This window comes from uncultured Mucilaginibacter sp., assembly GCF_913773635.1.
Classification (GTDB): domain Bacteria; phylum Bacteroidota; class Bacteroidia; order Sphingobacteriales; family Sphingobacteriaceae; genus Mucilaginibacter.
On sequence record NZ_CAJYGQ010000005.1, the window covers coordinates 115,343 to 173,013 of the forward strand.

The window sequence follows — 57,671 nt, forward strand, 5'->3', positions numbered from 1 at the left end:
TCTTCAAAAACCACCAGGAAGAGGTATTGATTGTATCGGGTGGGTTTAAAGAGTTTATTACGCCGGTGGTAAGTGAGTATCATATTAAAAAGGAAAATATTTACGCCAACGATTTTGAATTTGATGCTGAAGGCAACATCATAGGTTATGACCGCAAAAACCCGCTTTCACAAGAAGGCGGTAAGGTTAAACTATTGAAGGAATTAAACCTGCAGGGTGATATTTTTGGTATAGGTGATGGTTACTCCGATTTTCAGTTGAAGGAATCGGGCCTTATTAAGAAGTTTTTCGCTTTCACTGAAAATATTGAGCGTAAATCGGTAGTTGAGAAGGCAGATCACGTTACGCCAAGCCTGGATGAATTCTTATACATTAACAGGCTGCCGCGCGCTATATCATATCCCAAAAACCGTATAAAGTGTTTGGTTGTGGGTAATGTTGAAGATGAAGCGCTGTCACAAATGCGTAAGGAAGGATATAACATCCGTCATCATGATGAAATTAAAGCAGAATACTTGCAGGAAGCCGGTATTTTGTTTTGCGATGAAGCACATCAACCTACGCCCGAGCAACTGCAAAATGCAGGCAGGTTAAAAGTTATTGGCTGCTTTGGAAAGGTAAATAACCGCAAGATTATAGATGCTGCCTGCGAAAACGGTATCATTATATTTGACGACCCGAAGCATAACCCCCGCAATGCCGACTTTTTACCAAAGCGTGTAATTGCTTTTATGAACGAGGGTAAAACCCACACCAGCTGTAATTTCCCTGATTTGCAGCCGCCGCGTATAAATAACGCACACCGGTTAATACACATCCATAAAAACGTGCCGGGTATACTTGCCAAAATCAACGAGGTATTTGCACGCCACAATATTAACATTGCGGGTGAGTTTTTGGTAACCAATTCAAAAATTGGTTACGTAATTACCGATGTTGATGCAGGTTATGATGAGCAGGTATTAAGCGAGCTTAAAAATATTGAACACACTATAAAATTCAGGTTACTCTATTAAGAGAATAAAAAAGTACAGTGTGAGGATTCAAGAGAGTAGGAATTAGCAGCTAAAAAGCAGCTGTATGTGATCTCAATTCTGTATTCTTTACTCCGTTCTAAAAAACATATCGTGTTTTGCCTGTTTATATAAGAAAACCATTAAGCCTTAATATATATGGAAATTAACAGGATTTTGATTGGGGTAGACGAAAGTAAATATTCTGATCATGCAGCAGCTTACGGATTTGGCCTGGCGCGTAAACTTGGCGCAGCGGTGGCTATTGTAAATATAATTGAACCGGTTATTGCCCCGGTATCACCCATGACTGATACTACCTTTGGTTTGCCGTTTGAAGGTACCGCCGATGTTACGGCCCTTGATATGGTATCAGCTCAAAACCAATCGGCCGATAGTTTACTTAACCGCATTACACAGAAATATGGTGAAGGTATAGAGGTTACTCAATACACAGACCATGGTGCGGCGGCAGATGCTATCATCAGTTGTGCAGCGCAGTTTAATGCAGGCTTGATTATCCTTGGAACACATCACCGTAGCGGGTTTGACCGTTTGTTTATGGGCAGTGTGGCCGAAGATGTTGTACGCAATGCTGATGTACCGGTATTGGTAGTGCCGCTTAAAGATGAGAAAGAAGATTAAATAAAAGAGGCTTTACAAATTGTAAAGCCTCTTTTATTTATACGGTGATTGTTAACTGATAACATCAACATTGTTTGCCAGGTTACGATAGTTGATTTTTTCTTTAGGATTAGTGCCGTTCAAAAACTCCTCAACATTAGTATACCCATCACCGTCGCTGTCTAAAGCGCCGTCTTTTGCATCTTTAGGGTTCAGGCCATTTTTTACTTCCCAGTCATCGGGCATGCCGTCTCCGTCGGTATCTTTAAGAACCTGCGATGGTTTAAAGCTTAGTACAGGATAGCCACCAACCTCAGCAATATCTTTAATAATACCGGTTTTAGTGGTGGTTTTACCGGTACGTACCATTTCGGTAACGCGTTTGTCAACCGCGTCACGTTTTGGCAGGGTTGCGCCAGCTTTAGCCAGAACAGATTCAAACGCAGCTTCGGCGGTTTGATGCGGAGCAACCGGCCATCCTTCAAACGGTGTGTTTACGCGAGCCAGTTTCTTTATGTCGTCTTCGTTCTGGTTAGCTCCTTTGGCGCGCATACCTTCCCAGTTGTTATTAGTAGCCTCCTTGTTGCCATCCATAATGTTGCCGGCAACATACCATTTGCCCGGCCTAACCGGGGCCTTAGGGAACCACCCGCCCTCTGCCCAGGCGCTTCCCGGTGAGTATTGGCTTCTTTGTTCAATACGGGCAAATACACTGCGCATATCATCATTAGTTGCGGGCCCTGGTTTAAAATAATTATTTATGATGTTGATTAATGAAGTTTCGTCGCCGCCGTCGATTGACCGATGACGCCAGTTGAAAATAACATTATTACGAAGATCAAAAGCGCCCGACATACCTATTGATGGATTACGCGCTGTATTGCTTGCCAGCAAGTTATGGTGAAATGTTGATGGATTGCCACCCCAGGTACCTCCAAACGCATGCCCTTTAGCATCTAACGCCTCGCTCGAAATTGTCCATTGAATGGTGATGTTTTCGGCCGGGTCTTTAATTTGCGTTTTGCCGTCAAATGATGGCCTCATATGCCTGTAAAGCGATATATTTTCATCCATACCCCAACTGGTTGAACAGTGATCAATAATGATATGATGATAAGGGATACCGCCAATATTATCGTCGCCCTGACCGCCAACCGGCACGCCACGGCGAACGCGAAGGTGACGTATGATTACATTGTATGTATTAATATTTAATGTGCCCGCTATGCAAATACCATCTCCGGGGGCCGATTGACCTGCAATGGTAATATCGGGACTATTAATGTCAAGGTCCTTATCTATTTTGATAGTACCTGCCACACGAAAGACTATAATGCGTGGACCTTCGGCTGCTAAAGCAGCGCGTAGACTGCCGGCACCACTATCATTCAGGTTAGTTACGGTAATAACTTTACCACCTCGGCCGCCGGTGGTAAACATGCCGCCGCCCCATGCGCCTGGAAATGCCGGTATAGCGGTTTCGGGTAAACGGGGAGGATGTGGGGGAATTTGTCCTTGCTCCTGCGCATTTACGCGCTGTGCGTTTGATGAAAATGCAAGTGCAAACAAACCTGCTACTGCAAACTTATACGATGTTCTCATTTTAGTATAAAATCTTGACAAGTTTTTATTGGTTTATAAATCAAGAAGTTAAATATAAAATAAGGGCTATAAAATGATTGTAACATTTACGTTTTAAAACGTTGACCTCAGTTTAAAGCCGTAGTTGCGAACAAATAGAACATAAAAACAAAGCGCATCTTTCAAAGAAAGATGCGCTTTGTAAATTCTATTCTGCAGGTGTTAAATTATATCATATAGTTCCAGCTATGCGTATCTGCCGCACGTCCGTAACGTATATCATTTAACGAATTCAGTAATTTTTTTGAAAATTCACGGCTTGCCGGATCGCTCAGCGTTAACTCTTCGCCCTCGTAATTAATTGCACCAATAGGAGCAATAGTAGCAGCAGTGCCTGCTCCAAATGCATCAGTAAGTTTACCGCTGCGTGCGGCTTCAACAATTTCGGTTATAGGTACACGGCGCTCTTCTACGGTAATACCCCAGTCTTTAGCTAAAGCAATAACCGTATCACGGGTTACACCATCTAAAATGGTATCACGGGTTGATGGGGTTACTAACTTGCCATCAATTAAAAACATAACGTTTGCAGCACCAAGCTCTTCGGCATACTGATGCTCTTTTGAGTCGGTCCAGATCATTTGGTCAAAACCTTCCTCAACTGCTTTACGGCTTGGCAGCATTGAGCCTGCATAGTTTCCGGCTGCCTTGGCAAAACCAAAGCCACCTTCGGCAGCACGAGTATATTTGGTTTCAAACTTTACACGTAAAGGCTTGGTAAAGTAAGGCCCAACCGGGCAGGTTAGTACAATGAATTTATAAGTGTTTGATGGCACCACACCCAAATAAGGGTCGGTGGCAAACATAAACGGACGAATGTATAATGAATATCCATCGGCTGCCGGCACCCAGTCGCGCTCTACGTCAACCAGTGCGGCAATGCTTTGTATAAACATATCAACCGGTAACTCAGGTGCGCATAAACGCTCGGCCGATTTATTGAAACGTGCAGCATTCTTGTCAGGGCGGAATACCGATACGTTGCCATCGGCATGGCGGTATGCTTTTAATCCTTCAAAAAATGCCTGACCATAGTGTAATGATGAAATAGCCGGGCTTAACGCAATAGGACCGTAAGGTAAAATTTCAAAATTCTTCCATTCACCGTCGGCATAATCAGCCACCAGCATGTGGTCGGTAAAAGTGTGGCCAAAGGTCAGCTGGCTAAAATCTGTTTGAGCCAGGCGCGATTGGGTGTTTTTCGTTATCTTGATGTCAAGCGTTTCTGTAGTCATGGCCTGATGATTAAAAAAGTAAGGCTGGCAATTTAAGATTTTTTGTGCTTAAAGGCTAATGAGTTGCTAATTAAAACTAATTTGTGTCAGGATTAAGGTGCTTTTAGCGGCAAAAACACGAGTGTGTTGTAATAATTAAGCATATGATAAATATTGTTAATTGCTTGTATTTGAACCTGAGAAGTTTAGATTTGTAATTAACTAAATCCTTATTCGGACTACAAAATATTACCCCCATGAAAAAAATACTATTAACTGCCCTTGCCGCGCTTCCGGTGGCAACTATGGCACAAACCGGTGCCTTTACCGTAAAAGGTAAAATTGGTAAAGTGGATGCTCCTGCAAAAGCTTACGTTCAATACCGTAAAGACGGAAAACTTGTAGTTGACTCGGCAATGGTTAAAAACGGCGAGTTTGAGTTTAAAGGAACTGTGGCTGCTCCGAGCCAGGGCTACGTATTATTGAGCAAAAAGGGCGACGGCATGAACAAGGTACGCGATTACCAGCAAATTTATTTTGAAAGCGGCGTAATTAACATCACCAACACGGCCGATTCATTGGGTACAGCAACCGTTACAGGTACACCAACAAATGCCGAAAATGAAGCATATAAAGTAATGAATAAACCCGTTACTGCTTTATATGCCGAAATGAACGCAAAGGCTAAAGCAACTCCTGCTGCCGACAGACAAAAACCTGAGTTTAAAAAGGAAATGGAGGCAATGGAGAAAAAGGCCGACGAGCAGTCTGACATAATTAGCAGAAAGTTTGTTAAGCAATACCCTAAGTCATTAATCAGCTTAAATTTAATTGGTAACATGGCTTACGGAATGGACTATGCCGAAATTGCCCCTTTGTATGCTGCTCTTGCACCATCGGTTAAAGACAGTGAAAGCGGCAAGAAGCTGGGCGATCAATTAGCTAAAATGAAAGTTGTGGCAATTGGTGCTGTGGCTCCTGAATTTGCCATGGCCGATACCACCGGTGCTATGGTTAAGTTATCATCTTTCCGTGGTAAATATGTGCTTGTTGATTTATGGGCATCATGGTGTGGTCCTTGCCGCCAGGAAAACCCTAACGTAGTGCGTAATTTTAATAAATACAAAGATCGTAACTTTACGGTATTAGGCGTTTCATTAGATCGTCCGGATGCAAAAGATAAATGGTTAGCTGCCATTAAAAAAGACGGCTTAACCTGGACTCATGTATCTGATTTAAAGTTTTGGGATAACGAGGTTGCCAAAGCCTGGGGTGTACGTGCCATACCACAAAACTTTTTATTAGATCCAAATGGTAAAGTAATAGCTAAAAACTTACGTGGCGACGCGCTGGATGCCAAGCTTGGTGAAATTTTGACCAAAGCTGAAAAGGTTAAAGCCGAGTAATAAGGTTTCAATCCAAACAAAAGAAGCACCGTTGCATTGCAGTGGTGCTTCTTTTGTTTTATAGGCAACACGATGTATTGCTTGCCTTTTTCTTTACTGTTACCAATTACTAAGTAATGCAGGAGTGTTATTAGTGATTTTGATACCTGCCGGAATCAAATAAACCTTAAATGCTTTTTTACTATTGGCATTAACTCTGGTTTCAAAACCTACCAGCGCGGTACCCGGGTTAGCGGCATCGTAGCTATGAGGAGGAGCTGTACTCCATGTTTGAAGTTCAATACCCTCAATTCCTTCAACCTTTAGGTGCATTTGCTTGCCGTTTTGCTGCAGGGTAAGCTCATTGCCTTTAATTGATGCCACACTTGCCGGAGTAAGCATTGCCCATCTTATCATGCATTCTTTGCTTCCGGTTTCAACTTCATCACTAATAAGCATATATTCATTATTAACAATGGCAACGCCACGCTCTGCCTTTTGTAAATCTTCTTTGTAGGCAGGTGTAATATCCATTACAGCGTACATAAACTTAGGCTTGTCAGACGACTTTATAATTTTTGCCTCGCCCTTAACATCTTGCTTGTGGCCGTTAACTGTAAGTGTACTGTGCGAAAAATTTGCGTATCTGAATACATCCCATCGTTGCGAGTTTTGCCCCATCTCCCATATGCTTAACCCTGCCGATTCAAGTGAGTTGTACTGCTCCATGCCTAAATCAGCAGACCAGCGGTTGCCCTCAAAATCGGCCACAAAAGAGCCGATATCCATGTGCCCATGGCTCTCTGACGGACTGCCGCCTTTAAAGCCGGCGTATATGCCCTTTTGCCTGCGCCAGTCGGTACGCATAATGGCAACCTGGTTTGCACCTTTGCCTTGCCATATTTTGTTTACAGGCGGCTTTGCAGCACTTATGTTTGTTGTGCCTGCCCAAATAATAGCAGCAGGCAAAATGCGATTACTTTTTGCGTTAAACTTTTTTGTTTGCAGGTAGGTTTTTTCAACAAACAGAAGGGATGGATCTTTAAGTTGATTGGCAAACCAAAACATGGCCGGTTGCAAGCCTTCAATTCCACCCGCATCTGAGTAGTTAAATGGTATACCTGATGGACCTGTAAGAAACTCATAAAAAGTACCGGTATTCATAAAGCCTGGTTGGCTTTTCAAACCAAAGTTGGTACCAAAAAGCTTTTCCATTGCGCTTATAAAAAACACATTGAATGATGTGCCGTAGCCCCAATAACTGTAGCCTTCTTTATAGCCACCGTCAGGAGCATACTCTTTCATTGGCTTTTGTATAGTGCTAACAGCGCGGTTTAATATGTTTTTTGCCAACGATGAATTACGCTCATAGATAGCGATAGCGCCGTAGCTTAAACCGGTGTTACAAACCTGGTTCCAGTTGTTGGTTGCCTGCAGCCAGCTGTTATACTTGCTGTTAAGTGAGGGTTCGAGCCCTTTTGTTATAATGGCTTCGCTAATTATGGTTCGTGATTTTGGTGACAGGCCGTTGTACAACCAATCATAACCAATGGCAACTGCCAGGCTCATCTCAGCCACATCTAAAAAATGACTCGGGTTCCAATCTGTAAAATTACTTACAGCCAGCATTTCTTCTTCAGCACGCTTCAAGTATTTATCTTCATTGGTAATGCGCCACGCGTATGATAAAAAGAATATTCTGCGCAGGGCTTCACGAGATACGCTTAGCAGCCTTCTTCCGGTAACAATGCGTTCCTGTACTTTAGCTGTAAGCATGTCTTCGCACTCGGTAATAATACTTTTGTGTACGTTAAGCCAAAGCGTATCTTGCTTTAACAGCGCCTTAATCTGTGCCTCATCCTTTTTAAGTATTAGCAACCGCGGATGCTGCCCAAATTTTGTAGTGTCAATAGTAGTTTGAGCTCGTACGTTTAAGGCAAACAATATAATGGCAATTAAAGCCAGTGATATTTTACGATAAGTGATGTATTTCATGTGGTAATTATAGGTTTAAGTTTTTCGTTGTAAAATAGGGTAGGAGACTTTACAAGCTTTTTATTTGTGTAATTGAAGTTTTAGGTTAAAGCCTCATAAACTTTACAACATCGTCAACAAAAATTTTTTGTTGATCTACGAAAGGGTAATGTGAACAGTTATCAATTGTGTCAAAGTATTTAAGACCAATGATGTTTTGTATGTCTTGGAGTTGCTTGTTAGAAAAAATTCTATCCTGCTTACCATAGATTCCAAATAGTTTTACCCCTTTAGTTTTTATGTTTCTAAGAATCTGCTTGGTGTCAATATTTACCTGCTTCTCGTTTTTTTAGAAAAGTAGCGGAGCTTGATCATTACGAATGTTAGCGCGGCCGAATTCACTGTTTTTATAGTCAGCTTCTAATTGTATTGATTGTGGTGTGGAATAAGGCATACGGAAATAGCCGTATGCTGATGCAATCTCGTAACACTTTTTACGAAACTCTGCACTATTATGATTGAGGGTTTTGATATAAGATATCTGCTTCAACATGGCAGAATCCTTTTTCGCTATAGCAGTTTGAGAAGTGCTTTTTAGTATATGATCATACGTCTCTTGTTGAGTAAATAATGCACCTGCCAGTATAAGTCGTTTTACCCTTTTCGGCCTGGCGTTGGTAAAAAGTGTGGCAACAATACCCCCAAAGCTGTGCCCAAGTATGGTAGCTGTTTTTAATTGATACTCCTGCATCAAATTATCCAGGTCGGTAATTGTCTCGTTAAAAGTCATGGTGGCTGCTGTGTCTTTTGAACGGCCTTCACCACGGCGGTCATAAGCAATAACGTAAAACCCTTTTTGTGCAAGTAATGGTGCAGTTGTGCCTTCAAATAAAGTTGCATTACCTCTTGGCCCACCATGAATATAGATTATGGCGGGGTTTTCAGGGTTGCCGTAGGCTTTGGAATAAATTTGTTGTGAACAAGCCTGGCTTGCTATAAGAAGAAGTGCTGTAAATAACTGAAAAAAAGTATACTTCATTAAGCGTGGTTAATTTGGCTTGAAAAGCCAGATTAACCACGCTAGTTTAAGCGCAACCGTTTAGGCATTCATGCGCTTCAAAGCTATAAAAATCGCTTTACTATATTTTGCTTACTTAAAGCGATGAATAAATAAATACTAAGGTAACGTAACAACTCCCTTTTGGTAATAGTCTTTAATTCCTTTGCGCAGGTAGCCTCCGTCATCATCGGATGGTTCATTTTGTGCCGTTACACCATCGCCTCTTAAATCAAGGTAGGTGGTACAATCGTTCGAGCCCCATCCAAACAAAAATCCGATAACTCCCGCTTCGCCGTAGTGTGCAATTTTCGATTTATCACCGTTTTGCATAACCGGCTGTAAAAAGTATTGCACTCTGTTATCTTTATAATGACCCGGAGTACTGTTACAGCTTGCGGTTATGGTGTTGCCCATAGGTATTTGCCACAAAATAATTTTCTTGCCTAAATCCTGATTCAACTTTTTTAAGTAGCGTTGAAAGCGGTCATAATCGCTCAGGTAATCGTTATCAGCACGAGGTTCCATTGACCACCACGAGTTTAATCGTCCGTAAACCAGTTGGTATAAACCGGCATCACGATCTGAGAACTCAGAAAAAAGTAGATCAAAGTTAGCGTTTAATGACTTGTAATAGTTGGCGGTTATGCCTGCATGCTCTTCAGGGTTATACTTATTGCCAATTACATCAACACCGGTAGACCATTGTGAGGCGTGCCATCCCAGCAATACGTTAGGAGCATACTTGTTTCGCATACTTACTATTGCCTGCGCTAAACCCTTGGCATTATTGCTGAAGCCCTGCACATCGGGATGGTTGCTTTGACTCACTTTTATTGTTCTCTTGGTTGCATCATCTTTAAACATCTGCATGTAGCCAAACAAATCGGGCTCATAATGAATTACAACCGTTTTGCCATAGCTTTTGCATATTTGAAGCAGGAGTTTAAAATCATCAAAATACTTTCTCATCAATTCGGCGTCGTTTAAATTGATGGTTGCGGGCTCTTGAAACCGATTGCGTGCAGGTACAATATTATAGTAAGTAAATACAGGAACTTTGCCCATGCCACCAATTCCGTTCAGAAAATTACGCGCGTACTGACCCGACGGCCAGTTCCAGGTTGTCCAGCCGTTTGAAAATATGTCGCCGGCTAAATAAACATAAACATAATCAGCCTCATTTATAAAGCTGGCTCGCTGAGATACGTCTCCTTCAATACCAAAAGCTACCCGTTTGGGTAAGCCGGCAGGGATGGAGCCGTTAGCGGTAATACTTGTAAGGGAGGTAGTAGCTAATCTTTTTTCAGCTATAGCCATAGGTGCAACATCATCTTGCGGAGCTAAGCCAGCTTCTTTTCTGCAGCCAGCAGCAATCAGAAGTAATACAAAGAGCAGAGTTTTTTGCATACAACAGTTAAATTAATTAGGTACAGTTTTATACGAAATGTAATTTAGATTGTTGTATGGCGCTGGTTAAAAAGTTTTCGTTGAATGCAGTTGTAATCCGGTTTAAAGCAGTATTTAATGACTATTTATACTGAATTGATGTGTATTGATATGTCATTACCAGCCTAACTGAGAGAAATCGGCATTGACGTTAAAAAGTGATCACTTGAAAGACAGATTTCAACACACTGGTGTTATATAACCGGGGAATTGGGAATAATATATCGTATAAAGCTGGTTTCTTACCGCAAAAATCTAAAAAACCACGTTGCAGAGGCGATGAGCACAATAACTCCTATAATTAGCAATATTTTATTGTTTTGCTTATCTAACGCTGTTTTCGACATCAACAGCGCTGTAGTCATCCATATATTCCAACAAACAACGAAGAGGGTGTAAACGCAGCTATAAACTAATTCAGACAAATCATATCCCCCGCCGCCTATGCCATTGCCTTTACTTCCGGTGTATAGCGTGCAAAGTAATACCACTCCGGATACAATTAATATGGCTAACTTCCAAAGCATTTTTTCGTTTTGCTACATTTACTGTTTGTTTTTACGCCATTCGTCGAGGCTCATTTCTTTTTCGTTATTAAAGTCGTAGAGCTTAATTTCATATTTAGGATAAACATAAACGCGGAACATAAATAGCCTGGAGAAATTATCTTCATTATGTGTCCCTGTTTCCACCAGGTAATATTCCTTATCATCTGTAGGGCGTTCGGCAATAGCAACTTTATCGGCATTGCTTTTAACTTCGGGCAGAGCTTCAATATCCTTAATCACTTTTTGTTCTGTTACAGAATCGGTAAATGTTTTACCGGTAATAGGACGGATACTCTTTAGCCGCTTTCCGGCGTATTTGCTTTCGTTGTCGCCAGCTTGGGTAAGGGTATCAGTAAACCATGTTACCTGTACCAGCTTATTTCTGAATTTTGGATTTGGTGGATCATCTACTACCAGTTGCAGTGTGTCTTTTTGCTTATCAATAAATACAGCAAACCAATAATCGTAATTGCCATCAAAATGAATGTATTGCAACGTATCGGTATGTACCTGGGGCTTAGTAACCGTAGTGGTTATAGCTGCACTTGTTGTTGTGCTATCCTTATCAATAACGGCAGTGGGTTTTTTGTTATTGCAGGCCGTAAGCACACCTATAACCCCAAGCAAATAAATTGATCTCATAAGCAGACCTTTTAAATGAACAATAATAACACCAAATAATAATTATTGTTGGGAGGGAAATAATGGCTACGGAAGTTGATTGAAAATGCTTATGCGTCTTAAAACAAAAAGCCTTTCAGTTTTCACTGAAAGGCTTTTCTCCTTGCTCGCCATGCAGGATAAACTCGATACAAGTCATCGAAAATCTAAAGATACGCGGGAGTCAAATCCAAATTAATTGCCAACCAAACTTTTGATTTTTTCTATCATGTTTTTTGCGTTTTCACTATTTGCATCAAGGCTCAGTGCTTTCTTATAACTGTTTAAAGCTAACGCGTATTGTTTGTCTGTAAAGTAAGCTTCTCCTAAACTATCAAATATGTTGGCATTTTTAGGGAACTCTTCAGTAGCCAATTTAAATACTGTTACAGATGCATTGATCTTTCCTAGTCTTAATAGTTCATATCCTAGTCTATTTAGCTCGCTTGGATTTTCAAACATGTAATCTTCTTTTGAGTTCTTTTTAAGTGAGTAATAGCTGTTTATAGCAGTATTAACGTCACTGATGGACTCCTTTCTGAGAGCTTGATAAATTGATTTTTTAGGAATCTCGTAGTTGTTTCCCAGTATCAAATTGTGGATAGTATATCCCAAATCCCAAACCCGGTTAAAATTATTAGACAGCAATATGATGATTACATTATTTTTAAAATCGTTTAAAAAAATAGATTCGAATTTATAAGATACTCCATTGTGCCGTTGAAGGTCTTCCTTTTCAATGTACCTGCCAAGTGATCCACCTTCGTTAATTGCATAAGGGTTTTCAAGTAGTGTTTGAAAGGATTGTTTAGAAATTAGCTTATTCGTATTCATGGCTTCAATCCATTTATACAAATCGTTGATATCAACCCAAAGCCATCCGCTGATGAATTGCATCTCCGGGCATTGGGCGTTATCCATATCATAACAAGATGTTCGGTTTTTAAAACCTGATTTCGGATCAAACACCGAATTAGTCATTTTTAAAGGTTTGATAATGTTTTTAGTAACAAATTCTTTGTAAGATATTCCAGTCACCTTTTCTATGATTCTTCTTTGTAAAAACACATTGCTATTGTCGTACTTATAATTTTTTCCTGGTTGAAAAAGTAATGTATCATTATCTCTTAAAATTTTCCAAGCCTCGTCATCGTTCTTTGGTACTAACAGGTCGATTCTTGGAATTCCACTCGCATAATTGATAAGATGTCTTATAGTAACTTTTTCTGCCCATTTTGGTAATCCAAAATTGAATTTAGAAATCGTATCATCAAGACTAATACGATGACGTTCAACTAGCATCATTATGGCAACGGCATTAAATTCCTTTGCAATAGAACCAATGTTAAATATTGACTTATTATTTAAAGCGTTTTTTTTCGTCCCATCTGTAAATCCAAACGATTTTTGATATATAATTTTTTTGTTTTTAACAACAAGGACGTTCCCATTAAATAAGCCCCTTCCGTAGGATTTTGCCATTAATGAATCGATCAGGATGGTTGCATTCCCATGTTGATGTGCGGGATAAGTATTCTTTACATTCTTTTGAGAAAAGGCATTTACTGAAAAAAGGATAAGAAAAATTGTAGCTATATAATTCATCTATTGTATAAATTTCAACGTAAAGTTTTAATTATAGAAAGGAGGGTAGCATATACATATGTTCAATACGCTAACTATCTGATTGCATCGTGCTTAGATGCCAACGGCTAACCGTATTTCTTTGGAAACAAATTAATTGGTTGTTATGATTGTAGCGAAACAATTTTGCGCAAACATGCAAGTGAAGCCACAATACATGCGGACAGTGTGAAATTACGTAACGTTGTTATCATCGTGATAAGTGACACATAGAACCATAAAACGTTGCATTAAATATTTGATTAATCACAATTATCATATACAATGCTTATTGTTAGACAAGTAACCAACTTTTAACTGAACCATAAAATGTTGAATTATGGTCTTCGGCTGCTTTAGCGATCTGGTTAGTTTGCAAACTATTTACAAACTAACCAGTGCATAACTGGAGTAATTGCAGCTTAAAAGAACTGGAGTTAAAACAAAAAAGCCTCTCAGTATAAACTGAAAGGCTTTTTGCTTGCTCCTGAGGCTGGGCTCGAACCAGCGACCCTCTGATTAACAGTCAGATGCTCTAACCGGCTGAGCTACTCAGGAATCTTTTCCGGTCTGGAGTGGTGCAAAAGTATAAACTCTCCGGATATTTCACAATATTTGCACAAAAAAAATTTAAATATTTTTCACATGAGTTTATTAGTCATTGGTACTGTGGCATTTGACGCTATAGAAACACCCTTCGGAAAAACAGATAAAATTGTTGGAGGGGCTGCAACCTATGCCAGTTTGGCCGCATCGTACTTTTATAACAACGTAAAAATTGTTGCTGTAGTAGGCGATGATTTCCCTGAAAGCGAAATTGCAGATTTTGAAAATCACAATATCAACACAGAAGGGCTGCAGATAAAAGAGGGTGAAAAATCATTTTTTTGGAGCGGGCGTTACCATAACGACATGAATAGCCGCGATACATTGGCTACCGAGCTTAACGTACTTGCTGACTTTGATCCTATAATACCTGAAGCGTACCAGGATTGCGAATATTTGATGCTGGGTAATCTTACCCCTCAGGTACAGCAAACGGTTATTAAACGGCTTAAAAACCGCCCTAAATTGATTGTAATGGATACGATGAATTTTTGGATGGATATTGCGCTGGATGATTTGCTTGAAACCATCAAAATGGTTGACGTTTTAACCATAAACGATGCAGAGGCTAGGCAATTGAGCGGTGAGTATTCTTTAGTGAAAGCAGCCCGTAAAATTTTAACCATGGGCCCCCAATACCTTATCATAAAAAAAGGTGAACACGGTGCTTTGCTGTTTCATGAAGATAAGGTGTTTTCGGCGCCTGCTTTGCCATTAGCCGAGGTGTTTGACCCAACTGGCGCTGGCGATACCTTTGCAGGCGGATTTATTGGCTACCTGGCTAAGGTTGGCTCAATTAACTTCAATAACATGAAAAACGCGATTATATTCGGGTCGGCACTGGCTTCCTTCTGCGTTGAGAAGTTTGGTACCGAGAAGATCAAGAACCTTACACAAGAAGAAGTATCTGCCCGGGTGAAAGAATTTGTGAGCCTTGCCCAGTTTGAAATAGAGCTGTAAGCATACAAATGATAGAAAGATGTCATTTTGCAGGTAATGGGCCTGCGGAATGACATCTTTTTTTAGCCTAAAATTCCCACTATATCAAAACGCTTAAACACATCGTCAGCGTGCGGGGCGTCTGCTAATTCTTCGGTCAGGTCTTGCCCGGCCCAATGTTCGTAGTGTTTACCGTCGCGCCACAAGCGGCTTTTCCCTACATCATAGATGTTTCCTCGGTAAGCAACCCAAATTTGTGGCTTGTCTTGTCCGTTGCGCAGTGCCAGCTGTGAACGTGTATATACCGGCAAAGTCATGATAAACTCTTGCTTTTGTTCTTAAAATATTCAAAGAAGGCCACGTTCATAAGCAGCAATGCCAGCGAGTAAAAATGATCTTCAAATGGTATTGTACCTACGCGCTTACCAATATTTTCGGCATTGTTATAAAGCACAATAGGTACGGATGTGAGTATACCATTAACAATATAAAACGGTAATAGCGACACTATATAAGCCATGTAAAAGCGGGGTAACCACACCGGTTTATAACCAAACTGTATAGCTGCTACCAAGGCAAGCAGTAAGCCAAAAGTAATGGTGGTATATAACCTGTCATGATAAATCACAAGCATCACAATGCTCAAAATAATAATCAGCACAGATATAGCTTTACCTGCAGTTTGTGGTAACGACCATTTAACGTAGTGATTTAAGCAGGCATAAATGAATATGCATGAAAAAGGCACAGTTAAAAAAAATAAGATTTCCTCTAAGGGGAGGCCCCAAAAGCGTATGCCAATGATATAGTTGCTGTTAAATGACCATACACCTTTCAATGTAAATAGCACGTCCCAAAACAAAAAAACCAGTCCTGTTATGCCCATAGCCGGCCATATGTACTTCCAGCTTTTGTGAAAGGCAACCCGCTTATCAAATGATAGCAGTATTGGAAAAATGATAGTGAGGAAATTAATAAGCAGGTATGCGTATGTCACTTTAATGCAGCTAACTGTTTATGCAATGTTTCGGTTTCGTGGGGTGTGCAGCGTTTTGAATCAATCAAAAACTTTATGATCGTGCGTACAACACTTTCATCAGCCGTGGTGTAATGCTTGCGGTTAAGTTGCTTAATCATCTCCTCCCTGTCGGCCACCAAATGCTTGTTGTATCCTAAAAATCCCGGAACATTGTGCTCGATAGAAAAGCGCATAAAGCGTATTTCTATGTTATCAGGCTGAGCGGTTACCGCCTTTTGTAATGTCTTTTCGGCATCGTTTAAATACTTTACCTTGAAATACGGGTTCCAGGCATGCTTTGCTTTAAGGGCCTGTACAACGCCTAAATAACAAATGTTTAAAGCCGATTTGTTTTTCTCGGCGCTTAAAATGTTATAAAGAGAATCTGTTAAACTTTTTTTCTCAAGCGCCAGTATTAATTGTTTCCTGATTACTTGAGGTTCAGGCACATCGGCCTTGCAAGTAAATGGAACGGCAAATAATATAAATAGAAAGGAGAAAAAGGAAAACTTCATTAAATAACGTTTAATTTTTGATGCAAAACTGCCTTGAAATATAAAGCAGTTTTATGAGTATCAGAAATACGTATACGTTTTTGCAGAATTGTATTGGCCGGCGTGCGGCTTATTTTTTTGAATAGCTGGCGATAATAAATGTAGGCAACATAAACACCCAAACGCGTACCACGTGGAAGTTGCTTTATGCCCTTAAATGCATCATCAAAGTCTTTTTCTATATCGGCTTCAATGGCTCTTTTGTCCTCTTCATTAAAGCGGTTAAAATCAACAAAGGGAAAGTACGTGCGGCCGCGCTCTTCAAAGTCTGACTTTACATCACGTAAAAAGTTCACCTTTTGAAAAGCTGCACCCAAACTGCGCGCCATGGGTACTAATTGCTTATACATGGCTTTGTCGTTTTCGCAAAATATGTGCAGGCACATTAAGCCAACCACTTCTGCCGAGCCGTAAATGTAAGTTTGATAAGTGCTGCTGTCGTAAGCTTTCTTATCTAAATCCATTTCCATCGATCGCAAAAATGCATCAATGAGTTCGTGCTCGATATTGTAGCGGTTAACCACCTGCTGAAAAGCCTGCAAAACCGGGTTAAGGCTTATTTGCTGTGCTATGGCCTCAAATGTTTGTACTCTGAAGCTGGCAATGAGTTTTGCTTTATCGTAATCATGAAATGTGTCAACAATTTCATCAGCATACCTTACAAAGCCGTAAATGGCATAAATAGGGTAACGAAATTTGCGGTCGAAAGCCATGATACCTTTGCTAAACGATGTACTGTATTTAGTGGTAATAATTTTGCTGCATTCAAAGCATGTCTCGTCAAATAAATTCATCGGTTAGCAGGTAGTATCACCAAATGTACATATTTGAACCTAAATTGTTTGGCTTTGGGCCCAAACAATTTACTTACTTTGCCCTTGTAAACACGGCATGAGTAAAAAGAAGGTTATTGTTATTGGCGCAGGTTTTTCGGGCCTGGCCGCTGCGGCTCTGTTAGCAAAAGAAGGTTGCGAGGTGGTTATTCTGGAAAAGAATGATCAACCGGGTGGCCGTGCACGCATATGGCAGCAGGATGGTTTTACTTTTGATATGGGCCCAAGCTGGTATTGGATGCCCGATGTATTTGAAAATTACTTTGCCCTGTTTAATAAAAAGCCATCTGATTTTTATAAGCTCGAACGCCTTGATCCGGGTTACAGGGTGTACTATGCCAAAAACGATTATCTTGATGTTGCTGCCGATATGCAAAAGCTTAAAAACTTATTTGAGCGTGTAGAGCCGGGTAGCAGCAAGGCGTTAAGCGAGTTTTTAAACCAGGCCGAGTATAAATACCGTGTTGGTATGGGCGAGTATGTGTTTAAACCATCACACTCCATTACGGAGTACATGGATTTTAGCCTGCTTAAAAAAAGCCTGGGCATACAACTGCTTACCAGCATGAGCAAGCATGTGCGCAAATACTTTAAAAACCCTAAGCTTATTAAGTTACTGGAGTTTCCGGTGTTGTTTTTAGGTGCTACACCACAAAATACCCCTGCAATGTACAGCATGATGAATTATGCCGACCTGGTGCTTGGAACCTGGTATCCGCAGGGTGGAATGCATCAAATTGTGAAGGCTATGGTTAGCATTGCCGAAAGCCACGGTGTTAGCATAAAGCTTAATACAGAGGTAACTGCTATTGATGTAAAGCAAGGCAAGGCTAATTTAGTGCGTACAACACAAGGTGACTTTACGGCCGATATTGTTATATCAGGTGCTGATTATGAGCATACCGATCAGGTGCTTATTCCAAAACAAAACAGAAACTACACATCAAAATATTGGGACACCCGCACCATGTCGCCCTCAAGCTTATTGTATTACATTGGCCTAAATAAGAGGGTAGAAGGTATTGAACACCATAATTTATTTTTTGATGAGGACTTTGAACTCCATGCACACGAAATTTACACAGAACCTAAATGGCCTACCAAGCCGCTTTTTTATGTGTCATGTGCATCAAAAACTGATAGTTCTGTAGCTCCGGAAGGTGGCGAAAATTTGTTCTTCCTAATGCCGCTGGCGCCAGGCCTGAATGATGATGATACCTTGCGCCAAAAATACTTTGACTTAATGGTTAACCGGTTTGAGGCAGTGACCGGGCAAAGTATTAAGGACAATATAGTTTTAAAGCGCAGCTATGCCATGAACGATTTTAAGGCCGACTATCATTCATTCAAAGGTAATGCTTACGGTTTGGCTAACACTTTGGCGCAAACGGCCTTTTTAAAGCCGGCTATGCGGGCAAAAAAAATAAGTAATATGCTGTATACCGGGCAGCTTACCGTACCCGGACCCGGAGTTCCTCCGGCAATTATTTCGGGACAAGTAGTTGCAGCCGAAGCATTGAAACTTTTGAAAGAGGAACAAGCTGTTTAACCTATATTCTTACAACACAACTAAGCGCACTAAGCAATACAAAACAGTATTTGTTGCAACGGCGTTTATGTTGCATGGCCAAAACTTTACGCTTAATACTGGGCGATCAATTAAACAGCAAGCATAGTTGGTATAGCAATGTTGACGACAATGTAACTTACATAATGCTTGAGGTGATGCAGGAGCAGGAATACGTAATGCATCACGTGCAAAAAATACTGGCCTTCTTTGCCTCCATGCGAAACTTCGCACACCAGCTAACGCAGAACGGTCATAATGTAATTTACTTTAAACTTGACGATAGAGGCAACAAACAAGATTTTTCTGAAAACATCAAACAGGTTATCAAAAAAGAAAAATTTGAGCGCTTTGAGTACCAGTTGCCTGACGAGTACCGGCTTGATGAACAACTAAAGATGCTTTGCAAGGAGCTCAAAGTTGAAACAGCAACGGCCGATACGGAACATTTTTTAACAGAACGATTCGACGTAAAGGATTTTTTTGGAGGAAAAGGGTACCGTATGGAGAGCTTTTACCGCCGCATGCGTCAAAAGCATCACATTTTAATGGATGGCGACGACCCGCTACACAACCGTTGGAATTTTGATGCCGATAACCGTAAAAAGTACGATGGGAAGGTGCCGCTGCAGGAGCCGTTAACTTTTGATCATGATGTTTCGGCGTTGAAGGAAATGATAGACGCGGCAAAGGTTAAATATTTTGGAAACGTTGATGCAAAGCATTTTGCATGGCCTCTAAGCAGAAAAGAAGCCTTAAAGGTGTTGCATTATTTTTGTGAAAACTTACTTCCAAACTTTGGCACCTATGAGGATGCGATGCTTCAAAATCACATAAGCTTGTTTCACTCGCGAATATCTTTTGCTCAAAACGTAAAAATGATATCGCCGGCTGAGGTGGTGGGTGCCGTACTTGATTACTACAAAAAACAAAGCCATAACATTTCAATAGCTCAGGTAGAAGGCTTTGTAAGGCAAATCATAGGCTGGCGTGAATTTATGAGGGGTGTATACTGGGCCCAAATGCCGGGTTACGATGAAAAGAACTTTTTTAAGCATCATACAGAAATACCTCACTGGTTTTGGGATGGTAACACTAAAATGAACTGCCTCAATAAATGCATCGGTCAGTCGCTTAACCAAGCTTGGGCGCACCACATACAACGCCTTATGGTTATTGGTAACTTTGGTTTACTTGCAGGTATAAGCCCCGACGATATGGATGCATGGTATTTGGGTATTTATATTGATGCTATACAATGGGTTGAAATAACCAATACGCGTGGCATGAGTCAGTTTGCTGATGGCGGTATCATAGCCTCAAAGCCTTACGTAGCATCGGCAGCATACATCAATAAAATGAGCGATTACTGCAAAAACTGCCACTATGATTACAAGAAAAAGCATGGCGAAAAGGCTTGCCCATACAACAGCCTTTACTGGAACTTTTTTGACCGTAATGCCGATAAACTGGAAAAGAACCCGCGCATAGGCATGGCTTATAATAATTTAAAAAAGATGAAGCCGGAGGAACGGCAGAAGATAATGGAGCAGGCCGAGGCTTACCTTGAAAATTTGAATACGTTGTAGCAAAGTACTACAGTAAAAGGCAAACTGATTATTACAAACCAATAGCACAGCCCGGTATCATATACAAACATTTTTTACGTTATTAGCTTATATTTGTAAACTAATTGTTTTAAAATGTATTTGTTAATCCGTTTTCTTATTATAAGTATTTGCGTTATTTACATCATACGCAGTTTGGCGCGTATATTTTTGCCAATGCTGTTTCAAAGTATGGTAAATAAGGCTCAGCAGCAATACGGCCAGCAACAAAATCCTTTTCAGCAGCAAAATAAATCTGAACGTCGTGCCGAAGGCAAAGTAAAAATAGATCATGTACCTCCCGTGAAAAAATCACAGATACCGGATAATGAGGGTGATTTTGTTGATTATGAAGAAGTAAAATAAAATAAGTTATGATAGGTCAGCCCGACAGTGTTTTTAAAGACCGCCATTATAGCCTGCAGTCATTAATATCGTTAACTACCGTTAATTATATAGTATTTGCTTTACTGGTACAAGTGTGTGTAAACTGTGAACGTGTTCATTGGTTTTTGTGGGTGGGGTTGGCTGGTTTGGCATGGTACAACTATTACACCATTCGCCGTAATACCGAGGAGTTTGAAGAAAAAAAGACGCAAATAATATATGCCATAAGCTTGCTTGGTATGGCATTGCTGTATTATTTACTTGGCGTTGTGGCACTGCATTGTAAGCCAGTTGCAGCCGTATAAACTATCTGTTTCTATTATCAGCCATTTTTATATTTTTGGGGAATAAATTTTCCCTAAAGATAAATGAGCAACTGGTTCAAGCGCAATGGCATTCATTTTGCCATCTTCGGAGTTTTTTTAGCTATATGTTTCGTGTACTTTACACCTGCGTTTCAGGGTAAGGCCCTTAATCAGGGTGATGTTATGCGGGCACAAGCTACGCAGAAAGAGATAATGGATGTGAAGGAAAAAACCGGTAAAGCGCCGCTTTGGACCAATAGCATGTTTAGCGGTATGCCGGCCTTCCAGGTTTGGGTGCCGTTTCCAAGCAATGTTACCACGTACGTTATTGATGTTTTAAAAACCGTATTTCCAAACCCTGTTGATACTGTTTTGATATTGCTGATGGGAACTTATTTCCTGTTATCGGTATTGCGCTTAAATCCGTGGCTTGCCGCTGCCGGGGCCATTGCATTTACATTTTCAACTTACAACTTCATATTAATTGATGCAGGGCACGCTAACCAGGTGTATGCCATAGCTCTTTTTGCACCGCTTATTGCCAGTATTATTATGGCATTCAGGGGGCAATATCTGTTAGGTTCGGCACTTACTGCATTTTTTCTGGCTGTCGAAATTCGCTCTAATCACATACAAATGACTTATTACCTGCTGCTGGCATTAATAATTTACGTATGTATTGAATTTTATCACGCATTCAAGACCAAGCAAACCAAGTCGTTCTTTAAAAGCTTTGGTTACCTGGCTGCTGCTGCTGCATTGGCAATAGCAGTAAATGCAGGTTCGCTATGGACAACTTATGAATATGGCAACGAGTCGATACGTGGTAAATCAAATTTAACTAAGAATACTTCCGAACCATGGAATGGATTAAGCCGTGACTACGCATTTCAGTGGAGCCAGGGTATAGGCGAGTGTTTTACATTTTTGGTGCCTAACGCCTACGGAGGCGGAAGCCGTGGCGAAGCCGGTGGTACCGACTCTAAAGTAGTTAAGGTATTGCAGGATAAAGGTGTTGATGCACAGCAAGCACAAGGCTTTGCACAGCAAATGCCTTCATATTGGGGTGGTAAGCCCTTTACAGAAGGCCCTACATACTTTGGCGCCATTGTGTGCTTTTTATTTGTGTTTGGTTTGCTGGTAGTAAAAAGCCGTTTAAAATGGTGGTTGTTAGGTGCATCAGTTTTAACTATACTGCTTTCATTCGGTCACAACTTTCCGCTTTTATCTAACCTGTTTTTTGATTACTTCCCGCTATACAATAAGTTCAGGGCGCTTGACTCAATACTGGCCATTGCTGAAATGTGCTTCCCGGTATTAGGTTTTATGGCAGTACACGAAGCTATTACCACTACTAACAAGGAAGATGCTTTGAAGAAGTTGATGATAGCAGCCGGTATAACAGGCGGTATATGTTTAGCATTATGGATAATGCCAACATTGTTCTTAAGCTTTAAATCACCGGAGCATGAGGGCTTTGTTAACCAACTTGCGCAGGCCATAGGTGGCGATGTGCCTTTTGCAAATACCATTGCCAACGCCCTTGTTCAGGATCGCAGTACCTTAGCCAGTCATGATGCTATCAGGTCTCTCATATTTATAGCGCTTGCATTCGGTGTGCTGTTTGCTTTATTAAAAGGAAAGCTGAATGCAACTGTTGCCTCAATAGCTTTCCTTATTCTAGTAACTGTGGATTTATGGACAGTAGATAAGCGTTACCTTAAAGACGAAAATTTTGTTGCTAAAGAGGATGTAATAAAGCCACAGCAGCGTGAAGTAGACGGTTTTATATTGCGTGACACCGATCCTAATTTCCGTGTATTTGATTTAGCCGGCGGCGATCCGTTCAGTAATGCAAACACATCATATTTTCACAAATCAATAGGTGGTTACCATGCAGCAAAACTGAAACGCTATCAGGAATTGATTGAAAATCAGTTTACAAAAAGCATAAATCAGGATGTATTGGATATGCTAAATACCAAGTACATTATTAATAATGATCCTAAAACAAATGCTGCCAATATGCAGGCCAATCAAACTGCTTGCGGAAATGCCTGGTTTGTTAAAAGCATAAAGTATGCTAAAAATGCTGATGAAGAAATGCAGGCCATAAGCAGCTTTGACCCCAAAAATGAAGCTATTGTTGATCAGCAATACAAAAACATGATTAATGATAAGGCAACTGGGGTTGACGGTGCTGCAACTATCAAATTAACCAGTTATAGTCCTGATCATTTGGTTTACCAGTCTGGCTCAACCACAGATCAGATTGCTATATTCTCGGAAGTATTTTACGATAAGGGCTGGAAAATGCTGATAGATAACGAAGAGAAGCCATTTTTCCGTGCCGATTATTTACTGCGTGCGGCAGCTATACCTGTAGGTAACCACAAAATTGAATTTATCTTCCATCCGGCATCATATTATACCGGCGAAACAATATCATTAATTGCGTCTGTAATACTCGTGCTGTTTTTATTTGGCGCATTGTATTTAGAAACAAAAAAGAAAGCGCCTTTGATTAATAAAGAGGCGTAACCTTAGGTTATGATATAATTTACAAAAAGGGCTGATTATTACAATCGGCCCTTTTTGTTTAAGAAAGATAATGCTATTCGCTACCGTTTATAGAGTGTAAGTATGGTTTTAACTTAGGTAACAATATATATTTCGTTTGCGTATAATTGTAATAGCAGGTTTATTACAGCTAGCTAACTTAATCTATACTCAAACTCACTATGAAAGCATACGCCATCATATCAGATGTACATGGCAACTGTTTGGCCCTGCAGGCCGTTTTAGCCGATATTAAAGCAAAAAAAATAAATACAATTATAAATCTCGGCGACCATGTGTTCGGCGCATTAGAGCCGGAAGATTCCGCACAAATTATTCGTAATACACCCATGTTCAGTATAAGCGGTAATACCGACCGCGAGATACTTGAGAGCTTGGACAAAGTATCTGAAAAAGAGAATATGGAGCGTGTAAAGGGCGAGCTTTCTAAGGATAGTATTATATGGTTAAAAAGCCTTCCCCCAACCGCCGTGTTTGATGATGTGTTTTTTGTTTGCCATGGTACACCAACCAGCGATAATGAATACTTGCTGGAAAAGGTAACACCCAATGGTGTATTTGTTTATAACGATGATGAGTTGATAGCAAAGACATCACACATTACACAAAAAATAATTTTATGCGGTCACTCGCATGTGAACCGTTTAGTATATTTAAGTAATGGCAAAATAATTTTAAATCCGGGTAGCGTTGGTTTACCGGCATATTTAGGCGTAGGGGAGCATCGCTTTGCTATGGAATCAATGACTCCGCATGCAAAATATGCAATTGTATGTACCGATGGTGTAACCGTTAACATTGAGCAGGTGTATGTAGCATACAACTGGAACCGTGCATCAAATGTAGCTAAGGCAAATGGCAGCGATAATTGGTCGCACTTTCTATTGAACGGACGTATGCCAAAAGATTTGAGAATTGAAAACTGAGATGCTGCCTAAAATTGATATAGGCCTGATACATTAAGCTTATGGCTAATGCCAAGCTAAATGTATCAGGCCTATAGAATTTTATACTTTAATATTAAAAAGGACTTACAAAATCGGCAAAGGCAGGTAGAAGCTCATCTTTTGGCGACAATAATGCCTCACTTTCATTAATACCCCAACCAATGCCAAGTGTAGGATCGTTCCATATCACTCCAATTTCTGAAGCCTTGTCGTAAAAGTTGGTTACTTTATAGGTGAATATTGTGTTATCTTCAAGCGTTACAAAACCGTGCAAAAAGCCTGGTGGTACCCAAAATTGCTTATGATTATCACCACTTAATTCTACCGATACATGGCGGCCATACGTAGGTGAATTTTTACGTATATCAACCGCTACATCAAGCACCCGTCCTTGTAAAACCCTTACCAGTTTGCCCTGTGCAAAAGGATTTGCCTGCCCGTGTAAGCCTCTTAAAGTGCCCTTATGCGAAAATGATTGATTGTCTTGCACAAAATCAGCTGTTATTCCTGCATCTGCAAACTTATTTTTATTGTAGCTTTCATAAAAATAGCCCCGGTCATCAGGAAATATCCTGGGCTCAATAATCAGCAGCCCCTCAATGTTGGTAGTGGTAACGTTCATAAAACTTATTAGTCAACGGTCTTCATAATGCTGTTAAATAGCACGTATCTGTTCTCAAATTGTTGATGGTGGCGAATGTGTAAAGCCTGCAAATGCTGGTTTTTAAACTCTTCAAATTTGCTTAACTCAGTCGTTTTGTATTGAATGCAAAACGTGGCCCCTTCATTAGGTGAGTCAACAACCTCAAGTATCTGGTATTCCGTAAAGCAAGCAGTTTGCATAGCAGCAGGTATATGCTCCTGCTTCATCCATTGCAGCCACTCGGTACTTGCACCTGCATCAACTACAAAGGTTTCGTTATAAATAATCATCGTTAGCAAAAATATAAATTAAGAGGAGCTATCAGGTGTATCTCCGCGTAATATTCTGAAATGTTTACGGGCATCGCTTATCCAAATACTGCCGGGGTAATCAGTAATGATTTTTTGATAGTAAGATTTGGCGGTTTCCTTGTCATGTAACTGCTCATCGTAAATAGTGGCCAGCATATATACAGCATCATCAGCCCAAAGGTCATATTGATGGTCGGCTACAATTTTTTTTAACGGCACAATAGCTTCCTGATAATTTTTTTGTTGAATAAAGATGCGGGCCTTTGCCATTAATATATCATCGGCAAGTGCGTTACCCGGAAATTTTTTGTCAATGCTATCAAGTGTTAAAACAGCCTTTTCCGGTTCTTCTTTAAATATGAGTAAATCGGCTCGTGCATACATCTTAAGTGCGTTTCCGGCGGTATCGGTCACTAAATTATCACCTATTAATAACGACAAATTAAGGGCATCATTTGCTATAAGTTGTGATGTTGCAGCTTTTAATACCTTAAGCTGATTTTTTGCCCATTTAAAATCGCCGGTGTAATAAGATAGTTTAGCATTGCGGTAGTTTGCTTCCTGTGCCATAGTATTTCCGGCAAAAGCCTTTTCAACCTGGCTGTAAATAAGTGTAGCTTCCCATGGCTGGTTATTCATCAGGTATACATCGGCTAAATCAAGCTTGCATGAAGCCAAAGTTTGCGGGCGTAATGCTGGTAGGGCAACTGCTTCTTCAAGAATTTTTTGAGCATCATTAAGCTTATGCAATTTAAAAGCTTGCAGGTTTGCCAGCTTTTGCATGGCAAATGCCGTCCCGGCGTTTTTGCCAAATTCAGCCAGCAGGCTTGTGTAGTCCTTTTCCAACTCTAGTAAATCGGCGGGTGTGTATTTGCCCGATGTTATTCTTAAGCTTTTGGCATTAACCAGTTCAATTTTTACGGAAATGTATAAATCGTCTCCACGGCTGTTTTTTGTAAGTAGATATTCATATCCCCTTATTGCGGTTTCATAAGCTCCGTTGGCTACCAGTGTTTGACAAAGATCAAATATGTCGTTCCCTTTATCATTAGGCTGGCGGCGGTTCAAAGCCAGCGCCTGGTTAAGCGCCTGATCATATTGTTTTTGTTGTAAATACTGCCAGGTAAGTAAACTGGTGAACACAATTTGTTGCGGATCTTTTTGAATGTGCTTTAACAAAGCAGTACGCAGCATGTCATAATCAGCCTCGCCCTCATACAATGTTGCAAGTGTATTTTGAGCCTGATTAATGTAAATAGGATTTACCGATAGTAAGTTCAGGTATTCGTCTGTCAAGGCGGCTTTGTCGCGCTTTATACGGTAAAGGCTTATTAGCTCCATGCTAAACATCTGCGGGTTGCTGAGCATGGTACGTCCCTTCAACAAAATTTTTAAAGCTATATCAGTATTACCGGCTTGGTAAAACTGGGTGGCTAAACTGCTGATGGCGGCCTGGTTGGCGGGAAGGTTTTTAAGGAGTGTTTCATACACGGTAGAAGCCTCTTCGGTTTGGCCCCGCTCATTGTATATTTTGCCTAATGCTATGGCATATTGCGGTTCATCAGGGTGTTTTCGAATTATCTTTTTAGCCAGGTTTTCGGCTTCGTCATATTTTTTTAAGTTGCTGAGCGTTTCAACATACAGAAAAAAATAGGTTTCATTATCCTGTCGGTATAATCGCTGGTAAACATCTGCGGCTTTTTGGTATTCACCGTTTTGGGCATACTGCCTTGCCAGCTGCATATCATTACTTTCCTGCGCCTGCAAGCAAATTGTTACAGCAAACAATGTAAAAATCAGGATAAGTAAACGCTTCATGTATGTCAAAAATAATAAATTGCAACCCAAGCCAATTATATATTTTACTGATAGTTTAAGTTTAATACTAACGGGTAAAATTGTGGTGACATTGTTACTCAGCTTAGTAAATTTATATAATTTAACCTGATTGGAAAAAGAACGCACGGAATTAAGATGCTGAACCGTTTAAAATATTTGATACTTATTGTTATTCTGCTGCCCGCTTTTTTTTCGTGCCAGGAAGAGGAGCGCAGGCAGATACCTATAAGCGATTTTTTCAAAACACCTGATAAAAGCTTCCTTAAAATATCGCCCGATGGTAAGTACTTGTCTTACTTAAAACCGTATAAGGACAGGCAAAACTTGTTTATTCAGTCGCTCGAAGATGGTAAGGAGCGTATGGCAACATCATTTACTGATAACCCTGTACGCGACTACTTCTGGACGTTCAATAACCAGTTGGTTTTCAGTCAGGATGTTACTGAAATGGACGAGGTGAAAATGTACGCGCTTGATGTAAACACCCTGCAGGTGCGTACTTTGTTAAGCCAAACCAAAACACGTATAAGATTGCTTAACCGCAGCAGGCAAAACCCCGATGTGGTTACTATTATAATGAATAAGCGCAACCCGGCAACGTTTGATGTTTACCGGCTCAACGTTAAAACCAACGAGTTAACGCTGTACATAACAAACCCGGGCAATATTACTGAGTGGTATACTGATAATAACGGCAAAATACTGTTAGCCAAAGCATCTGACGGGGTAGATGAAACCATACTCTTCCGGAGTAATGAGCAGGCAAAATTCAAGCCCATTATTAAGAATAATTTTAAAAATAAGGTTGACCCGGTTGCATTCACAAACGCCGGGAACACGTTTTATGCCCTATCAAATGTAAATCGAGATAAGTCTGCCCTGGTTGAAATAAATGCCCTTACAGGCCGGGAGCAAAAAGTGATTTATGCTACTGACAAGGCCGATATAATGGATGTTGGTTACTCGCGTAATAAAAGGCGCCTGGAGTATGCCGGCTGGGAAGATGCAAAGCCACATAAGCATTTCTTGAATACGGAAGCAGGCAATATGTTTAATGATCTTAAAAAGAAGTTGCATAATGGTGCCGTTAAGTTTGTTGATCGTGATACCGCCGAAACTAAGTTTGTAATTACTACTTATACTGATCGTAACCCAGGAACCTCTTACTTGTACGAAAAAAGTACTGGGAAGCTTACCCAACTAAGTAACCTTAATACCAGTTTTAAGCCCGAAGAATTGTGTGCTATGAAACCGGTAAGTTTTAAAGCGGGCGATGGTTTGCTTATAAACGGTTACTTGACATTGCCTTTGGGTGATAAGGACAAAGACTTACCGGTTGTGGTTATGCCGCATGATGGCCCCTGGAACCGTAACAACTGGGGGTACAGCGCCGAGGTTCAGTTTTTGGCTAACCGTGGTTATGCCGTGTTTCAAATTAATTACCGAGGATCTACCGGCTACGGAAAAAAATTCATGAGTGCCGGTTTTAAGCAGGTAGGCGGCAAAATTCAAAGCGATATTAATGATGGTGTTCAATGGCTTATAAAAGAAGGCATCGCCGATCCTAAAAAGATAGCTATAATGGGTGCACGCTTTGGCGGCTTTTCAGCATTGTACGGCATGTCGTTTCACCCTAAAACTTATAATTGCGCCATAGTTCAGTACGGGCTTATAAACTTCTTTAACTATTTAAAAGATGTTCCTCCGTTTTTAAAGCCCCGTTTACAAATGACCTATGAAATGGTTGGTAATCCCGAAACGGATGCTGATGTGTTCAGGGCTATTTCGCCGGTGTTTCATGCCGATAAAATTAAGAGCCCACTGCTTATTTTTCAAGGTGCTAAAGACCCGCGTGCAAACATCAGTGAGTTAAACCAGTTTGTACGGGCCTTGCAAAAAAACAATGTTTCTGTTAAGTATGTGCTTAAAGATAACGAACGTAATTTTTTCAAGAGTGAGCACAACCGTATGGCCATGTATACTGATATTGAGAAGTTCCTGAGTACTCATATGAAGGTTAAGCCTTAATACCATGGCAGCCAAAGCACACCAGCACATCTACCAAAAGAATTTCTCGCTTATTGGGGCCTTTTTGGTGCTTATATCTATTATGGTGGTTGTAGCGCTTGTTATTGGCTATAACTTTACATCGCGCCTGGTTGAAAATGAATTTGCTTCAAAAAAGCTTGATGTGCTTGAGCAAACCATAAAACCTTACAATAGCTTCTTCCAAAACCGCATCCCCGAAATAACATCCTACCAGGGGTTTCTTGATTCATCGTCAGCTGCAAATTATGCCCGGTCGGTATTTGATGATTTTCCGTTTGTAAAAACTATAAGGTATGATGAAATTGCTATAGGCAGTAATCCGCAAAGCACTACCGGTAACTCAATGGGCATTACGGTAAAGGCCGTGTATGAGTACAGGCAAGTAAATCAGCGTATACAAGGGCGCAGACAATCGGCAGGTGCTGCGGGTATAGATTTTGCCACCATGTCGGCCAAGTTTAATTATTTTCTGGTAAACGCTGATACCTCCCGTGTCCCTAATCAGGATGAAATTTACCGTACCTTTTATGATGTTAAGCCGAGCAAAATCAGTTACCTTAATATACCCCGTCGCGAGGAGATAAAGCAATACCGGGAGTTGCAAAACGGTGGGCGCACATCAGCAGTTTACAAGCAAAATATGATGACGTTTTTGCTTGACGTGTATACTATAAAGCTTAAAAATACACACCCGGAGCTGTATCAGCATATATCAATTCAGCCCGTTGTTTATGATCCGCTTACTACTGATAATAGTGAGATAAGAACAGAAGTGGCACTACCCGGCGCGTTTTCTGATTATAAGCTTTATTTCAGGTCTGATCGTTCACACCTTGACAATGAAATTAACAAGCATTTTATGCCTACTGCAGCCATTGTGCTGTTAATTTATATCTTCTTAGTGCTTATTGGCTGGCTTATATATCGCAACCTAAATGTGAATCTTAAACTGTTTAAGCTACAGTATGATTTCATAAATAACTTTACCCACGAGTTTAAAACTCCCGTTAGCGTTATTAAAATAGCCGGATCAAACCTGAAAGGGGAGGGTGAACTTACCGAGAGGCAGCGAAAGCACTACGGTAAGATATTAGATGAGGAGGCCGATAAGCTTAACGAGTTAATGAACAAACTACTTTCGTTTACGCAAATTGAAAACCGGTCTATAAAGCTTAATAAAACCGAAGTTAACCTTGACGAGTTTGTGCAGAAATATATTAACACCTTTAGCATAAAGTACCCTGATTTTGATTTGAAGTACCGTGTAGAAGGTGTTTATAATTTTTATACTGATCCGGTTTTGTTGGGCAGTATATTTCAAAATTTAATTGAGAACGCCTACAAGTACTCAAACCCTGGGCAAAAGGAGCTGTTTATAAGCATTGGCTACGAAAAGCGTAACATAATTTTTTCATTTGCTGATAAAGGTATTGGTATACCTAAAAACGAGATTAGTAATATATTTAAAAAGTTTTACCGCATAGAAAACCAGTATAACCAAACCGGAAGCGTAGGCCTGGGTTTGGCTTTTTGTAAAGAACTGGCTAATTTTATGAACGGAGACCTGCAGGTAAAAAGTAAAGTAAACGAAGGTTCGGAGTTTATTGTAACCCTGCCTTATGAAAATTAAATCATGAACACAGAAATTAAGATAGCACTGGTTGAGGATGACGAGAATTTACGCTTTTTAGTGGCCGAGCGTTTAGAGACGGAGGGTTACAAAGTACTGGAAGCTGCCAATGGTAACGATGCAGAACAAATGATAATGGAGGGTAATCCGGATATTGTGTTGTTAGACTGGATGCTGCCCGGTAAGCAAGGCTCAGAAGTTTGCACGGCCATACGCGAAAAAGGCTTTGATAAATTGGTGATTATGATGACTGCCAAGGCGCAAGACGTTGACAAAATTGAGGCTTATAACTTTGGCGTAAGCGATTACATTACCAAACCCTTCAACATGGATGTGCTGGTAGCCATGATTGATAATAAGATTAAGTTCTCCTTAAACAGTGAAAAGTCAGAAGTTCACCGTTTTGCCGATATGGAACATCACCCCAATACCCACCTGTTAGTGAAGGGTGGCCGCAAGGTTGAGTTAACCATTCTGGAGAACCGTATTTTGCTTTACTTTTTAAAAAATAAAAATAAGGTAATTAACCGCGAAGAGCTGATGATGGAGGTGTGGGGCTACAATGCAGATGTTAATACGCGCACGCTTGATATGCACATTGTCCGCCTCCGTAAAAAGATAGAAAACAACCCCGATTCGCCCCAGTATTTGCAAACCGTACGAGGTGTGGGCTACAAGTTTGCCTACGAGGCATAATTGAAAGAGGAGCCACTTGTTTTATAGTGGCTCCTCTTTTAGCTTTTGATAATTTCTTAATACTTATACCTGTCGCCCCACAATTTACGCAGCTTTTCACGGGCTTCATTCTCACGGGCGTTTTGTCCGGGATCGTATAGCTTAGACCCCTTAATGGCATCTGGCAAAAAGTCCTGATCGGTAAAGTTGCCTTCATAGCTGTGGGCGTATTTGTATTCTTTACCATAACCAATATTTTTCATGAGCTTGGTTGGCGCATTGCGCAGGTGTAAGGGTACGGGCAGGTCGCCGGTTTGCCTCACCAGATCCATAGCCACGCCAATAGCCATATAGCTGGCATTGCTTTTTGCCGATGTTGCCAGGTAAACAGCGGTTTGCGAAAGGATGATACGCGCTTCGGGCATGCCAATTACATTTACAGCCTCAAAACAACTTTGCGCCAATAAGAGGGCGTTAGGGTTGGCATTGCCAATATCTTCAGAAGCTAATATAAGCATGCGGCGTGCGATGAAAGATGGGTCTTCGCCACCAACCAACATACGGGCCAGCCAGTACACCGCTCCATTAGGATCACTGCCCCGCATAGATTTGATGAAAGCCGAAATTATATCGTAATGCTGCTCGCCGGCCTTATCATAAAGCGCCATGTTTTGCTGCACATTCTCGAGTACATTATCATTAGTAACGGTTATTTGAGGTGCATCAATGGCGTTTATCAATAGTTCAAAAACATTAAGCAACTTACGTGCATCACCGCCAGAAAGCCGCAGCAAAGCCTCGTGCTCTTCAATGGTGATGTTTTTATGCTTTAATACCTCGTCCTCCTTCATTGCCTTATTGAGCAAGGCCAACAAGTCATCTTCATGCAAATGCTGTAGTATGTACACCTGGCATCTCGATAGCAAAGCCGAAATTACTTCAAACGAAGGGTTTTCGGTAGTTGCGCCAATGAGGGTAACAATGCCACGTTCAACAGCACCCAGCAGCGAATCTTGCTGCGATTTTGAGAAACGGTGAATCTCATCTATAAACAAAACCGGTAACGTTTGTCCGCCTTGCTTAAGCAGTGCGGCTTTCTCAATTACCTCGCGCACATCTTTCACACCTGAGTTGATTGCGCTCAGGGAAAAGAACGGGCGGTTTAGGTTTTGTGAAATGATATAAGCCAACGTGGTTTTGCCCACACCCGGAGGTCCCCAAAAAAGCATTGACGGTAAATTACCTGATTCAATTGCCTTGCGCAGTACGGCACCCTGACCAACCAAATGTTTTTGACCTACATAATCGTCAAGGTTTTTAGGGCGCATACGTTCGGCCAATGGCGGGAGATTGTTCATAGATGCAAATTTCGGTGTTATTGAAATGGCGTCCTAATATTTATTTAGTATATGTGGTGCGGTAGCAAAGCTCACTCATAGCTCCTCAACCTGTTTCTTAGTACCTGCATTTCCTGCTGCATCATATCAATACGCTCTAATAAATGCGTTATAGCTTCAACACCTTCTGTGTTAATTCCTAATTCAGTATGTAGTCTTATCATTCGCTCTAGCCGCGGTAGTTCATACACCGGAATATAGCTAACCTGATCAATTGTATTTAATTCTAGCAAACCTGCATCATGAAACGTAGAGATAACGGTATACTCAATACGGTGGTAGCTGCAAAATTCGTTTACGGGGGTTAACTGCTCTGTTGTCATATTATTTACGGTTAGCCAGTTGCTTAAATAATTCAATTTGCTCGTTAGTGAGGTTGGTAGGTATTTGTATGTTGTAAGTCAGGTACATATCGCCAAAGTCACCGTCTTTTTTATATACAGGCATGCCTTTACCTTTTAGTTTAACCTGGGTGCCGTTTTGCGTTTCGGGCTTTACCTTTACTTTAACCTGCCCGGTAAGCGTGTCGGCCGTAATTTCGCCACCTAATATTGCGGTATACAAATCAAGTGATACTGTAGCCAGCAAGTCGTTACCGCGCCGTTTAAAACGCACATCATCGGCAACCATAAAGGTGATGTACAAATCGCCTGCCGGGCCACCATTTACACCAGGGCTGCCGTGTCTTGCAATTTTTATGGTTTGCCCGTTTTCTACACCCGCAGGTATGGTTATGCGTATGTTTTTGCCATTTACGGTAAGCGTTTGCTTATGTGTTTGTGCAGCCTCTTGCAAGGTTAGTTGCAGTTGCGCATTAAAATCCTGGCCGCGATAGCGTGCTTGTTGCCGCCTGCCGCCTCCAGCTGCGCCGCCAAACATCGATTGAAAGAATTCTGAAAAGTCGCCGCCATCCTCACCAAATTGCTCAAAATTATATCCGCCCTGCTGACCTCCGCCCTGGTAGCCACTATACGAACGGCCCTGCTGCTGGCGCGCCTGCTCATAGGCATCGGCATGTTGCCAGTTTTCTCCGTACTGGTCGTACTTTTTACGCTTTTCAGCATCGGTAAGCACTTCGTTAGCCTCATTTATCTCCTGAAACTTTTTATTAGCTTCAGTATCGTTCGGGTTAAGGTCGGGGTGATATTTGCGGGCCAGCTTGCGATAAGCATTTTTAATATCCTTTTCGCTGGCAGTTTTTTCAACGCCTAAAATTTTATAGTAATCAACAAAGGCCATGGCTTAAATGATTTAAATAACCTGTTGGCTATAACATATATTTACCTGCGGTGGTTTTGCTGTACCAAACATCAGTGAAAAGGATAGGATAATTTCTAATATGTCTCAAATTGAAGGAGACAAGCTTAGGTTAAACCTTACAAAACAGGGTAACATTTACTGTTAATTCTCCGTATAAAACGGAGTTAAGTAAAAAAGAAAACAGATTGTCCTTATAACCATTACAATAGCTTGATTTAATTTTTAATTTAAATAAAGTTTTTACTTAAATTACACTCCAAAAGTGCTTGGTTTGCTTATAAAACTTAATTTTGCTTATAGCTTAATTTATAAAACCCCAACAAAGAATAGATGAGAGGAATTTTACTGGTTTTAGTTTTATGTACAACAGGTTTTACTGCTTCGGCGCAGTGGTGGGCAGTAGGTCCGTTAAAAAAGCATGCGCGCTATGCGCAAATGGCTCAGGTAAAACAATACCAACCAAAACTTGATGGCAAATTGAGCAATGCCGCTGTTAAAAGGGTGGCAATTTCACAAACCATTTACAACATTACGCAAAATGAACGTACGGTAATGAAAACCGCTCAGCATCAAATGCGTTTCAGAGAATATGCTGAGGCCAGCTATAGTTTCAACGAGCTTGCTAAAATTTACCTGCAGCAAAATAAGCTTTCAGAAGCTAAATGGTTCTTTTTGCAGAGTAATAACTTATCGAGGCAGCAAAATAACGACCGCTTAACCATTGCTAACCTTATTGAACTGGCATCTATTAAATCAACCATCGGCGATTTTGCCCTTGCCCAGCAAGATTTAGATGAAGCGCAAGACCTTGCCAGCAATCATCATTGGAATGACGATGTTGTATCGGTAAAAAGGCATCAGGATAATTTACAGCGTACCAAGCTTGCCGCAGTAAAAACCGAGGCAGGTTTAGCCAGTGCCGGACAAAATACCCTATAATTTTTAAGCCTGTAGTGTTTAACAGAAAAACAATTTTTTTACCCGTTAATAAAATAATAACCAGGTAAAAAAACATTGTGTCATAATATTGCATTTGTATATAAGAGACAGCTAAATTGCTGTCTCTTTTTTGTTTACTTTGGCAACTTGTATACTATAGGCACTAATATTGATGTTTTATAATTCAGGCACAGATTTAAAAAATATAAAGGAAATGTTTACAAAATTATATACGTTCCTGGTGTTGGGCGCAACGCTGGCTTGCCAGGCGTCAACCTCAGGGCCGGTCAAGGTTGACGGTTCAACCAATTTGGTACCCGATCAGCAACAAAGCATCGTGGCTAAGGAGGTTGCCGGGCTTATAAGCAGTTACAATTACAAGAAAGTTGCCCTTAATGATTCGCTTTCCAGCCTTATATATACCCGCTATCTTAAATCGTTAGATCAAAACCATAATTACCTGCTGGCATCAGATATTAAAGACTTTGACCGTTTTAAAACGGTGTTTGACGACGACCTCAAAGCCGGTAATTTGAATAATGCCTTCTATATATTTAACGTTTACCAGAAACGTTACCTGGAGCGTATTAACTACTCTTTAGCACAGGTTGATAAATCATTTGATTATGGTAAAAATGAAAGCTTTACGTATGACCGCGAAAAGGAGCCATGGGTTGCTAACCAGGCCGAAATGAATAAGCTTTGGAGCCAACGTGTAAAGTATGATTTGCTTAACCTTAAGCTGGCCACTGCCGATATGGGTAAAAACAAGGAAACCTTACGTAAGCGTTACCAAAGCCTTATATCGCAATCTAAAAAACTATCAAATCAAGACGTTTTTCAGATATTTATGGATGCCTTTACCGAGTCGGTAGATCCGCATACCAATTACTATAACCCTGCCAACGCGGCTAATTTTAACATTGAAATGTCGCGCTCGTTAGAAGGTATAGGCGCAACCCTTGCCAGCGAAAACGAGTATGTTACCATTAAAAGTGTTGTAGCCGGTGGCCCTGCTGATAAAAGCCGTCAGATAAATATTGATGACCGTATTGTTGCAGTTGCACAAGGTAATCAGGGCGGTGAATACCAGGATGTGGTGGGCTGGCGCCTTGAAAATGCTATAGCACTTATACGCGGTAAAAAAGGCACAACAGTGCGCTTGAAAATACTGCCTAAAGGAGTTTCAACGTCGGCACAGCCACGCATTGTTGAAATGGTTCGTGAAAAAATCGTTCTGAAAGATCAGTTAGCAAAAAAGGAAATACGCACTTACAATTCAAACGGTAAAACTTTAAAAATTGGAATCATCAACGTTCCTGCATTTTACATAGATTTTAATGCTTACCGCGCAAAAGATCCAAACTATCAAAGTACCACGCGTGATGTTAAGCTGATTCTTGATACCTTAAAGCGTGAAAACGTTGACGGCGTAATACTCGATCTTCGTCAAAACGGTGGCGGGTCATTGATCGAGGCTATCGAGCTTACCGGCTTATTTATTAAAAACGGACCGGTAGTACAAGTGCGTGATACCCGTAACCGTATTGAGGTTGACGAAGATGAAGACCCTACTGTAACTTATGCAGGTCCGCTTGCAGTAATGACGGATCGTTTCAGCGCTTCGGCATCTGAAATTTTCGCAGGCGCTATTCAGGATTACGGCAGAGGCATAATTATAGGTACACAAACCTATGGTAAAGGTACAGTGCAAAGCGCTATTGAGTTAGATAAGGTAATTAACCCATCAATTAAAGAGATGCTTACCGCAATGACCAAAAAAGCAAGCGGTACAGGAGCAGAATCTAAATTCGGGCAGTTGAACTTAACCGTAGCCAAATTCTATCGTATAAGCGGAAGTTCTACCCAGCATAAAGGAGTTATGCCTGATATCAAGTTCCCTTCGGTTATTCCGTTAGATAAGTATGGAGAAGATACCGAGCCATCAGCTTTACCATTTGATGTTATCAATAAAAGTAATTATACCAAGGTAGGTGATTTGGGTACAGTAATACCTCAGTTGAGCAAAATGCACGAAGACCGTATGGCCAAAAACGCCAACTACAAGTATTTGCTTGAGGATATTGCCGATTATAAAAAACGTCAAAATGAAACAAGCATAACGCTGAATGAGCAACAGTTAAAGCAACAGCGCGACAGTGAAGAGCAAAAGAACTTTGAGCGTAATAACTTGCGCCGAGCAGCATTAAATTTGCCACCTTTGAAAAAGGGACAGGTTAGACCTAAAAATGAAGACCTCGACTTTTTAAAGATGGAGGCAGGGCAAATTTTGACTGATTACATTAGCATTAGTAAGGATAGCCGATTTACGAATAATCAGGCGCCTACGCAGCCTTAATAAAAGAAATACCTATAGTTTATCAACGCCCGCATGTCGGGCGTTTTTTATTTGCCGAAATTTTATTTTGTGGTGTTTATGTGCTTTGATCTTGTCATTTAAGTTTTTATTTGCCTTTTAAAGGGCTTATTTCAATTATTTTGAAATAAGTCAAAACAATCATGTCAAAATCATGTTCCCAATCACCGTTCGATAAATATTTACAACAAAATAAAATTCTTTGTAACGTTTGTGGTAGTTGTAGTGTCTTATGGGTATAAAAGCAAAAACAACAATTTAAATAACATCAATTTTAAACGATATGAAAACTTTAAAAACTTTAGTATTAGGTATAGCTTTATTGGCAACTGCTCAGTTTGTAAAAGCTGATGAAATTGTTAAAACAGTAAAATCAACTAAAAATAACGCCGTTGACGCTTACGTAAGCGCCATGACAACTGGTCAGAGTACCGAACTTAATAATGTAATTGAAGAGAATGCTAAATTCAGCATCCTGCGTGGCAACAAAGTAATGAGCTTTAGCAAGTCAGCCATGTTGCAGTTTGCTGTAGAAAACAAAGACGTGCGCCAGGACTGTAAAACCAATGTTGAAGAAGTTGAAGGCAACGATGACATGAGCATTGTGAAAGTAGAAATGAACTATGGTAAGTTTGTACGCACTAATTATGTAACCGTTGCTAATACAGGTGATGGCTGGAAAATTACCAATGTATATTCGGTAATCAAATAAAAAGTTTTGTTCTCAATTATATAAAGCACTAAAGCCGCTCATTTGAGCGGCTTTAGTGCTTTATAGTGTTTTGTACTGCCGAGGCGTGGGAAAGCTTTGAATTTTTAAGCACATCAAAAATCATCAATTTAAAAACGTCACAGTTAATTGCGGTTTTGCTGATAATGTTAACTGTATTATATGGACAAATTAACGAACTTATTGATTTTGATGGCTAAATGTTAAAAGGTTGTTAAATGTGAAAATTGTTGGCAAATAAGTGTAACGTTTGCTGTTAAGCGGTTGTCTTATAGATACAAAAGCAAACAAAAACTTTTACTTAACATTTAAAATCTCAACGATATGAAAACCTTAAAATCACTTGTATTAGGCTTAGCCTTAGTAATAGTTGCTAACATAGCAAAAGCCGACGAACCTATACCAGCAGTAAAATTAACTAAAAATTATGCTGTAGAAGCTTACGTAAACAGCGCCACTTTAGGCCAAAACACTGAGCTGGCATCGGTAATTGAAGATAACGCAAAGTTTAACATTTTACGCGGCAAGGCGGTTATGAGCTTTACAAAAGCCGATTTAATTAAACATGCCAACGAAAATAAAGATGTACGTCAGGATTGTGCTACCACAGTTAGTGAGGTTGAAAGCAATGATGATATGAGCATTGTAAAGGTTGATATGAAATACAGCAACTTTACCCGCACAAACTATGTGACTATTGCCAACACCGGCGATGGTTGGAAAATCACCAATGTATATTCTGTGTTCAAATAAAAAAGCCCTTCAACTTAATATATCATAAATACCAAAGGCTGCTCAGTTTTGAGCAGCCTTTGGTATTTTATAGCCTTTATTACGATTGGTACCGGGCCATTGTCCTTATGTCTTTTACGTCAAGCGTTTCCTTATTATAGCCGTAAGCAGCGGTGTTAATCATTCCTTCCCCAAGCTCGGTAAGGGTTCCGATAGTTCCGGGCATAATGGGTCTTAACAACGGAAACATCCAGGTTATATACTTATAAAATCCGAGAGTGTTTTTTAGTCCCGGGGTTGGTTTCATAAATGCCGGCCTAAAGTTGTATACCTGTTTAAACTGAAGCAGCTTGAGGTCATTTTCGGTTTTGCCCTTCACACGGCTCCAATTACTGCTGCCGTTAATATTTGTGCCTGCTCCTGATATATAACAAAAAGTCATATCAGCATTAAGGCGGCTAAGTGTTTGGGCAAAATGCATGGTAAGCTCATAAGTTATCTTATAATAATCATCCTTACTTACACCAATTGATGAAATTCCAAGACAAAAAAAGCAGGCATTGTATCCAATCAGCTTGTCTTCTATTTTGCCTAGATCATGCATATCATCATGCAAAACTTCGGTTACTTTATGGTGTGTAATGCCGCTTGGTTTCCTGTTAACCAATAATATGCTTTCTACCAAGGTCGATTTCATGCATTCATGAGCAACACCCTCGCCAACCATACCGGTGGCACCAGTAATTATTACCCTTAATAATGGTATTGATTTGGAAGTCATCATTTAAATACTATTGCACGCTCACTTTGTTTCATCAGGTAGCAATCAATAAATTTTTTGTACTTGTGCAACGCTTTGTAATTAATGTCATTTATTAACATGATGCACATCACCGGTATTTAAATGATTAAAGCTTAGAATTGCATCAATAAGTAAATGATACCATTAAGGTTATGTTTAATACCAGTAAAAATGGTATAGTACTACTTAAATTTGTATCATCATGAAGCAGGATATACCGGTTTACGATATTTGTACATTATCTGAATTTAAACAGGATGATATATTAATAAGCAGGTTTGCGCCTTATTTGCAAAGGCATCAAAACCTGCAAATGGCTCATAAGCACACGTTTTACCACCTCGTACTTTTTACACAAGGAGACGGTAACCACACCATAGACTTTGAGCAATTTGAAGTAAAACCCTATCAAGTTTACTTTATGGTACCGGGCCAGGTGCATAGCTGGGCGTTTAAAGGTGATGTTGATGGCTACGTTATAAACTTTTCCGTTCCTTTTTTCAACTCCTTTTTACTGAAGCCTGATTACCTGGAACAGTTTTCTTTTTTTAACGGAAGTACTGCTAATGCTGTAATTGATTTACCACAGCAGGTGCACAAAGAGATATTGGCTTTATTTGAACAATTGGTTGCCGAGAGTGAAGCCCCGCAAAGACTTGGGCTTGATATGGTTAGGGCCTTGATACTGCAGGTTTTTATAAAGGTTGGCCGCCTGGGCTTTGAGCAGCAGGAGATAAATATAAATCCTTATAACTACACGTTGTTACGCAACTTCCAAACGCTCATTGAAAAGTATTATAAAACATTGCGCTTACCTAAGGATTATGCCGCAATGCTATACATCACTCCAAACCACCTCAATGCGCTTTGTAAAGATGCTTTAAATATATCGGCAGGGGAAGTGATACGTAACAGGGTAACGCTTGAAGCAAAACGCTTACTTATAAACCTGCAGTTAGGTATATCAGAAATTGCAGCTCAGCTCAATTTTGAAGACAATTCAAATTTTACAAAATTCTTTAAAAAGCAAACGGGCCTTACTCCGGAGGTTTTCAGGAAAGAGGCACTTAAACATACACAACATGAAAACATTAAGCTTAGATAAAACAGCAATGGCAAATCCTTCTGAATTCAAAAGCGCCTTACAATGTAAGTGTCCAAAATGCCGTACCGGTAATATGTTTGTCGGTAAGGGCTACCACTTAGGAGGCCAAACTATGCGTGAAAACTGTCCGCATTGTGGTTTTCACTTTGAAATAGAACCTGGGTACTTTTACGTAGCAATGTTTGTAAGCTACGCCATGAACGTTGCGGAGATGGTTACACTTGCCGTTGCAACCTACATTTTAACCGGTAATTTAGAGTCACCCTGGTTATATATTACCATATTGTTAGGCGTAGCATTTGCACTCTGGCCATTCAACTTTAGGTATTCAAGAGTGATTTTGCTTTACTGGTTAACACCTAACCTGCATTTTGACCCAACCCGTGCTGGTGAGGCTTAATTAAAACAAGCCAAATTTATCCATTGTCCAGTTGCTGAGGTACTCATAAATTGAAGGGGGTACCTCATGCGCAAGCTCAGGATAAACAAACAGTTTGTATTTAACCTTTATGTTGTTGAGCATAGCTTGAACGTTTGCCGGTGGGGCAAGGTTATCAAGTAAACTCATACCAATAAGTGCAGGGCATTTCAACTTGTCTGAAAAATTCTTCAGATCAAAGTAGTCGAGGTTGTAGAGTAACGTATTGAGCGCAATGCCTCTTTTACGGCCATACTCGGTAAAGCTTTTCATCGGCCATTCCTTACTTCCAACAGATGCACGGTAATCACAAAACACAGGATTGTTTGATGAGCAAAGCTTTACGCGTTGATCTAACGATGCAACCGCAATAGATAAATAGCCGCCCATACTTGCCCCCGATACCAGTATTTGTGTTGAATCAAGATCTTTACGGGTTTCTATAAAATCAATAGCGCGCAGGCAATCCATTATGGCACCTCTGAATACGTATTTATTACGGTTTTCAACATCGGTTGTTACGTAGCCCTCGGTAGTGGTGTGTATAACATCCTTACTGTTACCATGGCCGCGTACATTAAATGATAGTACAGCCATTTGAGGTGAACCATAAATGGGTTTTACACCTTCGCCGCCATAGCCCGGCAATATCACCCAAACCGGAAACTTCTCTTTAGGCTTGCGATCTTTAGGGAGCGTTAACCAGCCGCGTACGGTTATGTTACCTATTGATTTCATTTCAACCAGGTAAACGTTGGTGTTCTTCTTATCAGAATCGGGCTTTGCGGTTACTTTATAGTTAGGGGCAATTTTATTCAGCTCATCTTTTGCTTTAGCCCAAAATGCATCAAAGTCGGCTGGCTTATTTCCGGCCGAGCTTATTTGCTGTGGGTTAATACCAATTACTCGTCTTATAGTATCATCATACTCGTTAGTGTTGAGCATAATGTTCACCTTATAAAAGCCTGCAGGCTGGGTTGGAATACTTAACTGATACTTTCCGCTGCTTTTTTTGTTTACTTTAACGCTGATGGAGCTGCTGCTTACTTCCTTGTTATTAGGTGCAATAATTGCGTAGCTTAATCGGCCGCTTTGGTCTGTCTTCAAGTTGTTCTTTATCTCAACTTTATAGGCAATGCGGTCGGTTCTTTTATAAATAGCTTCTTTTTTTGATGGCTTTGCATCCCATATAATTTCCTCTTCCTGTGCAGTAGCGGGAAGCATATTACAGGTAATAAGAACAGTAGCTAGCACAGCGCACTTTAAAAACTTTAGTGTATCCGCAATCAGCATGTTATGGGTAAATTGTTAAAACTTTTTAGAAACAGAAAACGCAATGTTAGTTCCTTTACCTGTGTTACGGCCAAACAGGAACTGGTTTACGGTTGCAAAGAAAGATAAATCGCGGTTGAGCAAATAGCCGTAACTTAAAGAAAGCTGGTGGTAAGCAAAATCGCGGTTTTGAACAAAGTTTACATTGAACTCCTTATTGGTACTTGATGAAATAACACCCGATAAGCCTGCACTTAGCTGATTGTGTAAATCAATGTTGTAACCAATTACGCCATTATACCTGAATTGAGTAGGGCCGGTGTCTGAAAAATAGAAGCGTCCGCCGGTTTGAACAGTAAAGTAGTATTTTTTGCCCGCGCCAGACATTAGTATGGAAAGATCAGTACCCGGAGCGCCAAGCCCTAGTGATTGCCTTGGGTATAGCGGCAAAATTGCCGTTGCTTGTAAAGCTAAATAGTATTTAAATTCAATATTTGTAAGATAGTAGCGTAAGCCGGCCTCAACATCACCAAAGCCATATTGTGATACCTTGAGCGAATCTTGTTTTATTTGGTTTAAAACGTATGGAAGAGATGCTATGCCGGTAAACCTGCGCGATATGCCATACTCGGCATAAATACCAATGCTTTGAGACGCAAAATAACCATTGCCCGGATAACTGCGTGATTTACCTGTAGAATCCCAGGCACTGTTAGCCCTGAAGTAGCTTACGGATACCGATGTAAGCAGCTTGCCTTTACGAACAGGCCAGCCGCCTGCCGAAGCTTGCTGCATAAGCGTAAACACTAGAAATATAGTGTAAACCAGCGTTAACGAGTGAGGTTTAAGGATAACTTTTTTTAACATTTGAAGATGTAATATTGCCCGGTATAAACTTTTATTGATGCCGGATGCGCCGCAAATTTTCAAAACGTTTGTGGCACTAAAATTAAGCATTTGCCTGATTAATAGAGGCTGCAATTGCCATTAATTAGGCGCCCGCAGTGATTCTTTAAGCCAAAGGAGCTGAAACATGAAATAATCCTGGTTCATTTCGTGTGCTTTATCAGGTGCCACTTTGTATTCTTTTTGTACATCCTTAGCTATTTTGTTGTACATGCCAAAGCTGCAACGCGGAGGGCAGTATTCATCAAGCAGACCAACGCCCATTAAAATAGGGCAGCGTATAGAGCTAATGAAATTTTGAGGATCGTAATAATCCCAGATAGACAAAAAACGCTCTGGTGTAAAAGTGCGGTGTGCCTTTATGTATTCCTGAAAACGGTTTATAGGCCATGTCGTTTTCGGGAATGATAGACCTATTGAATATGCATCATGCATATCAGCATACAATGGTAATTCAAAAGTACATGCAGTTACCCTTTTATCAAGCGCTGCTACCATAATTGCCAGTGTGGCACCCTGGCTGCCGCCTAGTACTGCAACCCTGTTGGTATTAAGGCTCATGTTACCATGCGACATGATGAAATCAAGCCCCCTTATACAATCCATGTAAACACCATGGTATATATATAGCTCCTTATTATCAATGTTGGTCATGTTGTATCTTTCGGCTTCGGGCGCAACAATATCACGGCTCATACCGTTTCCTCTCACATCAATAGCAAACACGGCAAAGTCGGGCTTGTCTATTTCGGGGCGCATGGGTATGTTATAGCCCGGCAATTTGTAAATTACAGGCCAGTTTTTTCCCTCGGTTGGTATGGTTAGCCAACCTCTTATTTTGGCGTTATTCCATGAGCGCATTTCAACTTTGTAAGTGCGCACGTACTTATCTTTTGATTCTACCTCGGTAATCTTATAATCTGGATTTATTTTAGCAAGCTGATCTTTTGATTTGGCCCAAAACTCTGCAAAATCGCCGGGTTTGTGCAGTTCTGTATGTATGTTCTCGGGGTCAACCGCTACCACCCTTTTAACGGTATCATCATAATAACTTAAGTTGAAACTGAAGTGTACGCGGTAAACTCCTGCCTTCTGACCAGGGAAATGTACGCTAAAATTCTTTGATGCATTTTTGCCAAGCCTGACCTTAGTACTTCCCGACCAAACCTTTTTCCAGTCGTCGGTCATGATTTCATAGCTCAGCTTACCGTCTTGACGTACGTTGTATGTGCTTTTAACTTTTAGCTTCCAACCTATGTTATTGTTGCTGCCGTAAACCGCCGTTTTTTTCGATGGAATGGCATCAATGCTTATTTCTCCTTTTGGGTCGTCGTCCTGCGCACTGGCATTGTAGGCACCTAGTAAGGTAAACAGTAAACTTAGTAATGTGATAGCTCTTAACATCTTGTTTGTAAGCCTTAAAATTTAAATACGGTAAATACAGTACCACCATAACCCTGTGGAGCGTTTTGGCCTGCAAATGTGTAAAAGGCATTACCAAAAACCGAAAACTTGTTGGTAAACTTATGACCATAGCTCACTCCGCCTTTTACGTAATAGCCGTTATACACCAGGTTTGGGTTAACGCTAATAAGGTTTTCATTGTTGCTGTAGGATTTTAGTCCGCCAACGTCAAACGTAAGCTGGTTTTTCTTGCGATCATCAAGCGCGGTGCCAATGGTTATTGAACCCAGTATTTGGTTAGGTCCTTTATCATCAAAGTAACGGCGGTAGCCGCCTTCAATGTTGAAATATGCTTTTGAGGAAATCTCGCCGCTATACATGAGCTTGCCCTCGGCACCTAGTACGCCGTAGCCAAGTGTGTTGCCGGCCCGCTCCACCGTATAAAGAGGAGCTATAACAGTGCCCTGCACCGATAAAAATCTTTTGTATTTAAAAGCAGCAATGTTGTAGCTTAACCCAAGGGTGGCATCACCAAAACCTGTTGGGGTAGATTGTGTTACGCCTCCAAATTTACTATTTTGTAATGCATAGGCTACGCTGGCCAATAAATCAAGCCTCCTGCTTATGCCTACTCCACCATATAATCCTATGGTTAAAGCGTTGAAAGACGTGCCCGATGGGGTAATGACCTTCTTCCCGTTTTTGTCCCAATAGTTTTTTGAGCTGTAGTACGTAAGCGAAGATGTAAAAATATGCCTGTATTTACCTATTGGCCAGCCGGCATACACGTATTGCGTGCTGCAATGCATTATAAAAGTTACTAACGTAAGCAGGTAAAGTTTCTTCATGTATGCTGGAGCAATATTTATTTAATCAGGGCCGATTCGTTTTCCTGATTACGAGGTTTGTTTTTAATCAGAAAGTTTGATTTGCGTATGTAATGGTTCATTGGCTCTTCAATGGTTTTAAAGAGCAATATTGATAGTGCATTAAGCAGCACAAACTGGATGATTAAATTTATGATGTCATTTTCAAAAGGGGAGTGTTCCCAAGACATGCCGTGAGCGTCATAATATTCAAATACCCAGTCATTGGCCTTGTTAATCCAATCGTTCAGAAAATCGCGGATGTAACCCAGGTGTATGAGATAAAATATGTAAGAGCTTTTGCCTAACAACTCAACAAACTTAAATGACAGAATGGTTTTAAAAACGGTTGATTCGGTAAGTAAACCATAAAAAAACATGGCAATACATGGCGGCAACAGGTAGTTATTAGTGATTATACCAAACGGGTTGTGTAAGCCGGCCATCCATCCTTTGGGTATAGCCAACTGTGACATTATGCCTACGCAAACCATCATTAGTAAAAAGCCAAGGTATGTATACTTTACCTTGCTCGTTCGCTCAGTGCCTTTGTTAAGTAGAATGAGCGCCAACTGTATGCCAACAAAAAACTCAAAACACCTGCCCAAAAACGTATAAATCATGGTGAAGGTGAAGTTGCCGAAAAAGCCATACCAATTAACATTGCGAAAGATAACTACCAGCAAGAGCCCTGTGCCTGTTAGTACAAGGGGTTGCGTATAAAACTGGCGGTATTTTTTGTTGACTAAAAAAATGAAAGGGGCAGAAAAGTAAAAGCATTCTTCCACCGTAAGTGACCAACCTTGAGCAATGCCCGTATCCCAAAGGTTGGCAAAAAAGCCCCTTACAAATGTTATATGCATTAGCAGCAAGCCCGGAACCGAAGGGAACCCTTTGGTAATTTTTTCGTCGTGCGTTACGTAGTAATAAACAAACGCTAAAACGGTAAGCAAAAAATACATGGGGTAAATGCGGGCTACCCTGTTTTTGAGGTATTGCTTAAACCAATCTTTAGTTAGATGAAAGTTATTATAATATCTATAGGTGATTAAAAAGCCCGATAAAACAAAGAATATGGTAACGCCCATATGAAACTCCTGTAGAAATCTTTGCGCAGCATGAGGAAAATTTCCATCAAATACATACTCAAAGTGAGAAATGAATACAAGATAAGCGGCCAGGGCTCGCACCCCGGTTAGGGCCGGAATGTAGCTTTGCAGGTTTTTTTGCGTCACAATAGTTATAATAAACTCAAACTTAACTATGTGTTTATTACAAAGCAAATACCAAAGCGGTATATTTTACAATGCCGAGCCTTGTATAACGCCACGCGACAATATTGCGCTATCAATGTAATGCTGAATTTCTGATTTTTTTAACTGCCAGTTAGGTGCAATGAGCAACTCCATGTCTGACAGGCCAAATAACCGTTGTACAACAACATCAGAACGTACCAATGGTAGTAATTCACATAAAAAGTCGGTATACTCGGGCAGGCTAAAGAGCTTAAAAGGTTCGCGCTTGTATTTCACACCCATTACCGAGCCTTCAACAATATGCAGGTGATGGAATTTTACGAATTTGATTTGCGGATGGCGATTGATTTCATCAGCATACTTAAGCATCATCTCGTGCGATTCCCACGGAAAGCCAAAAATGGTGTGTACACAAATATCAAGTTTGCTGTTTTCAACTAATTTGAGTGCGTTAAGCAAATCTTCATGTGTGCAGCCCCGGTTTATCTGGTTAAGGGTGTCGTTAAAAATAGACTCCATTCCCATCTCCAGGTCAACGTCAAAGCGGTCGGTATAGCTTTCGAGCAAGGCTATCTTTTCAGCATCAATACAATCAGGACGGGTACCAATTGAAAGACCTACAGTATTTTCAGGATCAACACTCAATGCTTCATCATACATCATTTTTAAATAATGCGTAGGGGCATAAGTATTGGTGTTAGGCTGAAAGTAAATGATAAACTTATCGGCCTTGTTGCCGTTGCGGGCACGCTCAATGCCTTTAACAACCTGTTCGCGCAGTGTAGGTGTACTGCGCGATACCGAAGGTGTAAATGAATCAACGTTGCAATAGGTGCAACCTCCGTAGCCTTTTGAGCCATCGCGGTTTGGGCAGGTAAATCCACCATCAACAATAACCTTGAATACGCGCTGGCCATCATATTTTTTTCGCAGCCATGCGCCGTAATTGTTATATCCTTTAAATCCCTGCTTTACTGTGTCTTCGGCCAATTGCATATCGGTACAAAGATACAGTTTTTGATTTCGGAATTGCGGCTTCGCATTTCGTAATTACAATTTGCCGACAACCTTTCCCGTATAAGCAACTACGTTAAACAAATAATGGCAACTGTTGAAGTTGCCATTATTTAAGTTTTATCTTTTTTCAACCCTGTCATAAAACCCGCCAAACGAGTTCATTTTTACAGCATCTTCTTTGAAAAAATCACCCGGGAAACCCAAAGGAATCTGGCTGGCTTCATCAAGCTTTTGCATTTGCTGCCTAGTTAAACTAACCTCTGCCGCCTTTAGGTTTTGTTCAAGCTGTTCTAATTTGGTAGCTCCAACAATGGGTATACATGAAAACTCCTGTTGCATCATCCAGGTTAAAGCTACGTGGGCAGGTTGTACATTAAGTTCGTCTGCAATGTCCATTACTACACGGGTTATGCGTTCACTGTTTTCGTTACGGCGATTGCTTTCTGCTTTAACACGCCCGTTTTCACCGCGCAGGTATTTACCGGTTAGTGCGCCACCCGCAAGAGGTGCCCATGGGGTAACCGTCATGCCAAAATGCTTGGCCATAGGTATCAGCTCACGTTCGGGTGTGCGTTGTATAAGGCTGTATTCTACCTGTAAAGCAATAAACTGGCTCCAACCCATCAATTCGGCCAGGGTGTTACCTTTTGCAACTACCCACGCTGGCGTATCACTTATAGCGGCATAGTTAACTTTTCCCTGGCGTATAAGGTCATCAAGGCCGCGCAGTACTTCATCTATTGGTGTAATGTTGTCCCAAATGTGCAGGTACAGTACATCTATATAATCGGTTTGCAGGCGCTTTAAACTTTCTTCAACACTGCGCATCATGTTTTTACGGTTGTTGCCTGATGCGTTTACATTGGTAATGTTATCTTTTAAGGTATACTTTGTGGCTACCACAAACTGATGCCTGTCGTGAATACTCAGGTACTCGCCAATAATCTTCTCGCTGGTGCCTAGCTTATACATGTTAGCAGTGTCGAGAAAGTTGCCGCCTGCCTCGGCATAAGCATCCATTATTTCAAAGCTGGTTTGCTTGTCGGCTCCCCAACCGGCTTCGGTGCCAAAACCCATAGTGCCCAAGCACAGTTCAGAAACTTTAAGGCCCGAACGGCCAAGTAATTTGTAGTTCATAAACGGTAGATGCCTCTATAGGGAGGCATAACACAAAGTTAGCAAAAGCGCTTATTTACCAAAGTATTGCACCAAACAGGGTTGCTGCCGTAAGACAAACAATTAAAATTCTGGCTTGTAGGTTATATACCAGTAATAAATACGGCTTATGAAAATTGTACATGCAACAGAACCTGTAAATGTTGAAGATTTAAAGTCTTTTCTTGAAAACGATTTGAATACGAAGTTTAAAGAGCACCGGCATCTTGATGTTGATTTGAAAGTTGCGTTAAGTGCTAATAGTCTTGATATATCTATCCCTGAACTCTACGATGATTTCTTGTTCAGAATTGATTTGGTAAATGACAAAGAGCTGCACATCATCAAGTCAGAACATTACACTGATGATGTAAACGTGCTTACCATTGAAGAGATTTTAAATAACCTTTTGCTGGATTATCCGGGCAGGGATAATATTGATTACGTAGGCGAAAAGTCATAACACAATCAAGCCCTCTTTTAGGGAGGGCTTGACTGTATAAAATAATATCTTGAACAGCTCTCTAAGAGTGAATGGTGTTACCCATGAATCCAGCTGAACTTATATTCAATAGATGGGTTTTTCATTCGCTCTGCAATACGTAGTAAACGATTTGGCAGCGCAGTAATGTAATCTCTGGCTTTTTCGCCTGCTTCGTTCAATTCGGTACGGCTTTCAATTTGCCATTCGTCAATAAGGTCTTTCAATATATCAACGTAATCTACCGCAGTATAAACACCCAAACGTTGTGCAGCATCGGTAAAGTGGCCAAAAGTTTGACCAATTTTTAAACCAACCTCGCGCAGGAAGTGAGCCGGCATTACAATTTTTTTCCGCATCATATCCTCAAACGCTATCATTGCCTCATTTGCATCTACATCAAATATTTTGTTGATGAAGTGCATATAAGCTTTCGCATGACGGGCTTCGTCTGCTGCAATAACGCCACACATTTTTGATAGCAATGTGTCGCCGTGTTTTTTTGCTAAAGAGGCCACGCGGCGGTGTGAAACGTTTGTAGCAAGCTCCTGAAAAGATGTGTAAATAAAATTACGGTAAGGATCGGTACCGGTGCCAATGTCAAAGCCATCGGCAATAAGGTACTGGGTTGATACCTCCATAGCGCGCATGTTTACACGACCAGACAGGTACAGGTATTTATTTAATAGATCACCGTGGCGGTTTTCTTCGGCAGTCCAGTGACGGGTCCAGGTCATCCAGCCATTATGTTCTGATTTGTCAACCCCTTCAACCATGGTTAACCATGATTCGTAAGTAGGTAATGCTTCTTCGGTAATAGTATCACCAATAAGCACAGCAACCAAATCATAAGAAAGGCCTTTGGCGCTTTCCTGCAAATCTTTTATTTCTGAGAAAAACGTATCGCGGGTAGAGTCGGGCAACAGGTCAGACGGTTGCCAAATCTGGTCAATCGGCTTCAAAAAATCATGCATTTTTTCAAGCATGTATTTTTCAATATGCTTCATTACCTCGCGACGCTTTTCTACAAAAAATTCCATAATTTAATTTGGTGACAAATCTACTTAATTTATACAGCTTTATACAATTAATTACTTTTTAGGTTTATAGGCTATAGCATCGGCCATACATTGCGGCAAATTATTTACTGCGGGCTTTCCTTCAAACAGCGAAAAGTTTCCGTTGTAATCCCAAAGCATGCCTGGTATTTGCATTTGCTGTAACGTATTGCGTACCGTTTTAATGTACCGGCACCTGCTGTCTTGCCGGGCATATTTATTATACACACCATACTCGCTGCATATAATAGGAACAGCATAATTGCCTGCCCAGTTTTTAACTATTTGTAATTTATCTTTAACTGATTGTTCATTACCATCAGTTTTATACTGGTAATAATTGGTTTTTCCCCACGTGCCTTTTGCTTTTAAATTAAGGGCGGGAAAATTTTCTACGTTATAGGGAAACGGAACCCCGGTAGTGGAGACTTGGTTGCCCACCCATGCTGCGCCCTGATGGGTAAATAAAAAAGGCTCATAAAAATGAAACGAATAAATTATGTTTTCATCGGCAAGGCGCACCATTCGGCTTAACTCGTAAATACTGTTGTAATTTGAGGCACCCACCAGGAACGTTCGCTTTTTGTCCATCTTACGCAATGCCGTAACTATGTTATAGGCGGCATCTTTCCATACAGACGGATTGATGGGAGGTGGCTCATTATACAAATCAAAAATGAGCTGATTGCCCGGTGCATTCGCGTATCTTATGGTTAAAGTGCTCCAGGTTTTGATGATTTTTTGTGTTTCGAGCGTGTAATTGGCATCATTAAGCTTACCATAATGATAATCAATTACTAATTTAAAGCCCGTTTGGCGGCATAGTTTCCATACATAATCCACTTGTTTAAGTACATTACTTAAGGGTATGTTATGCTCCTCATAATACCTGAATGCCACAGGCAGCCTAATGCTTTTGAAACCAAGTATTTTAAGCAGTTTTAAGTCTGTTATAGTGATTGCTTTGCGTTTTAAAGCATCAGGATTCCAGGTTTGCTCAAGCCATGATATGTTAATGCCGTTGTTTAACGATGCAGCGCGTTTGAAAGCAATTGCCCTGGTTTGGGCAAATGTTGGTGTACTTTTTGCAAACGCCAAGCAAACAAATACAAATACCAGCCGTATAAGTTTGATTTTTGATAAAATAATGTAGTTTGATTTAGTATTTTCTATATTTAACATCAAATTATTATAGTTTCAGCAACATTAATTTTAACGCCTGATAATATTTTTACCATAAATGATTGCCCAAATCAATAAAGAAGAATACCTGAAGGAAACCCGGAAAAAAGCCTGGTTTATCACAAATAACATCATTTGGACAATAATCTTTCTGTATCCGCTTTTAGGAATCATTGATTTTATATACACCACCAACTATTGGGTTGAAATTATGGTGGTGCGTGTTATAGTTGTTGTAGTTATTTATGGTGTTTATAACTATTTTCAAAAAAATAAGCTCGACTACCGTCTGTTACTGCATATAAGCTTCTTTCTACTCTCGCTTGTGATGTCGGTGCTGTGCAACTTGGTTGACATAAGCCATATCACAATCTATTTTTTAATGTATGGCATCATCTTCCTGTTTTTTAACCTGCAGGTATTTTGGGAACCTGTAAACTCGCTTATCCAAGCCTTGGTTTCTTTAATGCTGCTGGCTGTTTTTTATAACATCCTTAACAGTTACTCGCTCGATGTGTTTATCAGTAACGGAGGTCAGTACTTCTTTATTATTGCTTTTGCTTCATGCCTTATACCTGCGTCACGCTACAAGGTAATTCAACGTGAGGTAACCTCGCAGTTGCTTATTGAGCAATCAAACGAGCAGTTAAAATCGCAAAACCGCGATATTATGGAGAAGAACAGTATTATTGATATTCAGTATGATAAGCTTCGCCGTCTTGATGAGCAAAAGAACAGCTTTATAAATATTGCTGGTCATGATCTAAAAAACCTTATTGGCTCCATAGTAATGAGTAATAACCTCATTCAAGAAGAAGAATATCGCCTGAGTGAAGATCAGAAGGAATTTACCCGGTACATCAGCGAATCGGCCGAGAAGATGCAATATCTCCTTAAAACGTTGATGGATGTTAAGGAAATTGAGTCTCCTGAAATTAAATTCAATATGGAGACATTTGACGCCAACACCATTGCGCAGCAGGTTTTCAGAGGATTAGTTGATACGGCTAATATGAAGAACGTTCACTTGCTTGACAACATCCTGAAATTGCCGCTTAATGTAAGGCTTGATAAGGTATTTACCAGTCAGGTGTTTCAAAATTTACTTTCAAACGCTATCAAATTTTCCCAAACCAATAACAATCTGCGTGTAGTTACCAGCCTGCAGCGTCAAAAATTTGTATTTGAAATTATTGACGAAGGCATAGCCATTGGGCAGCATGAATTAGATATTATGTTTAACAGGCTTAAAACCCTAAGTGATGCCTCGGGCTCGCCGGCCGAAAGCCGTTTAGGTCTCGGACTTTCAATTGCCAAACTAATGACCATTGAAATGGGTGGAGAACTGACTTACCGTAGCGATGACAACGGAAATTATTTTAGAGTAGAATTTTACGCTGTAAATTAATATAACTGATACTAAGAAAAATAATCTGCAACTTGATATGAATAAATTTCTGACCCTGCTATTACTCTTAACAACCTTGTTTGCAAAGGTAACGTTGGCGCAAACCAACATTTCTTTTAAAACTTATGGACATGATGATGAGGTAATTTATGGTATGAGTGGTGTAAGCTCGTTCTACTTCAGAATGGATCCGCTTGTTGATATGAACCGCAGTAAGCTGGTTTTATACTTTGAACCATCACAGGCGCTCATCAAAAATTTGTCATACATCAACATCCTCCTGGCTGATAAGCCGGTGTTCAGCGGTCGCATGACCCAAGATTCAATACAGCGTTTGGTTATTCCGTTAAACAGCAGTTACCTTACTGATAATAAGCAGTTTTTAAAAGTTCAGGTAAAAACGTTGCTTACTATTACCGATAATAAATGTAAAGACCTTGATAACCCGGCTATGTGGATTAAGGTTAAGGGTTATTCATTCCTGTCGTTAGTTAAAAGCAGCAAAAACGTTTACAATGATGTAAACATCAGCAACTCTTTTGAAAGCAAAACGGCTATAGTATACCCAACCAACCCAAGCTTAAATGACTTGAAAGCGGTTGCATGGGCATATAACAAAATTAAGCGCTCATTAGCTGTAAGTGATTTGCATGTTTACTCCTATGATAAGGTGCCTGATACAATTCGTAACTATGTAATGGTTGGTACCATGGATCAGTTACCGGCAGACAAAAAGAGCCTTATAACAGTTACTCCGCAGGGTGGTCAGGGCTTAATGTATTTGTACAAAAGCAACGTAACCGATTCGTCTGCTTATCGTCCGCGGTTTGTGTCTTCTATTTCAGCAGCACGCCAGGCGTTTTCAAGTAATGAAATATTGTTCATCACCGGTGCCGATGATGATGGTTACAACAAAGCCATAACTGCATTAGGTAACTATAACATACTTAACTCATCGTTTGGTAACTACCTTGTGGTAAATACTGCAAGCAATGATAATATCAAGAATCTTAACCAGCAGCGTACAAAACTAACCTTCCGTGATGTTGGCGGGGTATCAAACTTTATGTCGGGTATTGGTTCGTTACGCAGCACTTATACCTTTAAAAACAGCGACTTTAGCTTTACTCCAAAAGAAGTTGAAATACGCTTTATAGGTACATACAGTGGTATGAGCCCTGCCGATAGGGGATACTTCAATATTTACCTTAACGGTATGCTTATCAATAGCCAAAAGCTGAATGAAACAGGCAAGTTGAATACCTCGGTTGTAGTTAACCGGTACCAGCATCGTAAATACAACTCACTTACTGCTGAGTTCCGTTTTTACCCGTCAACAGGTAACTGTATGAATAGCTTCCTCAATTTCTTTGGTGAAATTGATGTTGACAAGTCATACCTTGAATCAAGAAACCCTTTTGTAAATAATACCCTGAGCTTTTACCAGTACCCAGAGGCGTTTAACGAAGGTCCATCTCAAATTGTAATTAGTAAAAACTACGCTAAATATGCTGCCGGTGCGGTTGGTGAGGTTATTTACGAATTAAACAACAACTTAAACAGCAATAACTTCCCTGATTTTAAATACTCTGACGAGGTACAGGATGGCGATTTGAAAAAATACAACATCGTTGCGCTGTTAGCTAAGGATGATCCGTTGATGGATAAATTCCCTGATGCGCCGATTAAGTTCAACCATGCCTTCCGTTTGTATAATAATGAGGATAACAAATTGGTTTATGCCCTGTCAGACTCGGTGTCGAACGGTTTGGCTCAAATTTTTTATGGCAGGGGCAGTAACAATGCCATATTGGTACTTACCGCTACAGGTCAAAATCTCGACGGTGCATTTTTGTCGGCTTCAAAAGCAATTACCGAGCAGCTATCAACACTAAACAGTAACGTATGTGTGGCCGATTTAAATGACAACAAATACTTATTTAACGTTGATAAGGCTACTGATAATATTGAGTATACTGATGCAAAAAGTGGTTTAGCCCGTTTTTGGGAAAGCTACAACCTTTACGTACTACTAGGCATATTGGTACTTATATTACTGGCATTCCTTTATGTGCGTTCAAAAGTACAGCGCTCACAAGACATCATAGGCGAGTAATCAGTTCAGGTTTCGCCAGCAAATTAAAGCCAATAGCAGGGTAACTTAATATCCTGCTATTGTGTGTGAAATGTTCATTGTTAAAAAGGCTTATGCATACAACCGCGAGTGAAGGATTAATTACAGAGAGAACAGAAGGTATCTATTCAGGTTGCCGCAACTCATCGGTTTTTAAGTTGCTGCTTCAGGATGGTTTTCTGGGCGAGGAAGAATGCAATAAAATTGATGATTATTCAACCACTATAGGGGCTTCGCATATTAAAATTGCACTTAACTTTGGTTTTATATCCCGTAAAAACTACGAGCGTTCTTTAACAAATGCCGGTTATGTTTTCGAAAACATACGCGAAGAGGCCCACGATGAGGAAGTGCTTGGAAAAATAGATTTGCGCTTTGCTGACGAAAGGCTGGCTATCCCGCTGCGTATTGAAGACAACAGGGTGGTAACCATAATGGCCGATCCGGATGATCAGTTATTCATTGACTTTGTTCGCCTTACTTACGGTTTAGAACCACTGATTATTGTAGCGTCTGACCTTGATATAACCTGGCTTAGCCACAAGCTGCTTGGACAAAAGTATGTGAAATCGGCCGTGTTTGAACTGCTGAACAGTGATAACGAAAGTTCGGCACTTACCACATTCACCTCCGGGCAGTTGGTGTTCATATTTACTTTCATAGGGCTTATTGCTGCCGGCTTGGTGCTCAACTTCAAAATGACTTCCATCATTGTGAATGTTTTCATGAGCGTGTTTTTCCTGTTTACAATTTCGTTCAAACTTTTCCTTTCATTAGTTGGGTCCAAGTTTGAATTGTACCAGGCGGTAACCAAAAGCGAGATCAAAAATCTTGATGATGAATCGTTACCGGTTTACACCATACACCTGCCCGTTTATAAAGAGGATAAGCTAATCAAAAAGCTTATCTGGAACTTACAGAGCATCGATTACCCAAGGCATTTACTTGATATAAAACTGCTGATAGAGGAGGATGACGATAAAACACTTAACGCGGTGCGTAATCTTGATTTCCCGGCAATTTTTGAGGTAATTGTGGTGCCGTTCCACATGCCTAAAACCAAGCCAAAGGCATGTAATTACGGTTTGCATTTTTCTCGCGGAACGTATCTTACCATCTACGATGCGGAAGATATTCCTGATACCGACCAATTGAAGAAAGTGGTGGCTATGTTTAATAAGCTGCCTGAAGACTACATATGTGTGCAGTGCGCACTCAACTACTTCAACCGTAACGAGAACTTCCTTACACGTATGTTTACGCTGGAGTATTCATATTGGTTTGACTACGTGTTACCTGGCCTTGATACACTTGATATTCCTATCCCATTGGGCGGTACAAGTAATCACTTCAAGCTGGCACAGCTGGTTGAACTTGGGGCCTGGGATCCGTTCAATGTAACAGAAGATGCCGATTTAGGTGTGCGTGCTTATGCAAAAGGACATAAAATTGCGGTGATTAACTCAACTACTTACGAAGAGGCCAATAATGATTTCTTCAACTGGATCCGTCAGCGCTCGCGCTGGATTAAGGGTTACATGCAAACCTACCTGGTACACATGCGTAATCCAATGGCACTCATCAAAAAAATTGGGATAAAAGGTTTCCTTGGCTTTAATTTCTTTGTGGGTGCTACACCAATAATGTTCCTTATTAACCCCATACTTATACTAATTTTCATATGTTATGTGGTTTTTGATCTGGGAATCATACGCCAGATTTTCCCCGACTGGGTGTTGTTCATCTCCATATTTAATTTAATGGTAGGTAACATCCTGATGATTTACGTGAATATGATGGCCGTATTTAAACGCAGATTTTATGAGCTTATCCTATTTGCAATTGCTAATCCTATTTACTGGCTTATGCACTCTGTTGCCGCTTATAAAGGTTTGTACCAGTTAATTGTAAATCCGTTTTATTGGGAAAAAACCAACCACGGTTTAAGTAAAGTGAACAATCAAAACAACGCGGTTAAGTAAAAAATGACACGTTCTAAAACTTTCTATTTAATTGTATTTTCGCTTATACTAGCCGTATACTATATATTTATAGCTACCTACCTTAACCAATTAGGTTACACAAATCACGAAC

Annotated in this window: 52 protein-coding genes and 1 tRNA gene (2 of these 53 running past the window's edge); 24 read left to right on the forward strand and 29 right to left on the reverse strand. The window is 40.4% G+C overall.

All coding sequences use genetic code 11. The features are described from left to right. Nucleotides 1-1,016, forward strand: partial view of an HAD-IB family phosphatase gene (locus tag QZ407_RS04180; RefSeq protein WP_295767885.1) — the 3' portion only. It extends 277 nt beyond the left edge of the window; the window shows 1,016 of its 1,293 coding nt (coding positions 278-1,293); its start codon lies off the left edge, out of view; it ends in the stop codon at nt 1,014-1,016. Nucleotides 1,017-1,172: 156 nt separating this feature from the next. After that, nucleotides 1,173-1,658, forward strand: coding sequence for a universal stress protein (locus tag QZ407_RS04185; RefSeq protein WP_295767888.1), 486 nt, complete (start codon nt 1,173-1,175; stop codon nt 1,656-1,658). Between the two features lie 51 nt (nt 1,659-1,709). Here QZ407_RS04185 and QZ407_RS04190 read toward each other — a convergent pair whose 3' ends face one another. Both QZ407_RS04190 and QZ407_RS04195 read right to left on the reverse strand, forming a co-directional pair. Further along, on the reverse strand, nt 1,710-3,239 hold the full coding sequence (locus tag QZ407_RS04190; protein ID WP_295767891.1) for a polysaccharide lyase: 1,530 nt from the start codon (nt 3,237-3,239) through the stop codon (nt 1,710-1,712). Nucleotides 3,240-3,445: 206 nt separating this feature from the next. Continuing rightward, nucleotides 3,446-4,513: a branched-chain amino acid aminotransferase gene (locus QZ407_RS04195; RefSeq protein WP_295767894.1), complete on the reverse strand. Its 1,068-nt coding sequence runs from the start codon at nt 4,511-4,513 to the stop codon at nt 3,446-3,448. Between the two features lie 236 nt (nt 4,514-4,749). Between QZ407_RS04195 and QZ407_RS04200 the strand changes: the two genes are divergently transcribed. Beyond that, nucleotides 4,750-5,898 carry a TlpA disulfide reductase family protein gene (locus QZ407_RS04200; protein ID WP_295767898.1) on the forward strand — a complete coding sequence of 383 codons (1,149 nt, stop codon included), beginning with the start codon at nt 4,750-4,752 and terminating at the stop codon, nt 5,896-5,898. A 99-nt stretch (nt 5,899-5,997) separates the two neighbouring features. Here the strand turns inward: QZ407_RS04200 and QZ407_RS04205 are convergent, their stop codons facing one another. From QZ407_RS04205 to QZ407_RS04235, 7 genes are all read right to left on the reverse strand, one after another. Further along, nucleotides 5,998-7,872 (reverse strand): heparinase II/III family protein, encoded by a 1,875-nt coding sequence (locus tag QZ407_RS04205; protein ID WP_295767900.1) that lies wholly within the window; start codon nt 7,870-7,872, stop codon nt 5,998-6,000. 328 nt (nt 7,873-8,200) lie between these two features. Then, nucleotides 8,201-8,890 carry an alpha/beta hydrolase gene (locus QZ407_RS04210; RefSeq protein ID WP_295767902.1) on the reverse strand — a complete coding sequence of 230 codons (690 nt, stop codon included), beginning with the start codon at nt 8,888-8,890 and terminating at the stop codon, nt 8,201-8,203. A gap of 138 nt (nt 8,891-9,028) precedes the next feature. Further along, nucleotides 9,029-10,318 carry a hypothetical protein gene (locus QZ407_RS04215; RefSeq protein ID WP_295767905.1) on the reverse strand — a complete coding sequence of 430 codons (1,290 nt, stop codon included), beginning with the start codon at nt 10,316-10,318 and terminating at the stop codon, nt 9,029-9,031. A gap of 281 nt (nt 10,319-10,599) precedes the next feature. Further along, the gene (locus QZ407_RS04220) at nt 10,600-10,884 is read right to left on the reverse strand and encodes a hypothetical protein (RefSeq protein WP_295767908.1); all 285 of its coding nucleotides are present in this window, start codon (nt 10,882-10,884) and stop codon (nt 10,600-10,602) included. Nucleotides 10,885-10,902: 18 nt separating this feature from the next. Then, nucleotides 10,903-11,547, reverse strand: coding sequence for a hypothetical protein (locus tag QZ407_RS04225; protein WP_295767911.1), 645 nt, complete (start codon nt 11,545-11,547; stop codon nt 10,903-10,905). Nucleotides 11,548-11,760: 213 nt separating this feature from the next. Next, a complete protein-coding gene (locus QZ407_RS04230) occupies nt 11,761-13,170 on the reverse strand; it encodes a serine hydrolase (RefSeq protein ID WP_295767913.1) in 1,410 nt (469 codons plus the stop codon). A 502-nt stretch (nt 13,171-13,672) separates the two neighbouring features. Continuing rightward, nucleotides 13,673-13,746, reverse strand: a tRNA-Asn gene (locus QZ407_RS04235). 87 nt (nt 13,747-13,833) lie between these two features. On the opposite strand from QZ407_RS04235, the gene QZ407_RS04240 reads away from it, so the two are divergent. After that, on the forward strand, nt 13,834-14,754 hold the full coding sequence (locus QZ407_RS04240) for a PfkB family carbohydrate kinase (protein WP_295767914.1): 921 nt from the start codon (nt 13,834-13,836) through the stop codon (nt 14,752-14,754). 62 nt (nt 14,755-14,816) lie between these two features. Here the strand turns inward: QZ407_RS04240 and QZ407_RS04245 are convergent, their stop codons facing one another. The 4 genes from QZ407_RS04245 to QZ407_RS04260 are packed head-to-tail and all read right to left on the reverse strand — an operon-like array spanning nt 14,817 to nt 17,099. Beyond that, on the reverse strand, nt 14,817-15,050 hold the full coding sequence (locus tag QZ407_RS04245) for a cytochrome b5 domain-containing protein (RefSeq protein ID WP_157540022.1): 234 nt from the start codon (nt 15,048-15,050) through the stop codon (nt 14,817-14,819). Then, the gene (locus tag QZ407_RS04250; RefSeq protein ID WP_295767917.1) at nt 15,047-15,730 is read right to left on the reverse strand and encodes a lycopene cyclase domain-containing protein; all 684 of its coding nucleotides are present in this window, start codon (nt 15,728-15,730) and stop codon (nt 15,047-15,049) included. The genes QZ407_RS04245 and QZ407_RS04250 overlap by 4 nt, the downstream gene beginning before the upstream one ends. Further along, nucleotides 15,727-16,266, reverse strand: coding sequence for a hypothetical protein (locus QZ407_RS04255; RefSeq protein WP_295767919.1), 540 nt, complete (start codon nt 16,264-16,266; stop codon nt 15,727-15,729). The genes QZ407_RS04250 and QZ407_RS04255 overlap by 4 nt, the downstream gene beginning before the upstream one ends. Beyond that, nucleotides 16,266-17,099 carry a phytoene/squalene synthase family protein gene (locus QZ407_RS04260; protein ID WP_295767921.1) on the reverse strand — a complete coding sequence of 278 codons (834 nt, stop codon included), beginning with the start codon at nt 17,097-17,099 and terminating at the stop codon, nt 16,266-16,268. Before QZ407_RS04260 ends, QZ407_RS04255 begins: the two co-directional genes overlap by 1 nt. A 97-nt stretch (nt 17,100-17,196) precedes the next feature. Here QZ407_RS04260 and crtI point away from each other — a divergent pair, with 97 nt between their 5' ends. From crtI to QZ407_RS04290, 6 genes are all read left to right on the forward strand, one after another. After that, nucleotides 17,197-18,687, forward strand: coding sequence for a phytoene desaturase family protein (crtI, locus tag QZ407_RS04265; protein ID WP_295767923.1), 1,491 nt, complete (start codon nt 17,197-17,199; stop codon nt 18,685-18,687). 74 nt (nt 18,688-18,761) lie between these two features. Then, complete coding sequence (locus QZ407_RS04270) at nt 18,762-20,294, forward strand: cryptochrome/photolyase family protein (RefSeq protein ID WP_295767924.1); 1,533 nt, start codon at nt 18,762-18,764, stop codon at nt 20,292-20,294. Nucleotides 20,295-20,408: 114 nt separating this feature from the next. Then, nucleotides 20,409-20,678: a DUF4834 family protein gene (locus QZ407_RS04275; protein ID WP_295767926.1), complete on the forward strand. Its 270-nt coding sequence runs from the start codon at nt 20,409-20,411 to the stop codon at nt 20,676-20,678. 8 nt (nt 20,679-20,686) lie between these two features. Further along, nucleotides 20,687-21,004: a hypothetical protein gene (locus tag QZ407_RS04280; protein ID WP_295767928.1), complete on the forward strand. Its 318-nt coding sequence runs from the start codon at nt 20,687-20,689 to the stop codon at nt 21,002-21,004. Nucleotides 21,005-21,067: 63 nt separating this feature from the next. Next, nucleotides 21,068-23,545, forward strand: coding sequence for a YfhO family protein (locus QZ407_RS04285; protein WP_295767931.1), 2,478 nt, complete (start codon nt 21,068-21,070; stop codon nt 23,543-23,545). Nucleotides 23,546-23,745: 200 nt separating this feature from the next. Further along, complete coding sequence (locus tag QZ407_RS04290) at nt 23,746-24,510, forward strand: metallophosphoesterase family protein (protein ID WP_295767933.1); 765 nt, start codon at nt 23,746-23,748, stop codon at nt 24,508-24,510. Between the two features lie 94 nt (nt 24,511-24,604). Here QZ407_RS04290 and rfbC read toward each other — a convergent pair whose 3' ends face one another. The 3 genes from rfbC to QZ407_RS04305 are packed head-to-tail and all read right to left on the reverse strand — an operon-like array spanning nt 24,605 to nt 27,303. Next, nucleotides 24,605-25,153, reverse strand: a complete 549-nt coding sequence (gene rfbC / locus QZ407_RS04295; protein ID WP_295767935.1) for a dTDP-4-dehydrorhamnose 3,5-epimerase — start codon at nt 25,151-25,153, stop codon at nt 24,605-24,607. An 8-nt stretch (nt 25,154-25,161) separates the two neighbouring features. Next, nucleotides 25,162-25,464, reverse strand: coding sequence for a DUF4286 family protein (locus QZ407_RS04300; protein WP_295767937.1), 303 nt, complete (start codon nt 25,462-25,464; stop codon nt 25,162-25,164). 18 nt (nt 25,465-25,482) lie between these two features. Then, nucleotides 25,483-27,303 (reverse strand): tetratricopeptide repeat protein, encoded by a 1,821-nt coding sequence (locus QZ407_RS04305; protein ID WP_295767939.1) that lies wholly within the window; start codon nt 27,301-27,303, stop codon nt 25,483-25,485. A gap of 156 nt (nt 27,304-27,459) precedes the next feature. Here QZ407_RS04305 and QZ407_RS04310 point away from each other — a divergent pair, with 156 nt between their 5' ends. From QZ407_RS04310 to QZ407_RS04320, 3 genes are read left to right on the forward strand one after another with little or no spacing between them, the layout of a single operon-like run. Further along, a complete protein-coding gene (locus QZ407_RS04310; RefSeq protein WP_295767941.1) occupies nt 27,460-29,352 on the forward strand; it encodes a prolyl oligopeptidase family serine peptidase in 1,893 nt (630 codons plus the stop codon). A 4-nt stretch (nt 29,353-29,356) separates the two neighbouring features. Next, on the forward strand, nt 29,357-31,003 hold the full coding sequence (locus QZ407_RS04315; protein WP_295767944.1) for a HAMP domain-containing sensor histidine kinase: 1,647 nt from the start codon (nt 29,357-29,359) through the stop codon (nt 31,001-31,003). A 3-nt stretch (nt 31,004-31,006) separates the two neighbouring features. Continuing rightward, entirely contained in the window at nt 31,007-31,699 is a 693-nt protein-coding gene (locus QZ407_RS04320; protein WP_157540008.1) for a response regulator transcription factor, read from the forward strand. A 56-nt stretch (nt 31,700-31,755) separates the two neighbouring features. Here the strand turns inward: QZ407_RS04320 and QZ407_RS04325 are convergent, their stop codons facing one another. From QZ407_RS04325 to QZ407_RS04335, 3 genes are all read right to left on the reverse strand, one after another. Beyond that, complete coding sequence (locus QZ407_RS04325; protein ID WP_295767948.1) at nt 31,756-33,036, reverse strand: replication-associated recombination protein A; 1,281 nt, start codon at nt 33,034-33,036, stop codon at nt 31,756-31,758. 71 nt (nt 33,037-33,107) lie between these two features. Beyond that, complete coding sequence (locus QZ407_RS04330) at nt 33,108-33,398, reverse strand: chaperone modulator CbpM (RefSeq protein ID WP_295767951.1); 291 nt, start codon at nt 33,396-33,398, stop codon at nt 33,108-33,110. 1 nt (nt 33,399) lies between these two features. After that, a complete protein-coding gene (locus QZ407_RS04335) occupies nt 33,400-34,314 on the reverse strand; it encodes a J domain-containing protein (RefSeq protein WP_295767953.1) in 915 nt (304 codons plus the stop codon). Nucleotides 34,315-34,665: 351 nt separating this feature from the next. Between QZ407_RS04335 and QZ407_RS04340 the strand changes: the two genes are divergently transcribed. The 4 genes from QZ407_RS04340 (at nt 34,666) to QZ407_RS04355 (ending at nt 39,134) form a co-directional block, all read left to right on the forward strand. Next, nucleotides 34,666-35,274, forward strand: coding sequence for a hypothetical protein (locus QZ407_RS04340; protein WP_295767955.1), 609 nt, complete (start codon nt 34,666-34,668; stop codon nt 35,272-35,274). Between the two features lie 214 nt (nt 35,275-35,488). Continuing rightward, a complete protein-coding gene (locus QZ407_RS04345) occupies nt 35,489-37,633 on the forward strand; it encodes a carboxy terminal-processing peptidase (RefSeq protein WP_295767957.1) in 2,145 nt (714 codons plus the stop codon). Between the two features lie 301 nt (nt 37,634-37,934). After that, nucleotides 37,935-38,363: a nuclear transport factor 2 family protein gene (locus QZ407_RS04350; protein WP_295767959.1), complete on the forward strand. Its 429-nt coding sequence runs from the start codon at nt 37,935-37,937 to the stop codon at nt 38,361-38,363. Between the two features lie 342 nt (nt 38,364-38,705). Beyond that, nucleotides 38,706-39,134 (forward strand): nuclear transport factor 2 family protein, encoded by a 429-nt coding sequence (locus QZ407_RS04355; RefSeq protein ID WP_295767961.1) that lies wholly within the window; start codon nt 38,706-38,708, stop codon nt 39,132-39,134. 79 nt (nt 39,135-39,213) lie between these two features. On the opposite strand, the gene QZ407_RS04360 is transcribed toward QZ407_RS04355, so the two are convergent. Continuing rightward, on the reverse strand, nt 39,214-39,897 hold the full coding sequence (locus QZ407_RS04360) for an NAD-dependent epimerase/dehydratase family protein (protein ID WP_295767963.1): 684 nt from the start codon (nt 39,895-39,897) through the stop codon (nt 39,214-39,216). A gap of 220 nt (nt 39,898-40,117) precedes the next feature. On the opposite strand from QZ407_RS04360, the gene QZ407_RS04365 reads away from it, so the two are divergent. After that, complete coding sequence (locus tag QZ407_RS04365) at nt 40,118-41,020, forward strand: helix-turn-helix transcriptional regulator (RefSeq protein WP_295767964.1); 903 nt, start codon at nt 40,118-40,120, stop codon at nt 41,018-41,020. Continuing rightward, nucleotides 40,998-41,420: a DUF983 domain-containing protein gene (locus QZ407_RS04370; protein WP_295767966.1), complete on the forward strand. Its 423-nt coding sequence runs from the start codon at nt 40,998-41,000 to the stop codon at nt 41,418-41,420. The genes QZ407_RS04365 and QZ407_RS04370 overlap by 23 nt, the downstream gene beginning before the upstream one ends. On the opposite strand, the gene QZ407_RS04375 is transcribed toward QZ407_RS04370, so the two are convergent. From QZ407_RS04375 to QZ407_RS04405, 7 genes are all read right to left on the reverse strand, one after another. Then, a complete protein-coding gene (locus tag QZ407_RS04375; protein ID WP_295767968.1) occupies nt 41,421-42,662 on the reverse strand; it encodes an acetylxylan esterase in 1,242 nt (413 codons plus the stop codon). Between the two features lie 84 nt (nt 42,663-42,746). Then, on the reverse strand, nt 42,747-43,577 hold the full coding sequence (locus tag QZ407_RS04380; protein WP_295767970.1) for a hypothetical protein: 831 nt from the start codon (nt 43,575-43,577) through the stop codon (nt 42,747-42,749). Nucleotides 43,578-43,697: 120 nt separating this feature from the next. Further along, nucleotides 43,698-45,020, reverse strand: coding sequence for an acetylxylan esterase (locus QZ407_RS04385; RefSeq protein ID WP_295767972.1), 1,323 nt, complete (start codon nt 45,018-45,020; stop codon nt 43,698-43,700). A 14-nt stretch (nt 45,021-45,034) separates the two neighbouring features. Beyond that, nucleotides 45,035-45,868 carry a hypothetical protein gene (locus QZ407_RS04390; RefSeq protein ID WP_295767974.1) on the reverse strand — a complete coding sequence of 278 codons (834 nt, stop codon included), beginning with the start codon at nt 45,866-45,868 and terminating at the stop codon, nt 45,035-45,037. 17 nt (nt 45,869-45,885) lie between these two features. Then, nucleotides 45,886-47,121 (reverse strand): acyltransferase, encoded by a 1,236-nt coding sequence (locus tag QZ407_RS04395; protein WP_295767976.1) that lies wholly within the window; start codon nt 47,119-47,121, stop codon nt 45,886-45,888. A 66-nt stretch (nt 47,122-47,187) separates the two neighbouring features. After that, nucleotides 47,188-48,138 (reverse strand): TIGR01212 family radical SAM protein, encoded by a 951-nt coding sequence (locus QZ407_RS04400; protein WP_295767978.1) that lies wholly within the window; start codon nt 48,136-48,138, stop codon nt 47,188-47,190. Nucleotides 48,139-48,276: 138 nt separating this feature from the next. Further along, nucleotides 48,277-49,296 carry an aldo/keto reductase gene (locus QZ407_RS04405; RefSeq protein WP_295767980.1) on the reverse strand — a complete coding sequence of 340 codons (1,020 nt, stop codon included), beginning with the start codon at nt 49,294-49,296 and terminating at the stop codon, nt 48,277-48,279. A gap of 148 nt (nt 49,297-49,444) precedes the next feature. Between QZ407_RS04405 and QZ407_RS04410 the strand changes: the two genes are divergently transcribed. Beyond that, nucleotides 49,445-49,777 carry a hypothetical protein gene (locus QZ407_RS04410; protein WP_295767983.1) on the forward strand — a complete coding sequence of 111 codons (333 nt, stop codon included), beginning with the start codon at nt 49,445-49,447 and terminating at the stop codon, nt 49,775-49,777. Nucleotides 49,778-49,854: 77 nt separating this feature from the next. On the opposite strand, the gene QZ407_RS04415 is transcribed toward QZ407_RS04410, so the two are convergent. Both QZ407_RS04415 and QZ407_RS04420 read right to left on the reverse strand, forming a co-directional pair. Next, on the reverse strand, nt 49,855-50,835 hold the full coding sequence (locus QZ407_RS04415) for an acyl-ACP desaturase (RefSeq protein ID WP_295767985.1): 981 nt from the start codon (nt 50,833-50,835) through the stop codon (nt 49,855-49,857). 51 nt (nt 50,836-50,886) lie between these two features. Then, complete coding sequence (locus tag QZ407_RS04420; protein WP_295767987.1) at nt 50,887-52,035, reverse strand: cellulase family glycosylhydrolase; 1,149 nt, start codon at nt 52,033-52,035, stop codon at nt 50,887-50,889. 58 nt (nt 52,036-52,093) lie between these two features. Between QZ407_RS04420 and QZ407_RS04425 the strand changes: the two genes are divergently transcribed. From QZ407_RS04425 to QZ407_RS04440, 4 genes are all read left to right on the forward strand, one after another. Further along, a complete protein-coding gene (locus tag QZ407_RS04425) occupies nt 52,094-53,443 on the forward strand; it encodes a HAMP domain-containing sensor histidine kinase (protein ID WP_295767989.1) in 1,350 nt (449 codons plus the stop codon). Nucleotides 53,444-53,480: 37 nt separating this feature from the next. Continuing rightward, the gene (locus QZ407_RS04430) at nt 53,481-55,559 is read left to right on the forward strand and encodes a cellulose biosynthesis cyclic di-GMP-binding regulatory protein BcsB (RefSeq protein ID WP_295767991.1); all 2,079 of its coding nucleotides are present in this window, start codon (nt 53,481-53,483) and stop codon (nt 55,557-55,559) included. Nucleotides 55,560-55,651: 92 nt separating this feature from the next. Continuing rightward, entirely contained in the window at nt 55,652-57,559 is a 1,908-nt protein-coding gene (locus tag QZ407_RS04435) for a glycosyltransferase (RefSeq protein ID WP_295767993.1), read from the forward strand. A gap of 3 nt (nt 57,560-57,562) precedes the next feature. Continuing rightward, nucleotides 57,563-57,671, forward strand: partial view of a hypothetical protein gene (locus QZ407_RS04440; protein WP_295767995.1) — the beginning only. The gene runs 1,448 nt beyond the window's last position; 109 of the gene's 1,557 nt are visible here — the first part of the coding sequence; it begins with the start codon at nt 57,563-57,565; its stop codon lies beyond the right edge, outside the window.

Bases quoted from the DNA above. Each gene is read 5' to 3' on its own strand.
- QZ407_RS04300 (WP_295767937.1), bottom strand. From the start codon at position 25,464: ATGATTATTTATAACGAAACCTTTGTAGTTGATGCAGGTGCAAGTACC.
- QZ407_RS04375 (WP_295767968.1), bottom strand. From the start codon at position 42,662: ATGCTTCCCGCTACTGCACAGGAAGAGGAAATTATATGGGATGCAAAG.
- QZ407_RS04215 (WP_295767905.1), bottom strand. From the start codon at position 10,318: ATGCAAAAAACTCTGCTCTTTGTATTACTTCTGATTGCTGCTGGCTGC.
- QZ407_RS04260 (WP_295767921.1), bottom strand. From the start codon at position 17,099: ATGAATTTATTTGACGAGACATGCTTTGAATGCAGCAAAATTATTACC.
- QZ407_RS04360 (WP_295767963.1), bottom strand. From the start codon at position 39,897: ATGATGACTTCCAAATCAATACCATTATTAAGGGTAATAATTACTGGT.
- QZ407_RS04400 (WP_295767978.1), bottom strand. From the start codon at position 48,138: ATGCAATTGGCCGAAGACACAGTAAAGCAGGGATTTAAAGGATATAAC.
- QZ407_RS04410 (WP_295767983.1), top strand. From the start codon at position 49,445: ATGAAAATTGTACATGCAACAGAACCTGTAAATGTTGAAGATTTAAAG.
- QZ407_RS04195 (WP_295767894.1), bottom strand. From the start codon at position 4,513: ATGACTACAGAAACGCTTGACATCAAGATAACGAAAAACACCCAATCG.
- QZ407_RS04425 (WP_295767989.1), top strand. From the start codon at position 52,094: ATGATTGCCCAAATCAATAAAGAAGAATACCTGAAGGAAACCCGGAAA.
- QZ407_RS04370 (WP_295767966.1), top strand. From the start codon at position 40,998: ATGAAAACATTAAGCTTAGATAAAACAGCAATGGCAAATCCTTCTGAA.
- QZ407_RS04230 (WP_295767913.1), bottom strand. From the start codon at position 13,170: ATGAATTATATAGCTACAATTTTTCTTATCCTTTTTTCAGTAAATGCC.
- QZ407_RS04190 (WP_295767891.1), bottom strand. From the start codon at position 3,239: ATGAGAACATCGTATAAGTTTGCAGTAGCAGGTTTGTTTGCACTTGCA.
- rfbC (WP_295767935.1), bottom strand. From the start codon at position 25,153: ATGAACGTTACCACTACCAACATTGAGGGGCTGCTGATTATTGAGCCC.
- QZ407_RS04200 (WP_295767898.1), top strand. From the start codon at position 4,750: ATGAAAAAAATACTATTAACTGCCCTTGCCGCGCTTCCGGTGGCAACT.
- QZ407_RS04255 (WP_295767919.1), bottom strand. From the start codon at position 16,266: ATGAAGTTTTCCTTTTTCTCCTTTCTATTTATATTATTTGCCGTTCCA.
- QZ407_RS04365 (WP_295767964.1), top strand. From the start codon at position 40,118: ATGAAGCAGGATATACCGGTTTACGATATTTGTACATTATCTGAATTT.
- QZ407_RS04320 (WP_157540008.1), top strand. From the start codon at position 31,007: ATGAACACAGAAATTAAGATAGCACTGGTTGAGGATGACGAGAATTTA.
- QZ407_RS04385 (WP_295767972.1), bottom strand. From the start codon at position 45,020: ATGTTAAGAGCTATCACATTACTAAGTTTACTGTTTACCTTACTAGGT.
- QZ407_RS04220 (WP_295767908.1), bottom strand. From the start codon at position 10,884: ATGCTTTGGAAGTTAGCCATATTAATTGTATCCGGAGTGGTATTACTT.
- QZ407_RS04420 (WP_295767987.1), bottom strand. From the start codon at position 52,035: ATGTTAAATATAGAAAATACTAAATCAAACTACATTATTTTATCAAAA.
- QZ407_RS04325 (WP_295767948.1), bottom strand. From the start codon at position 33,036: ATGAACAATCTCCCGCCATTGGCCGAACGTATGCGCCCTAAAAACCTT.
- QZ407_RS04315 (WP_295767944.1), top strand. From the start codon at position 29,357: ATGGCAGCCAAAGCACACCAGCACATCTACCAAAAGAATTTCTCGCTT.
- QZ407_RS04310 (WP_295767941.1), top strand. From the start codon at position 27,460: ATGCTGAACCGTTTAAAATATTTGATACTTATTGTTATTCTGCTGCCC.
- QZ407_RS04355 (WP_295767961.1), top strand. From the start codon at position 38,706: ATGAAAACCTTAAAATCACTTGTATTAGGCTTAGCCTTAGTAATAGTT.
- QZ407_RS04335 (WP_295767953.1), bottom strand. From the start codon at position 34,314: ATGGCCTTTGTTGATTACTATAAAATTTTAGGCGTTGAAAAAACTGCC.
- QZ407_RS04290 (WP_295767933.1), top strand. From the start codon at position 23,746: ATGAAAGCATACGCCATCATATCAGATGTACATGGCAACTGTTTGGCC.
- QZ407_RS04225 (WP_295767911.1), bottom strand. From the start codon at position 11,547: ATGAGATCAATTTATTTGCTTGGGGTTATAGGTGTGCTTACGGCCTGC.
- QZ407_RS04350 (WP_295767959.1), top strand. From the start codon at position 37,935: ATGAAAACTTTAAAAACTTTAGTATTAGGTATAGCTTTATTGGCAACT.
- QZ407_RS04205 (WP_295767900.1), bottom strand. From the start codon at position 7,872: ATGAAATACATCACTTATCGTAAAATATCACTGGCTTTAATTGCCATT.
- QZ407_RS04280 (WP_295767928.1), top strand. From the start codon at position 20,687: ATGATAGGTCAGCCCGACAGTGTTTTTAAAGACCGCCATTATAGCCTG.
- QZ407_RS04415 (WP_295767985.1), bottom strand. From the start codon at position 50,835: ATGGAATTTTTTGTAGAAAAGCGTCGCGAGGTAATGAAGCATATTGAA.
- QZ407_RS04245 (WP_157540022.1), bottom strand. From the start codon at position 15,050: ATGACTTTGCCGGTATATACACGTTCACAGCTGGCACTGCGCAACGGA.
- QZ407_RS04270 (WP_295767924.1), top strand. From the start codon at position 18,762: ATGGCCAAAACTTTACGCTTAATACTGGGCGATCAATTAAACAGCAAG.
- QZ407_RS04380 (WP_295767970.1), bottom strand. From the start codon at position 43,577: ATGTTAAAAAAAGTTATCCTTAAACCTCACTCGTTAACGCTGGTTTAC.
- QZ407_RS04405 (WP_295767980.1), bottom strand. From the start codon at position 49,296: ATGAACTACAAATTACTTGGCCGTTCGGGCCTTAAAGTTTCTGAACTG.
- QZ407_RS04390 (WP_295767974.1), bottom strand. From the start codon at position 45,868: ATGAAGAAACTTTACCTGCTTACGTTAGTAACTTTTATAATGCATTGC.
- QZ407_RS04210 (WP_295767902.1), bottom strand. From the start codon at position 8,890: ATGAAGTATACTTTTTTTCAGTTATTTACAGCACTTCTTCTTATAGCA.
- QZ407_RS04275 (WP_295767926.1), top strand. From the start codon at position 20,409: ATGTATTTGTTAATCCGTTTTCTTATTATAAGTATTTGCGTTATTTAC.
- QZ407_RS04345 (WP_295767957.1), top strand. From the start codon at position 35,489: ATGTTTACAAAATTATATACGTTCCTGGTGTTGGGCGCAACGCTGGCT.
- QZ407_RS04435 (WP_295767993.1), top strand. From the start codon at position 55,652: ATGCATACAACCGCGAGTGAAGGATTAATTACAGAGAGAACAGAAGGT.
- QZ407_RS04285 (WP_295767931.1), top strand. From the start codon at position 21,068: ATGAGCAACTGGTTCAAGCGCAATGGCATTCATTTTGCCATCTTCGGA.
- QZ407_RS04430 (WP_295767991.1), top strand. From the start codon at position 53,481: ATGAATAAATTTCTGACCCTGCTATTACTCTTAACAACCTTGTTTGCA.
- QZ407_RS04305 (WP_295767939.1), bottom strand. From the start codon at position 27,303: ATGAAGCGTTTACTTATCCTGATTTTTACATTGTTTGCTGTAACAATT.
- QZ407_RS04240 (WP_295767914.1), top strand. From the start codon at position 13,834: ATGAGTTTATTAGTCATTGGTACTGTGGCATTTGACGCTATAGAAACA.
- QZ407_RS04330 (WP_295767951.1), bottom strand. From the start codon at position 33,398: ATGACAACAGAGCAGTTAACCCCCGTAAACGAATTTTGCAGCTACCAC.
- QZ407_RS04340 (WP_295767955.1), top strand. From the start codon at position 34,666: ATGAGAGGAATTTTACTGGTTTTAGTTTTATGTACAACAGGTTTTACT.
- QZ407_RS04185 (WP_295767888.1), top strand. From the start codon at position 1,173: ATGGAAATTAACAGGATTTTGATTGGGGTAGACGAAAGTAAATATTCT.
- crtI (WP_295767923.1), top strand. From the start codon at position 17,197: ATGAGTAAAAAGAAGGTTATTGTTATTGGCGCAGGTTTTTCGGGCCTG.